Below are 57,671 nucleotides of genomic sequence, written 5' to 3'. Positions count from 1 at the left end.
ATTACGAGGTAGGGTTGGACGTTTACACTACCAAGCATATGCTTGGTTATTAACGCCAAATAAAAAAATTACTAAAGAAGCAAAAAAAAGATTTGAAGTAATTGAATCTTTAAAGGAGCTAGGTACTGGTTTTACAGTATCAACAAATGATTTAGAAATTCGTGGATCAGGCGAATTACTTGGCGAAAAACAAAGTGGTCAAATAGAAACACTTGGCTTATCACTTTATACAGAATTATTAGAGAATTCTATTAATGATCTTAAAAATAATAATCTTTCACTAGAAAATCTATTAAATAATAATATTGAAATAGAACTTCAAATACCATCTCTTATTCCAGATAAATTCATTGAAAATACAAGTATGCGTTTATCTATCTATAAGAAAATTGCAAGAGCTAAAAATGAATATGAGTTAGAAGAAATAAAAAATGATATAATCAATAATTTTGGTTTATTACCTGATTCAACAAATAATTTATTTGATATTGCATCGTTGCGATTACAAGCTCATCAATTAGGTTTATGTAAGATAAAAATGGGTGATAGAGGAGGATATATTAATTTTTTAGCAAAAAATAATATCAATACTTTAAAATTAGTTAATCTAATACAAAAAGAACCAAATAAATGGAAGTTAGAAGGAAATACAAAATTGAGATTTTATTTTCGTGATGGCATAAAGGAACAAAACTCAAGAATAAAATGGATAAAAAATTTCATTAATAGTTTAAAATATTAAAAAAGTCGTCCGTTGTTTAATAAAGTCATCTGTTGTTTAAAATATATGCAATTACTCTTAATGTAATAAACTTAATATTATATTACACAATTATTCTTTGATTTTTAAAAACTTTCTTTCATAATTATAAGTATATTGTAAATAAATTATTAAATAATCTATTTAATTTTAAGTTAATTAAACACATTATACTATAACATAGGACCTAGTAATGTGCCTCCTAACAAATGCATATGAATATGGTAAATTTCTTGTCCAGCATTTTTATTACAGTTTACAACAAGTCTGTAACCGTCATCTTTAATGTTTTCTTCTATTGCAATTTTAGCTGCTACAGTAAACATTCTACCTAATATTTGTTCATGTTCATATTTAACTTCATTTACAGTTGAAATTAATATATTAGGAACAATAAGAATATGAACTGGTGCTTTAGGAAAAATATCACGAAATGCTGTTACTAGTTCATCTTGATATAATACATCTGCAGAAGTTTCATGCTTAATAATTTTACTAAAAATAGTTTCTTCAATCATAAATCATTCCTTATATAAAATAATTTAAATTTTTTATTAACTATATAATTTAATATAATCGTCTATATCGGTTTTAAGATTACCAGATTTGGTACCAAAAATCACTTGAATACCAGATCCAGATATAACAATACCTTTTGCACCAAGGTTTTCCAGTTCTATTTTATTTACCTTATTTATATCAATTACTTTTACTCGAAGACGAGTAATACAAGCATCAAGATTTGTAATATTTTCTTTACCACCAAAAGCTATAATTAACTTTCTTGCTATTTCATTATCAGTCAATGATGACTGGTGTTTAGTTAATTTCTCACGTCCTGGTGTTTTAAAATCAAATTTAATAATTAAAAAACGAAATAATAAATAATAAATTAAAAAATATATAGTTCCAACTATTGGAAATAACCAAATTTTACTACCATGTCCACTTAAAATAATAAAATCAATCAAACCATGTGAAAAACTAGTTCCATTGCGCATATCAAATAAAATACATATAGGAAAAGCTAAGCCAGCTAAAATTGAATGGATAATATAAAGAACAGGAGCAACAAACATAAAAGAAAATTCAATAGGCTCAGTAATACCAGTTAAGAAAGAAGTTAACATTGCTGTAACCATAATACCGCCTATTTTTGCGCTATTTTCAGGTTTAGTTGTATGCCAAATTGCAAGTGCAGCTGCTGGCAATCCAAACATTTTAAATATAAATCCACCAGATAATTTACCTGCAGTTAAATCTCCAGCCATATATCTTGGAATATCACCATGAAATATTTGTCCGGATTTAGTAACAAACTCACCAATTTGCATTTGAAAAGGAACATTCCATATATGATGCAAACCTAATGGCATTAAAATACGCTCAACTAATCCGTAGATACCAAAAGCAATTATAGGATTTTGGTAAGCTGCCCATTCTGAAAAATTTTCAATTGTAAATCCTATAGGTGGCCAAATAATAGACAGAAATAACCCTATAATAATTGCAGATAATCCAGAAATAATTGGTACGAAACGCTTACCATTAAAAAAACCTAAATATTCTGGCAATGTAATACGATAAAATGTATTAAACATATATGATACTAAAAACCCAATAATAATACCCCCTAAAACACCAGTATCAGTAAGATGTTTGATTTCAATGTGTTGTACAGTATCACATAACATTAATGAAGATACTGTCAGCATTGTTTTTACCATTATACTATAAGATATAACCGCAGCTAAAGCTGATACTCCATCATTATTGGTAAAACCTAGTGCTATGCCTATTGCAAAAATTAACGGCATATTAGAAAAAACTGACTCACCAGCTTCTGCCATCACATGTGACATTGTATTAGGTAATAAGCTAAAATTAGCTGATCCTAAACCTAATAAGATTCCTGCAATTGGTAATACTGATATTGGTAACATAAGTGATTTACCAATTTTTTGTAAGTTAGCAAAAGCATTTTTCAACATAATTTAGAACTCCTACAATATAAATCTATTTTATAGACAACTAAAGAGGATTGATGAATTTTTTAAATTAAGTTCAGCTTGGGTATGCGAAATAGTTTTGAAAAGTTATTAGTAGTTATTTCTGATAGGATTTCTATATCTATATTTTTTATTATAGCAATATATTGAGCAATATCTCTAGTATATGCTGGCTGATTTTCTTGACCACGATATGGTACTGGTGTAAGATATGGGGAATCGGTTTCTAGTAAAATTCTATCAAGTGGAACATAATTTATAACTCTATCAAAATCTTTTATTTTATTGAAAGTAATTATACCAGAAAAAGAAATATAAAATCCCATATCTAATAACTTACGTGCTGCACTTTGATTTTCACTAAAACAATGCAATACACCGCTACAAGATTCACTTTTTTCTTCTTTTAAAATATTCAAAGTATCTTTGAAAGCATTTCTCATATGAACAATGATTGGTTTTTTTAAAGCAATTCCTGCAATAATATGATTTCTAAAGGAAATTTGTTGGTTTATTTTATTATCTTTATTATAATGATAATCTAATCCAGTTTCACCTAATGCGACTACTTGAGCATCTGCAGCAAGAGAGTAAAGATCTTCTATATTATAAGACTCTGGTTTATTAAGTGGATGTACTCCGCATGATAGTGCAATATTTCTACGATTACTAATAAATTTTTTTAAATTAACAAAATCTGATAAATCAGTTGCTACAGTTAATATAAATTTTACATCACGCGCTACTGCTTTTGCTATAACATCATCAATATCATGATGGTTTTTTCTATAATTTAATAAGTTAAGATGACAGTGTGAATCAACAATAAACATGGTTTTTTCTCTTAATTTTAAAATTAACTAAACATCTATTGAATGAAATTTACTTATTTTAACCCAATTTAATAAAAAATCAGTCAATAACAATTCTCGATTAACTATTATTACATTCATTAGTCTATTTCTACAGTTAATACAATCATGTATACTAATAATTAAAGAACTGAAAGAAAAAGCACGAGATAATAACAGTACAACATCTTTACGATCTATGTTTGTTAATTTATTAGTAATGTTATTTTGTAACTTCATAGCATCCAATATTAAAGATATCAACCAAGTAATACACATATTTTCATTTTCATGCAAAATAGGTAATAAATTTAAAATTTGATATTTAAGAGAAATCAATAAAGTATCATAGAGTCTTTTCCTAAGTGGTAAATGATTTTCAATGAGATTTAGTGCTGTGGGAGGTATTCCTGTACTTAAGCGTAATGCGGATAAAATAATATTTTTACTTTGAGAAGATTTTGATTTTAACCAAAGTAAGCCATTTTCTTCACTTGGAGGAAGTAAATGTAATATTGTGCAACGACTACGTATTGTTAATGTAACTTTTGAAATGTTGTGTGTACTAAAAAAAAACCAACTACCAATTGGTGGTTCTTCAATTATTTTTAACAAAGCATTACTCGCAGATTGAGTTAATTTATCAATATTACGTATAAATATAATTCTTTTTTTACCTTGTTGTACACATTTATATATATTAGATATTAGATTTCTAATTATATCTACGCCTATAGTTTTATCTTTTTGTTTTTCTTCAATTACATAATAATCTGGGTGAATATTTAATTTCATTAAGTAACAACTATTACAATTATCACAATGTTTTAAATTATCAGGTTTATAACACAACAGCCAACAACCCAAATTCCAAATAAGAATATCTTTTCCAATACCTTGATTACCTTGAATTAAGGTTACTGGATGAAAGAAACCATTATTATATTGATTTATTTTGTTTAAGTAAGTTTGGTGAAGCCAAGGATAATATTTCATTTTATTGATTTTTTAGCCAGTTTAATAAATATTTTTTTAAATTTTGCACAACTCTATCTAAAGATTGAGTTGCATCAATAAATATAATATTATCATTCTGTTGTATTTTTTTTAAGTAAAAATTACGAGTACGTTCGAAAAAATCCAAAGATTCTTGTTCGATTCGATCTAAATTACCTTGTATTTTTAATCTTTGCAAACATATGTCAGGTGTTATATCTAAATAAAATGTTATATCTGGATAAAAATCACCTAACACTATGTAACTTAGTTCATCAATTAAATCAGAGTTTAATTGCCTACCACCACCTTGATAAGCATGCGATGAAAGATTGTGGCGATCACTAATTACCCATTTACCACATTTTAAAGCAGGTTTAATAACATTATCTAATAACTGTGCACGTGCAGCATATATTACCAAAAGTTCTGTTATTTTTGTTATATGTTCCTGTTGTTTTTGATTAGTTATTATAGTACGTAGACTCTCTGCTATTGGGGTACCGCCAGGTTCTCTAGTAAGTAAAATTTTTTCACGTTTAATACCATATTTATTTAAAATGTCTATAATAATATTACATGCAGTAGTTTTTCCAGCATTTTCTAATCCTTCAACGACAATAAACTTATTTTTCATCATTTATATTTTCTATAATTAATAATTTTTGTTAAAATAAAACATTTTTAAGTATCCTTAATATAAATACTAATTCTATAAACACTTATTAAGTTATTATAATTATAAAAAAAACAAAAATTAGTTAATATTGAATAATTATTTTGCTTAAGTTATAACTTAAGCAAAAATTATAATTTATCAATATTGATAAATTATATTAACTACAAATAATTTATATTTTTTCTCCTTAAATAATAAATATAATTATTTTTTATCAAGTACATGAATTTTATAGTAATTATTTGTTTATATTCAACAAATGTCAACAAAATAACTGAGTAATGATACTTTAAATTTATATATAAATTGGTAAATATTCATATGACGTAAAATAAAATTTAATTTTTAAAAAAATCCAGATAGCTATTTTAGCTATCTGGATATGTTAATTATCTTATTTAATTTTTATGGTCATTAATATAATCTATCGCTGCCTGAACGGTAGTGATTTTTTCAGCCTCTTCATCTGGAATTTCAGTATCAAATTCTTCTTCTAAAGCCATTACCAGCTCAACGGTATCAAGAGAATCAGCACCTAGGTCATCTACAAAAGATGCAGAATTAGTGACTTCATTTTCTTTTACACCTAGTTGTTCACCGATGATTTTCTTAACTCGTTGTTCGATATCACTCATACTATTTGATTTCCTGTCAAAACTCGCATATGCGATGATTTTCATAGTTTATAAAATATTGAAAAAGATGCAACACAATCTAATTAAATTGCCATTTCGTGGTTTTATATAGTAAAAAATGCATATGTATTTAAAAATTAAATTACGTACATACCACCATTGACATTAATTATTTCACCAGTTATATATGATGCTTCTTTAGAAGCTAAAAATACAACAACATTAGCTACTTCTTGAGATTGACCTAAACGTTTCATAGGTATCTTTGCTAGAATGCTAGAATGTTGAGCTTTATTTAATGCTTGCGTCATATCTGTTTCAATAAATCCAGGTGATACTATATTAACTGTAATTCCACGTGAAGCAATTTCAATTGCTAATGATTTACTAAATCCTATTAACCCTGCTTTTGCTGCTGCATAATTTGTTTGGCCAATATTTCCACAAATTCCAACTATAGAACTAATAGTGATAATTCGTCCCATGCGTTTTTTTAACATTGAAGGTATAACTGCTTTAGAAAGTTTAAATACAGAATTAAGATTTATGTTAATTACATCTTCCCAATCATTATCGTTCATTTTTATTAAGAGATTATCGCGAGTTATACCTGCATTATTAATTAAAATATCAATGGCACCAAATTCAGAATTAACTTTTTCTAAAACGTTGTATATGGACTCAGGATCATTAACATTTAATATTAAACCTTTGCCCCTATTCCTTAAGTAAGAGTTAATAACTGAAACTCCTTGTTCGTTTGTTGAAGTTCCAATAATATTAACTTGATGTAATGATAATGTTTTTGCTATTGCAAGACCAATACCACGACTTGCTCCAGTAATTAATGCAACTTTATTTTTAAAAAACATGATATTCCTATCATTTATTTTTTTCTAAAGCTATCAACAACGAATCGATATTATTGATGGCTACATAGGTTAAATTGTCTGCAATACGTTTACTTAAATTGCTCAAAACTCTACTAGGTCCTATTTCTAATATTTTTGTAATACCTTTTTTAGCTATTAATTTAATGATTTCAATCCAACGAACTGGACTATACATTTGTCGAATTAAAGCATTGCGAATAGCGTTCTCATCATATTCTATCTGTACATCAACGTTATTGATTACTGGTATAGAGGGTATTTTAAATTTAATTTTTTTTAATTTAATTGCTAACTTACTTGCTGCTGATTTCATCAATAAACAATGTGCAGGAATAGTAATTATTAATGGTATAATTTGTTTTGCACCAGCTAATTTACATGCAATACTAGTACGATCAACAGCTTTTTTATCACCTGCAATAACAAATTGATCTGGTGAATTAAAATTAGCTATAGATACAATTTGATTTTTTCTGTTTTCTTTACATATTCTTTGAATTGTTATTGCATCTAAACCTATGATAGCTTTCATTGCACCTTTTCTTTTCTGAACCAACTGTTGCATTAGTTTTCCACGAAATTCAACTAATTTAACGGTGTCAGTAAATTTTATTACATCTGCACAGACTAATGCAGAATATTCACCTAAACTGTGTCCTGCCATTAATTTTGGTAGTGACCCACCTTTTTGTTGCCATATACGATATATTGCAATAGAAGCCGCTAAAATAGCTGGTTGTGTTTTGCAAGTATCATTTAAATCTTCAATTGGTCCTTGATTAATTAGTTTTAATAAGTCGTATCCCAAAATATATGATGCTTCTTGAAATGTTTCTTTAGCTATGGAATATTTCTTTATAATATCTTTTAACATACCAATATGTTGTGATCCTTGACCAGGAAATACAAATGCTAATTCAGTCATTATGCACTCTTATAAATTCATTTAAAAACCTAGTAAAATTCATAATATGAAAGTATCTTAATAGTAAAAAATTTTATATAGAACAATTTTTCCAGAACTTTCATTATATATTATTAATTAATATGATAATATTTCACTAACTTTAAATCAATTTATTCGTCTATACTATTTTATTTCTTACTCTAAATATTAGTAATAAATATTTAATATGCATATATAATGAACCAAAAGATAAAAAATATTGCATGATTTATATGATAATTTAAATGTATTAATATGATATCAGTTTTACTTTTGTTTCATTATAATAATATCAATAACATTAATAGTACATAAAAATATAATTACAAATTAATCAAATGTAATAATAGATAATATATCAATATTGACAATTAAAGCATACTTAATTTTCATAAATTTATGAACTTGATAAACGTATCAACAAAATATGAGTAGCTATCGTCTTTTAATTGTTAATTAAATCATAAAATGAAGATGTCAGAAATGGATAACTGAACCAATATTTTATAATAGTTAATGAAATTTTATCGATATATCTTAATGTCTTGTAATAATTTGATAAAAAATTTTATTCCTGTCTGATGTATTTTTTATAAATTTAAATGCATATATCTAAATTTTCAATGATCTTATAAGAACATATTATTTTTAATAAAGTAATTTAACTGTAACAGCATTCCTATTTCTACCGAGAATAGAAATTTATATTTAATCTATTTTGTATTTATGTATTATTAAAAATTTATTTAAAAATAAATTTAGAACCACGGTAATAGCCATCTACAGTAATATGATGTCTCAGATGGGTTTCACCCGATGTTTTATCTAAAGATAGAAGTTTAGTTTTAAGGAAATCATGTGAACGACGCATACCTCTTTTGGAACGGGTAGGTTTATTTTTTTGAACTGCCATGTTTATCAATACTCCCAAGATTATTGTAATTTTAATATTTTAATAAACATATTATATATCTATTTTTTATATTTATAATTTAAATTATTTAAAATAACGAAATTAAATCAACTAAAAAATGTTAATGCTTAAACTAAGTATTCTAATAAATTGCCAAATATTTGAAAAATATTTTTTCATAATAAATAAATATTAAAAATGGTTATTTTTTTAATTAATATGTCATATTATAACTCTATTTATAGTAATATAAAAATATTCTTAAGTTAAGAATATTATCTGTTATTTTTTTTTAAAGATACTTAAGTTTTTATTAATTACGTAAATTAAATAAACACCGCTGTAATAATTCATCAAGAGGTGCTTTTATACACATACTTTTTTTAGTTTGTGGATGAATAAAAGTAATAGAACATGCATGAAGGAATAATCTATTTAGTTCAGTTATCATAAAATTATCATCAGATAAATCATTTCCATAACGTTTATCATATAAAATAGGGTGTCCAGCATGTAATGCGTGAACTCGAATTTGATGTGTATGTCCTGTAATAGGGTTAACTTTCATTAATGTGCTATATTTAAAATATTCCTTTACTTGAAAATGTGTTTCAGAAATTTTTCCATTTGTATCAGCACATACCATAAATTTACCATATTTAGAAATTTTTTTTACTAGTGGAACTTTAATTATATTTAAATTTGAAGGCCAAATACCATAAACTAGTGTTAAATAATCTTTTTTTACATGTTTATTGCGTAATTGATCATGTAATGATCTTAGTGTAGAACGTTTTTTTGCAATTAATAATACTCCAGATGTATCTTTATCTAGTCTATGTACTAATTCTAAAAATGAAAAATTAGGACGTAATGCTCTTAAAGCTTCAATTACGCCGAAATTTATTCCGCTTCCACCATGAACAGCTATACCTGAAGGCTTGTTTAAAGCTATTATAAAATCATCTTCATATAAAATAATTTTATTTAAGAAATCTATTCTATTTTTTTTTATTAAGGATATTTTTTTGTTTTCTTTAAAGAAATATGAAGGTGGAATACGTACCACATCACCTATCGTTAATTTATAAAAAGGTTTAATACGTTTTTTATTTACTCTCACTTCACCTTTTCTTAATATTCTATATATAAAACTTTTTGGTACTTTTTTCAGTTTTAAAGATAAAAAATTATCGATCCTTTGATTTAAATTTTTATTATTTATAGTAATATTTTGTACATCACAAAACTTATTTTTCATTTTAACAATTTTTTCAATTAAACATATTAATACTTTTAAAGTATATTAATATAATTCACTTTTATTAGACATAAACACATTATATATTATCTTTTTGTTTATATTTTTAATTTATTTTCTTAACTTAACAAAAAATATTTTAATTATTATACAATATATTGATATTTTTAAAATAAATAGAATTAGTTTTAATAAAATCTCAAAAATTAGAAATATACTTATTGTTTAATACAGATATAGCACAATATAAGACTGAGATAAAAGATCTTGTATTCGATTATATTAGAGATATGTAAATTACTTAAAATATATCTACTAAAATTTAGTGTTTTTTAATTGTTATTAAATAAATTTAAAATTAACAAATGAGTAATTATATTATTTTAATGCAAATTTTAATCAATTCTAAATACGAATCGTAAATCTTTTAAAAAATAGGAGTTATCATTAAGTACTTACTAAATGTAACTATGTTAAAAGATATAATTAATTACAAAATAACGAGCAATCCAAGATGAAAAGAATGTTAATTAATGCAACTCAAGAGGAAGAGTTACGTATTGCTTTAGTTGATGGTCAACATCTTTATGATCTGGATATTGAAAATTCCAGATATGAACAAAAAAAAGCTAATATTTATAAAGGGAAAATTACTCGTATAGAACCTAGTCTTGGAGCTGTATTTGTTGATTACGGTACGAAACGTCATGGTTTTCTGCCAATTAAAGATATTTCTAGAGAGTATTTTCCAGAACATTATACTAATAGTAATAGCAACAAAAATTTACTTTACGAAGGTCAAGAACTAATAGTGCAAGTTGTAAAAGAAGAACGTGGTAATAAAGGAGCAGCTTTAACAACTTTTATTTCATTGGCTGGATGTTATTTAGTTTTAATGCCCAACAATCCTCGTAGTGCTGGTATTTCCAAGCGTATCGAAGGTTATGATCGTACTGAATTAAAAGAGATATTATCATCATTATCAATTCCTAAAGGTATGAGCATCATTATACGAACAGCTGGTTTGGGTAAATCAGCTGAGCTATTGCAATGGGATCTAAGTGCACGTCTTAAACATTGGGAATCAATTAAAAATATATCACATAATCATTCAGCTCCTTTTTTAATATATCAAGAAAGTAATATTATCGTACGTGCTCTTCGTGATTATTTACGTCAGGATATCAAAGAAATTTTAATTGACAATCCAAAAATCCTAGAACTAGCACGTAAACATATTGCTGAAATTGGAAGATTAGATTTTATTAATAAAATCAGATTATATAATAATGATATTCCATTATTTAGCCATTTTCAAATTGAATCCCAAATAGAATCAGCTTTTCAACGTGAAGTATGTTTACCTTCAGGAGGTTCTATTATTATTGATACTACTGAAGCTTTAACTGCAATTGATATTAATTCTGCACGTTCTACTCGAGGTAAGGATATTGAATCAACTGCTTTAAATACCAATCTTGAAGCAGTTCAGGAAATTGCTAGACAACTTCGATTACGTGACTTAGGTGGATTGATTGTTATCGATTTTATCGACATGAGTTCATCAAGTAATCAGCAAACAATTACAGGTAAATTACGAGAAGCAGTTGCACAAGATAGAGCAAATATACAGATTAGTAATATTTCTTGTTTTGGTTTATTAGAAATGTCTAGACAAAGACTGAGCCCTTCATTAGGTGAATCAAGCCATCATGTTTGTCCTCGTTGTAACGGCACTGGTATTATACGTGATAATGAATCACTTTCACTTTCTATATTAAGACTTATCGAAGAAGAAGCCGTAAAATACAATACAAAGGAAGTACATGCTATAGTTCCTGTACAAGTAGCATCATATTTACTCAATGAAAAACGAGATGCTGTAAATGCTATTGAAAAACGTCAAAACGGAGTACGCGCATCTATAGTTCCTAGTATTAGATTAGAAAGTCCACATTATTCTGTTCTACGTGTTAGAAAAGGTGAAGAAACTAAAATACCTAGTTATCACTTACCTAAGCTACATGAAACAACAGTCTTTAAATCAAACAAAGATAAAAATACAACACATTGCTATAAAAAAAGTTTTTCTATCTCATCTAGTGAAATAATGCTGAATCAATCTACAATTAAATCGAAAATTAAATCTCTAATCAATATAACAGAATTAAATATAAATAACAATTTTTTTGGTCGTTTATTAAATAACTTAAAAAAATTATTTGTTAATGAAGATACATCTTTGATTAATTCAAAAAATGATCCTATCTTTAAAAAAGATAATTACCATAAGGATAGTTATTGCAGAAACAATGTTTATGTTAATAAACATAATATCACTGATAAAAAGTTAAAAAGAAGAAGAACTACTGAAGTAAAAAACAATTATATCAATAAACAAAACAGAAATAAGATTAGATATAATGAAATAATTAATGATAAAAAATATCTTTTTGAAAAAAATAATCATAATAAAGATATTAATAATATCCCTAAAATTAAAAATATAATATTAAATGTACAATTAGATAATCAATTACAAATACTAATACGTAATAAGCAAAAAAATAATGAAAAACTTGATCAACTTATAAGTCCAATACATTTTAATGATCAATATAGACATATTTTTATTGATCATTACTATTCAAATCGTTCATTTATTTATTATTATTCTAAGGATATTGATAATCAAATAAAAGAAAAATTAATGAAAAATAAATTAGAGAAAGAAATAAACAGTAAATTTAAAAGATCTTGTTCTATGGCATTGGTCTTAAAAACAGATAATAATATTGATTCTTTAAGGAATATAAATATTGAAAAAAATGAAAATATTTCAATTAATAATAGTTATTTGAATATTCAAAATAAAAATTTACTTTCAATAAGTAAATTTTCTTCAAAATCATTAATAATAGAAAAACCAAAAGAAAATATGAAATTATCTTCTAAATTAAATATATGTACAAAGGAAATTTCAAAAAATAGAAAACGTTGGAAATATTTTGCTTCAGCACCGATGACTAAAGTACCAATACCAGTTTGGAAACCAGATCCAATACGCTGTAGTAACTGGATTCGTACTCCGTTTAATTTTAATGGAAAAGGTTCAGCAGGAGGTCATAGTGCAACTCAAAAAGTTACAGTACCAGTAACTAAACCACAATAAATTAAAAAGAACATTTAAACACAAATCTGTTTATTGATTTGTGTTTAAATATCATTATATTCATGATTTATTAAAATAAAGTTTTAATAAATATTATCATTTATGTATTAGATTGATAATAAAAATCTTTTAATCTAAAACCAAAACATCTTAATACCGAGAAATATACAGTTATTGCTACCATACAAGTAATTAATAACCTTAATATACGTTCAGGCATCAATCCATGATCCCATGTATTAATATAATTTAATATAATTAATAAAACTAATGTCATTACTAATGTTGCTATAAAAATATGCAATAAAAATTTACCCCACCCATCTTGTAATTTAAAGATATTTTTTTTGAGTAAGTTATAGTACAGTAAAGATGCATTTAAAATTGCTGCTATACTAATTGAAAAAGCTAAACAAATATGTCCTAGCGAATTAAATAAAATAAAATTAATTAATTGTGTTACAATTAAAGTAATAATTGCAATTTTAACAGGGGTTTTCATATCATTATTAGAATAAAATCCAAGAACAAGAACTTTAATAGTCATTAAAGCAATTAAACCAATTGAATATGTAATTAATGCGTACTGTGTCATACTGGTATCAATATAATTAAATTTACCATATTGAAACAAAGAAATAATTATTGGTTTAGACAATAAAATTAACCCTGCAGTACTAGGTAACGATAATAGCAAGCAAATTTTTAAACCCCAATTCATTAAACGTAAATATTCATCATAGTTACCATTAGCTAAACTTTTTGATAATGCAGGCAGAATAATTGTACTTAATGCAACACCTAATACTCCTATAGGAAGTTCTACTAGTCTATTAGCGTAATATAGCCATGATAAAGATCCAAAAGCTAGAAATGAAGAAAACATATTGTTTATAATAGAAGAAATCTGACTCACAGACATACCAATAATTGCAGGTCCCATTCTGCGTATTACTGATAAAGAATAAGGATTATTAAAAATAATACGAGGCATCACCAGTAAATTAATTTTTTTTAAGTAAGGTAATTGAAAAATGAGTTGTACTATACCTCCGCATATTACACCCCACCCTAATGATATTATTGATGGATTAAAATACGATTTATAAAGCATAATAAAAATTATTATACTGATATTAAATAAAATTGGAGCAAATGCAGGTAATATAAAACAATCATAACTGTTTAATATAACACTAATTAAAGAAGTTAATGAAATTAATATAATATAAGGAAACATCACTTTTAGCAAATAAACAAAAACCGTAAATAAATGTTCATTTTTAGTAAAACCAGGCGCTATAATTACAGCTAGTTGAGTTGATATTGTCATTCCCATAATAGTAACAATTATCAATGATAATATTAGCATACCAAATATACAAGATATAAATAAACATATGGCATCATGACTATTTTTATTTTCTTTAATTTTCCTGTTTTTATATTCTATAAAAACAGGAATAAAAGCTTGAGAAAAAGCACCTTCAGCAAAAATACGTCTTAAAAGATTAGGCAATTTAAAAGCCATAAAAAAAGCATCTGTATACATTCCAGCGCCGAAAAATTGTGCAATAATAACATCTCTTATGAAACCCAGTACTCGAGAAAATAGGGTTATAACACTAACTGTGGTTACGGATTTTAATAAGTTCATAATTAAAAGATAAATCCTCGAAATATTATAAATTTATAAGATATTGCAAAATAAACATACTTCAAAAAAATTAATTTTTTTGAAAAAAATCTATATTGAATATATTTATATACTTAATTAACAATTATATAAATTTAACTATTAATATCTGTAATAGATTAGCATTATAATTTTATTATAGAAATAACATTAAGGAGTTCTGATTTCTTCTTATAGACTATTTATGATTAACTTAACGACAAAATCTAGAAATGAATTTGTTAATTAAATGGAAAAAAACTGATATTAATATTGATATCTTTTATCAACAGATTGCTTATATAGATAAAGCAGTAATACTATCAAGTGCAAAATTTTTAGAAAAAAATAATAGAGTAAATTATTAATAAATAATGCTTTTAAATGTGTTCATTTCTTCTGCAGTTATAAATTTCTTTTTTTAAGAAATATTTTTAGTTATAACTTTTAAGCCTCTTAATATATATTTTTTAATATATAAATTAGTTTAGTTAATTTTTTCATTAAGAATACTATATGGTAATAATATAAAGAAATTTTATTTTACTAATACTCAATTATTTCATGATAATCATTTATTAACATATTTTTACAAAATAAACTACAACATTTATTAAATTTATTTAAACAAATTTTACACTGTATAAATAATATATGACACTTATCATATGCACAATTTACGTGAGTGTCACAAGATTTTCCACACTGATGACAAAATGATAAAATTTCTTCAGAAACTATTTCACTCATACGCTCATCAAAAACGAAATTTTTACCTTTAAATCTAACTGGTAAACCTTGTTTGCGTGCACAATGAACATATTCAATAATACCTCCTCGTATTTGATAAACTTTTTTAAATCCATTATAAATCATCCATGCACTGGCTTTTTCACATCTAATTCCTCCAGTACAATAAAGAACAATTTTTTTATTTTCTTTATGTTTTAGTAAATCAATTATTTTAATTAATTGATCTCTAAATGTATTGGAAGGTATTTCTATTGCTTTTTCAAAATGTCCAATTTCATATTCATAATGATTTCGCATATCAACAAATATAGTTTCAGGATCATCTAACATATCGTTAACTTCTTTTGCTTCTATGTAAATTCCTATTGTACTAATATTTAAAATATTTTCTTTTAATCCATCCGCTAAAATACGATCACGTACTTTAACACGCAGAACCCAAAATGACACATTTTTATTGTCTAATGAAATATTCATATGTAAATTATTTAAACGATCGTCTAAATGGTATATGAAGTCTTTCATTTCTACGTATAAATGATTAGGTACACTGATTTGCGCGTTAATACCTTCATAAGAAACATAAATACGACCTAATACTTTTAGCTTGTTAAGATAATAATATAATTTGTCTCGGAAAGATTTTGGATATTTTATACTGAAATATTTATAAAAAGAAACAGTTATACGTAACTCATTTTCAGAAAATACACGAACCTTTAGTTTCTTATTTGAAATGAGATTATGCAATACTGTCATAACATTTATCCTATTTTTTAATGAAAATAATACCTGCTAGTAAAACTTACCTAATTTTAAATATATTTATTTCTATAAACTTAAATTAAAAAAACAAATTAAAAATATTTTATAATTATTGAGTATATTTATAAATTTTTTATTATCAATATTTTCTAAATCACAATTTCTTATTTTTTACAAGACAAATATAAATTCATATGAACAAATAAAAACCGGCATATTTTTAGCAAATAATTATACATTTTATTCAAAAAATAGATATACTGGAATATTCGATATTTAATATTATAATACTAGATTTAAAGGTAATTTTTTCAGGTTTTCAATGTTTAAATATTTAATTTATAATGACATGGTGCCCAGGGCGGGACTTGAACCCGCATAGCCGAAGCCGAGGGATTTTAAGTCCCTTGTGTATACCAATTTCACCACCTGGGCCAAATAATGATACTATACATTGGAGGCGCGTCTCGGAATTGAACCGAGATAGGCGGATTTGCAATCCGCTGCATAACCATTTTGCTAACGCGCCTTGTGTTTAATAATTTTGTACATATTGTCTTTTAACAATGATGCAAAACATTGTAGTAAATACATCCGATATATAATACTACTTTAATACAACTAGTCAATAGACTTATTATTAAATAATATGAACGACATTCCTACATTTGCATAAATTTTCATTTTATAGATAAAATATGTTGAAATATTTTAATATATAAAAACATAGACCATAATGTAAAAATTAATGCCATATATATTAATATTAGACCAATTTTTATTATAAATATATTTGGATGCCATAAAAGAGCAATTAATGAAAGCATTTGTAAAGTAGTTTTTATTTTGCTTATTTTTGATACTATATTACAATTTAGGTTATTATTACGATTTAGGTTATTAACTGAATAAATCCATTGACGTAATGCAGAAACAATAATTTCTCTCGAAATTATTATCATTGTTGGTATAGTGATCCAACAAATATGAAAATGTTCAGATACTAAAATTAAAGCAATTGTAACCATTATTTTATCTATTATTGGATCTAAAACACTACCAAAATTCGTAGTTTGCTTCCAACGACGTGCAAGAAAGCCATCAAATAAATCAGTAAGTGCAGCAATGATAAAAATCAATGTGCTTATAAATGTTGAATTATTAATCGGTATGTAAAAAAACATTACAAAAAATGGTATAAGGAAAAATCGAGATAGTGTTAAAATATTAGGTATGTTTAATTGCATTATCTATAGATTAATTATTAGCAGAATTGTTTATTTTAAATTATTCAGTATGAACAATTATTCAAATCCAAGGAAAAACATTTCAATTTCAATTCATAAAAATAATGATAACAACATCTATTATGATGTCAATTGTAAGATATTGTCTCAGTAAAATAAATAAAGAACAAAATTTACGGAGGAGGAGAGATTCGAACTCACGGATAGTTTCCTATCGACGGTTTTCAAGACCGTTGCCTTAAACCGCTCGGCCACTCCTCCATTTGTTTTGAATTTAGAAGTATTATAAACAATTTTTTTAAAATTGCAAAATAAATAAAAATTATTAATTGATTAATAAATATTAATTAATTATGTCTATGTTATAAATAAATTTATTAGTTATTTAAAGGTAAATGCATTTTAAATCATAACATGTATTGTAATATATAAAATCATAATTAACAGAAAAATTTTTTATTTATAATTTATATATAAATTATTTTAAATAAGGATAAAAATATGAGTCTTGATAAGATAAATATTATATATGATCATGAAGGATATTTAAAAAAAATTGATGAATGGAATGAAAATATAGCAATAAATCTTGCTAAAAAAGAAAATATTTTTATGACTGAACAACATTGGAATATAGTGTATTTACTAAGATCTTTTTATTTAAAATATAATATTTCACCTACAATGAGGATGTTATCTAAAATTATTTCAGATAAATATGGAAAAGAAAAAGCAAGCAGCCTTTATTTGTTTAAATTATTTCCAAAAGGCATTTTGAACCAAGCAACTAAAATATCTGGAATTCCAAAACCAAATAAATGTCTTTAATGCAAATATAAATTTAATATAATGTATAAAAATTGTAATAACTAAATTGATATTTGATAATAAAATTTTCTAAGATTTGATTAGTGACTAAATATTTTAATATTGTTAAGGGCTTTAGTTTTGTGAACTGTTATCAATCATGATATTTTTCTTAATTATCAATTGATAATAATCATTTAGAAATGATGGTTATAAAAAAAGATTAACTTAATAATTATTTAATAATTTATTTGCCAATAGTATTTAAATAAATAATTTATTTTTCATTTATAAATCATACATTTATTATTAATAGATTAATACAAATAATTATTACATAATGTTTTTTATTGAAGATTTCAATATAAAAAATTAATTATAAATATTCACTTAATATCTGATTTGTCGATAACTATAAATTATGCTAAATTTCAATTGTATTCATCATAAAAAACAATAATTAGCAATAATTAAGATAGTATTACGTATATTTTAAGATAAATCAGTTTTATTTTTTTCAAAAGTTAAATGGTTAAAATATTATTTTTATTTTTTATATATAACCAAAAAAAATAATTTATCAATAACATGATAAATAAGCTAATTTATTTATAATAATATACTTTTTTACTATAAATACCTCAAGAAATGATACTTTTAATATTTGAATTAAAAGAACTGACTTCTTCATTTCTTGTTTTGAATAATAACGAGGTATAAAATGAAAAAGATATCTACTACAATTGCAATTTTATTTACTGGATTTTTTTCATCAGTAGTGCAAGCAATACCACAAAAAGATACTTGGTATATTGGTGCCAAATCAGGATGGTCGAAATACTTTAATGCTGATGAACATGATTATACATATTTAACTAATGATGGTGTCACTCATACAAATGCATTGGCTAACAATCTATTTCTCAGTTATCAAATTAATCCAATATTAGGTTTTGAACTTGGATTGGATAAATTGGGGAATATAAAATATTCAGGCGAAAACATTTCCGGTAATTTTAAATCATATGATTTGCAGTTAAGTGCTAAATTTAGTTATCCATTTAGTGATAAATTAGATATATATAGTAGATTAGGAGGTATGTTATGGTATGTAAATGCAGATCATTTCACATTAGCTAATAATAACTCTTTCGAAAATACAGATATAAGCTTTGTTCCATTTATAGCCGCTGGAATGGAATACTCTATAAACAGAGATATAGCAATAAGATTAGATTATCAATTTGTTAATACTATAGGTGATAAATATATTGTAGGTTCAAAACCTAAAAATGGAATATTAAGTTTTGGTGTTTCTTATAAATTCGGGCATAAACCTTATTCTGCAATAAAGGTGAATACTCAAAAGAAATCAGTGAATGATACTAAATATTTTAAACTTAAAAATGATGTTTTGTTTAACTTTAACAAATTCATTTTGAAAAATGAAGGTAAACAAACTTTAGACCAATTATATAAAGATTTAAACTTTAATAAACAAAAAAATACTGTTATGATTATAGGTTTTACAGATCGGATTGGTTCTATAAAATATAATCAAGGACTTGCTAAAAAAAGAGCTCAATCTGTTTTAAATTATTTAGCAAGAAAAGGCATTCCTTCAAATGAAATGTCTATAAGCAGTATAGGTAAATCTTATTCTATTACTAAAAACAAGTGTAATAATATTAAAAAACGTAAATCTTTAATTGAATGTTTAGCTCCAGATCGGAGAGTAGAAATTAAAATACAAGTTATAAAAAATATTAATGCTAATCTTAATGCATAATGATTAAAAACATTAGCTATCCTCTTCTTAAGATTAATCAGGAGAGGGTAGTTATTTATACAATGAGTCTATTAAAAAAACTTGCTAAGATATGTTATTTTGTTACCATATACAGAAATTAAATTTTACTATATCTATCATAAAAGTTATAGTACAATTAGTTTTTTTCAATTAAAAGTGCTAAAATTTTGAATTATAAACGACTTACATGGACAGATTTACAGCCAGATATTTTAGAATATAAATCTATTTTCTCTAAAATTAAAGAAAATTACATTGATCCTATAGAAAAATTGCAACCTAGATTAATAAATGGACTAGCACATTTATATCATCAAAAACAAGGTTTTCCTATTTTATTGGTGTGTATTAAAGAAAATCGTGATTATCTTGAGATTATTGCACAAATAGCTAAAAATATTATTCTTCCTTCTTCTTCATTGTTTGGGGGAGATTATCAAATTATTAATGATACAATTATATTAAAACCACCTTCAGATATAAAACACCGATTTACTAGTCAAGGTGAAGTGTGTTTTGCAGATTGGATTAATAAAGAATTATTATTCGGATACGCATGTATATATAAAAATCGAATCCATCTGGAACCTGGTTTAATTCATGAAGCTAATGGTGGTACATTAATTCTTTCTTTAAAATCCATTTTATTGAATCCAGAAATTTGGTTTTATTTAAAGAGGTTTATTGAGCAAGGATATATAGAATTATTTTCATATAATAAAACATCTCCCTTACCGATATCAATTCCACCATTACCGTTAAAACTGAATTTGGTTTTGTGCGGAGATATTGATTCCTTATATGATTTTCAAATGATTGATCCAGAATCTTATAAAACAGCTATTTACACTGCATTTGAGGATGATATTAAAATATCAAATGAAGAAGATCTTTTAGCATGGTGTAGATGGACAGTTTATTTAGCAGAAAAATATTCTTTACCTATACCAGAAGAAAATTTTTGGCCAGAGTTAATTAAAGAAGGTATTCGTTTTAGTAATGACAAAGAAAATTTACCTTTATGTCCAAGGTGGTTAATGCGTCAAATTCGTGAATCAGTTTCAATTATGGGTGATTCATTAAATGGTAAGGCTTTATGTGATGCATTACAAGTACGTTTATGGAGAGAAAATCAGCTTAAAGAAAATATAAATAATGATATTTTATCAAAACAAAATCTTATTAAAATTGAAGGTAAAATTATAGGACAAATTAATGTATTATCAACTATTGAATATCCTGGTCATCCTCGTCTTATAGGTTTTCCTTTCAGAATTACATGTGTAGTTTACCCAGGAAATAATGAATTAATTGATATAGAAGGTAATTCTAAATTAGGAGGTAACATATACATAAAAAGCATTATGATAATTCAATCTTATTTAATGTCTGAATTAAAAATGCAGCTGCCATTTGTTGCATCATTAGGATTTGAACAATCTTATTCTGAAATTGATGGAGATAGTTCTTCATTAGCTGGATTGTGTGCATTAATCAGTGCCTTATCTCGAATACCTATCAATCAACAAATAGCGGTAACTGGTTCTATAGATCAATTTGGTAATATACAACCAGTTGGTGCATTAAATGAAAAAATTGAATCTTTTTTTGATATTTGTAATATTCTGGGACTTACAGGTAAACAAGGTGTTATTATACCAACTCAAAATATACGACATTTAAGTTTAAATGAAAATGTACTAAAAGCTGTTAAGAATAACGATTTCCATATATGGACAGTTAACAACGTTAGCGAAGCTATTTACTTGCTAACTGGTAAGTCATGGAAAAATCAAGAAAAAAAAGAAGATTGTCTAGTTGATATCATTCAACAAAGGATTCAAAGACAGAACGTAGTCCCACGTTCTGCTTTTTATAACATATTTAGATGGTTTAACTAGATAATTTATAAAAAATATATCAAATAATTTATCATAACCATCTTGTTTTTGTGCAAGTATAAAATTAGAATAATGTTTAATAATATGATTTCGATATTCTAGTATCCATTCACCACTAATAACTGCTTTGCCATCATATCTTCCTTGAATTTTTTTTACTATTATATTTAGTTTATCTTTTTTAATGACTAATAATGGTAAATCGGATATAAACCATCGAGGAGGATTTTTACTTAAGTTACAAATCATAGTTTGTTTTAATTGTTGCACTAAAGGATTAACCCATAGATCATTATTAATGATAATATATTCTACATCATTAGTTTGATAAACTAATCCATTATCTGCTAGATGATCTGGAAGTGAAACTTGTTGTATCCATATCGCATATTTATTATCTTGTTGATATTTTTTATTAAAATTTATTGAATTATTTTCTACAGGTAGATGATAGTAAATTTTTTTTGTTGGACTACTACATGCATTTAGTAATACTGTAATAAGAATTATTACTTTTTTTTTCACCTCTATATCCTTTTTGGCTGAGGATCTTGATCTGGTTCGGTTCTATATATAAGAGCATTGCTATTAATATTGAGAATTTTAAGAATTGATTGCAGTTCATTTAAAACTTGATTTAATGTTTGCATATTGCTCATTGTTCTATTGTATGTTTCTGATCCAGGTTGTAATTCTTGAGTCAATATATTAAGATTATCTATAGCTTGATGCATATCTTCAGGTAAATTTTTTATTGTCGGATTTGTCATAATATTTTTGACTGTATTTATCATTAAATTGAAATCTTTAATTATTTTTGTTCCTTCTTTTAGAGTATTATTTGATTCTTTGATGATATCATTAATTGGTATTCTATTTATTTTATCAAGTAAAATTACAATTTTTTGCTGTATACTATCAAAACTGATATCAATAGTAGGAATTACTTTATAACCTAATATTTTTTCAGATTTATTTGTAATCATTTCATTATTATAAAAATCTAAATCAATGTAATGAGAATCTGATAAAAAATTATTAGTTTTTATTATGCCGTAAAGCACTTTTTTCTTTTTGAGAAGCTTATCTAAATTAAAATTTTTACCTAAAATTTTAATAAAACGAGCAGGTTCAATTTGAATTAGCACTGGTATTTCATAACTATAATTTAATTTTTGCTTCATGATTGCTTTTAAAAAAGGTACTTCAGATACAGTGCCAATACGAATACCACGAAATTCTACTGGTGCACCAACTTTTAAACCACGAATGGAACTTGAGAAAAGCAATACATAATTTGTATAATGATTTTGTAATAGTTTTTCTGTATCATTTTGATTATCCAATAAATAATATAACTTTTTGTTGTTAATATACTTACCTGAAAAACAACCAGATTTTGTGTCAAAACTTATACTATTATTAAATAGATTATTGAAACGTCCAATTTCAATACTCATGTTTGAAGTAGATAAATTTGCAGAAATACCACTATTTTTCCAAAAGCAAGTTTTGTTATTTATCAGATTAATATAAGGTTTTTCAATAAATAATTGATATGTAGTTTTGTAATTTTTAGTATTAAATATAATATTTTCTACTGTTCCAACACGATAACCATGAAATAGTACTGGATCACCCTCAGATAAAGTTTGAGACGTAGTGCTTTCCAAAATAACACGGGTTCCTTTCGCATTAGGTAGTACAGTTGGAGGTTCTTTCATAAGATTATATCTGTTAATTAGTTTGTTTTTTTTATCAGAATATTGATTGTTTTTACCAGGATATAGTTCTATATATACACCTGCTAATACCTTACTAAGACCATTGATCCCTTCATGTTTGATTTGCGGTTTAACTACCCAAAAAATAGTGTCTTTTTGTAAGAGATATTGCATACCTGAATTTAATCTAACTTTTATTTCAACATTATTTAAGTTCTTTGATATTGATATTTTTTTTACTAATCCCACGTTAACGTTATGACTTTTAATGATGGTACGTTCTTCTTCTATGCCTCTAGCATTATTGGTAATTAATGTTACTTCGGGTCCTAAATGAATTAATTGGTATATCATAATCCATGTAGCAACAAATAAAGTAACGGAAAGAAAAATCCATATTGAAGACCGGTTTTTTATTTTACTTAAATTGGCATGTTTATAGTTTATTTCCATATTAATAGTAATTCCTTTATTTATTATTTATTCGATCCCAAATTAATCTTGGATCAAAATTCATTTCGGTAATCATGATAAAAATTATTACTAATGTAAATAATATTAAACCAGACGAAGGGTAAATTTGTATTAATTTTCCTATTTTTAATATAGATGAAAGTATTAATATTATAAATATATCTATCATAGACCAATGTTCTATAAATTTAATAATTTTATAGATAGCATGCATTGTTTCTATACTACTATTACCGTAACCATTTGCATTCCAACATAACCAACCGATCGAAAAAATTTTTAGCATTGGTATTATAATACTAAAAAATATTAATATAGAAATTAAATAGTAACCTTCACACCATAATAAAATTATGCCTTCCATAATATTTGATGGGTATTTTAAACCAAAAATTTCTGTAGTCATAATAGGCATGAAATTAGCAGGAATATAAAGTATCAATGATGTAATTAATAAAGCTAATGTAATTTGTAAACTATATTTATAACGTACACCAACTTTAATCCCACATCTAATTCATGTATTTTCAAGTAATGGTAAAATAGCAGTACAACAATGGCAAGATCGTAAACCTTGATTTAAACCAGTTTTACCTATTATTAGGTTGTTTAATTAAATTAGGCATAGGTTTAATTAATTGCCATAGCCAACGACGGTCAATACATTGAAATAATCTCAATTGTAGTATACAAAACAAACACCAAGGCCAGAAACTAGGTTGTAAATTAATATTGCCATAATTTGTTAATTTAATTAAACTTATTAAGTATCCCAATTATGAAAAATTCAACCATAATACAACTACGCAGTTAAAAGAAAGTCTTAGCTAGAAATAATTTTATTTCAATTGATAGGTTAGTAGGATTAACCAATAAAAAAATTATAATTATACAATATAGAGGAATAAATTGGATAACTAATACAAAAAATGTCGCTAATATAGTGTATCCTTCATTTGCCATAATATGAGGAATTTGATTCAATAAAATTTGATTATTAATACCAGCAAAATTTATATTTACAATAGGAAAAATATTCGAAAATACTAATAAAACAAAGGTTGATAGCGCACAAATGTTATGTCTCCTATATGGCTCATACCAATTTGATACAAAGACATACGAACAACGAGGATAAGACGCTTCTTTTCCTGTGAATAGAAAAGATATTTCCATTAATAGATCGCATGTTGGACAAAGTATATAATTAACATTTTTATTTGTTGACACGTCTGTACCTTGAAATTGTCAATAATATATTTTTTATTAAAATTATATTGCATATTAGTTTTAACAAATTAAAATGCTGTTTTGTAAAAAAATCATTTTTATAACTGTTATTTATATATAAAAAATAATATATCTTATATTATAGTCAAGTAGTTAATCAATTTAATATGTTTTTATAATTTTTAAATTATTTGATGATTTTAAAAATGATTATTTTTTCTTTTACACTTGCTAATAAAAATATTGTTATAATTTTTTTAATATATAATCATTACTTTTTTAATTATGATAAATCATGATTTGATTTAAATGATATAGAATTAATAATCATAAACGAATTATGTTTTTTAAAGTTGTAAATTATTAAAAAGTAAATTTTAAATACTTTTTGATAAAAATAGTTAATAATATTTTAATATCTTTATTAATATCAGCTATAATTTGTTAAGATATTGCAATATTCACATCGATAATTAATTCTATCAAATTGTTATTTATTCATAATAACCAGATGACAAAATTATTACAAATAGATTGTAAATATCGTTATTTAATGTTACTTATTCACTTAGAACATTGTATAAAATATAATCCAGGAATATTTTAGTTTGTGGTGCGTTTGTTTTGTATCACTATTTAATATATAAAAAATATAATAAATTTTTATATCAAGATAAAAACAAAATTAATGTTACATATTATTTATTCATTTATGAAACTTTAGGTTTTGATTTTATCATAAACAATAAATATGATCTGTAAATATTATATAAAAAATGTTAAAAGAGATATTACTATGAAATTAGTATCCGTAGCAGACATATTAAAAGGTCGTGTTGTAATTAATACTATAATTACAGTATGTGGTTGGGTACGTACAAGAAGAGATTCAAAAGCTGGTTGTTCTTTTATTTCAGTTTATGATGGTTCTTGTTTTAATAGTGTACAGGTTGTTGTTAATAATTCTTCAGATAATTATAAAAATTCAATAATACATTTAACTACTGGTTGTTCAGTCATAGTTACAGGAATGTTAACATCTTCTCTTGGATATCGACAAGATCTTGAAATTCAAGTAACTAAGTTAGAAGTAGTTGGATGGGTGAAGGAATCTAATAGTTACCCCATGTCGGCAAAAAGTCACAGCATGGAGTACTTACGTGAAATGGCACATTTGCGTCCACGTACTAATATCATTGGTTGTATATCTCGTATGCGTAATACATTATTTCAAGCCATACATAGGTTTTTTAACGAGAACGGATATTTTTGGGTGCCAACTCCAATTATTACTTCATCTGATACTGAAGGTGCTGGCAAAATGTTCCGAGTATCTACTTTAGATTTAGATCAACTGCCTTATAATGATAAAGGAAAAGTTGATTTTAATAAAGATTTTTTCGGAAAAGAAGCTTTTTTAACTGTTTCAGGTCAACTGAATGCTGAAGCTTATGCTAGCGCTTTATCAAAAATATATACTTTTGGTCCTACTTTCCGTGCTGAAAACTCTAATACTAGTCGTCATTTAGCTGAATTTTGGATGTTAGAACCAGAATCAGCATTTGCATCATTAGAGGATATTATTGTATTAGCTGAATCTATGCTTAAATATATATTTAAAGTAGTGCTTGAAGAACGCAAAGAGGAATTAGAATTTTTTGATAAGCGTGTTGGTCAAAATATTATAAATCGTTTAGAACATTTTTTGAATGTTAAATTTGTTCATATAAGTTATACCGAATCTATTGATATTTTAATAAATTCTAAAAAATCATTTGAAAATAATGTTTATTGGGGAATAGATCTATCATCTGAACACGAACGTTACTTAGTAGAAGAATATTTTAAAATACCAGTAATAATTAAAGATTATCCAAAGGAAATAAAAGCTTTTTATATGAGATTAAATGAAGATAATAAAACCGTTGCTTCTATGGATATTTTAGTACCAGAAATTGGTGAACTAATTGGTGGTTCACAGCGCGAAGAACGTATTGAAATATTAAATATTCGTCTTAGAGATTTAAGATTAAGTAAAGAAGATTATTGGTGGTATTGTGATCTTCGTAATTATGGTACTGTTCCTCATTCAGGTTTCGGATTAGGATTTGAACGTTTACTTTCATTTATTACAGGGGTACATAATGTTAGGGATGTAGTTCCATTCCCTCGTACACCACGAAATGCAAATTTTTAAAAATTAAAGTATTTATTGTATGCTGATTTTTATAATTAATAACAATTAATATGTTTTAGTAAAAATTGAAATAAACAATATAATTATTTTAAATAAGTTATTTATAAAAGGGAAGAAATAACAATAAATAAAATACAGTTCTTTAAAAATGTTGATTATTTGAATTATTAATTTAAATGGGTTATTGATATTTTTTTTTCAAATTGAAGCATGAACATAATAATTATACTTAATGAAATTACGTGAGGCTAATGAATAATGGTTAGACAAAAAATTCTTATAGCAGCCATGTTAACTATTTGTATTAACGGCACAACGAATGCAGTAGAAATTTACAACAATAATAACACTAAACTAGATGTATATGGTGAAATTAATGGATCGCATTATTTTTCTCCTAATGTCTCTCTTAATGATCTTTCTTTTGATTACCGGCGTAATTACTTCGCTTTTAATTTTCCTCCCGGTGAGGATAATACCGGATTAGATAAAAGCCGTGCTAATTTTGGTTTTCGTGCTGAATCTGTATTAAATGATGAAGATAAAATATTAGGTTACGGAGAATTGCAATATAATGTACCATTAAATGCAGCTGAAAATGATATAAAATCTAGCGGTAGAGGAGCTTTAGGTTTTATAGGTATTAAATCTCCATTAGGATCGTTTGATTATGGACGTAATTACGGTATTATGCATGACGTTAGCGCTTGGACTAATGTCTTGCCGGAGTTTGGTGGTGATTCAGAATATTCAGATAATTATTTAATTGGACGAAATAGCGGATTGTTTACCTATCGTAATAATGATTTTTTTGGACTACACAAACAATTAAAATTTGCTATTCAATACCAAAGTCAGAGTGATGATGATGTTGATAAAATGAATTTTAACGCAAATACATATGGAATGTCAGCTTCTTATATGTTACCAATCGGTGTAGGTATATCAGGTGCATATGGAAATAGTGCGCTTGTTAAAAATACAAAAAATAATAACCTTGTTAACAAAGACGATAATATTGACACAGCATTAAAGCCTGAATTTATTGCATTTAACGATAAATTCAATGATAATTCAAAACATTGGTCTACTGCAATTAAATATGATAAAAATAATTTTTATTTTGCTACAATGTATGGTAAAACATATAAGTCAACTTACTTAAAAGAAAAAATAGATGGACATTCTATTGGTTTTATAGATAATGTAATTAATTTTGAAATGGTTGCGAAATACAAATTTGATTTTGGTTTAATCCCTTCTATAGCGTATATAGAATCAAAAATTGAAAATACTAAAGGTGATGATACTTACCTATATAAATATATCGATCTAGGTGCAACTTATATTTTTAGTAAAAATATGATGGCATATTGTGATTACCGTATTAATAAAAGACAATCAGGTTACAAATTTAATTTTAACGGTCGAGATAATATATTAGCGATAGGGTTGATTTATAAATTTTAGATTATTATTTTATAATAAAAAACGGAGCATTAGTTCCGTTTTTTATTATAAAATAATAATCTAAAATTTATAAATGAGTTAAAATTATCTTTATCATAGATAATTAACATATAAATTTACTATAAAACTGGAACTAAATCATGTTTGAATCGATATTATCTGCACCTAACGATCCTATTTTAGGATTAGCTGATTTGTTTCATAATGATAATAGGTCTGATAAAATTAATCTTGGTATAGGTGTTTATAAAGATAATTTTGGTAATACTCCTATTCTTACTAGTGTAAAAAAAGCTGAACAAATTTTATTAGAAACAGAAAATAATAAAAATTACTTAAGTATTCAAGGATTAAGTGATTTTGCTATTTTTACACAAACACTACTTTTTGAAAAAGATAATTCTTTAATTAAAAAAGATCGTATACGTACAGTGCAAACTTTAGGTGGAACAGGAGCATTAAGGATAGCAGCAGATTTTATATCAACTCAAACTTCAACTAAATGCATTTGGATTAGTAATCCAAGTTGGCCAAATCACAAAAACATATTTAATGCTACAGGTTTTAAAATTAATTATTATTATTACTACGATGAAATTCATAATACATTATCTTTCGATCGTATGATGGATTCGTTAAAGAATGCCAAAAATGGAGATGTGATTTTATTACATGGGTGTTGCCACAATCCAACAGGAATTGATCTCAATATTGAACAATGGAAACATCTTGCTCAAATATCTCAAAAAAATGGTTGGCTCCCTTTATTTGATTTTGCTTATCAAGGATTTGCAAATAACATATATGAAGATGCTAAAGGATTACGTATATTTTCAGAGATACATCAGGAAATGATTATAGCTAGTTCTTATTCAAAGAATTTTAGTTTATATAGTGAAAGAGTAGGTGCACTTACTGTAATAGCAGGAAACTCTACAATAGTAGAAAACACTTTTAGTCAGATAAAATCTATAATTCGCTCTAGTTATTCTAATCCACCAGCACACGGCGCTAAAATTATATCAACTATTGCCAAAGATAATTTTTTACATAATCTTTGGCAACTAGAATTATCAGATATGAATTTACGAATTAAGTATATGCGTACATTGTTTGTGAAAACTTTAATAAAAAAGAATATACAAAAAGATTTCGATTTTATTACTAAACAACACGGAATGTTTTCATTTATTGGATTAAATAAAAAACAAGTTTTAAGACTATATGAAAAATTCGGCATTTATATATTAAATTCTGGTCGAATAAACTTCGCTGGCATTACTCCATATAACATAAATATATTATGTGATGCTATAAAAAAAGTTTTTTAATTACATTTTATTAATTTACTGCAAAAAAGGATTGTTTATTTTTTCATATCCAAGTGTAGAAATAGATCCGTGACCAGGAATAAAAGTTATATCGTCTCCTAATGGAAGTAATTTCATGTATATAGAATTCATTAAATCTTTGTAGTTGCTTTTAGGAAAGTTAGTACGACCTAGACCACCTTTAAAAATTACATCTCCAGAAATCAAAAAACGTCCTTTACGGTAAAAAAACACTATATGTCCTGGAGTATGACCAGGGCAGTGTATAACTTCAAAAGTTAAAGATCCCAATACAATTTTGTCACCCTCTTCAAGCCAACTATGAGTTTTAAAATCTAAATGTTTCTTTAAAAGAATATCCTTACTTTTGATTAACAAAGATTCCAATAGAAATTTATCAAGCTTTTGTGGCCCCAATATCGGAATTTTATAGCATTTACTTAATTCTATAGCTGCACCAACATGGTCTAAATGACCATGTGTTATCAGTATCTTTACAGGAGAAAGATCAAGATCAGATAATTCTTGTTGTATTTTTTCAAAATTTCCACCTGGATCAATTACTATTGATTCACGAGTTAATTTACACCACACAATACAACAATTTTGCATAAGAGAAGTAACAGAAATAATACGGTAATTCATAACTACTCCATTAATATTTCTTATCTTTTAAGTAATTAATTATTGTCGTTGATAGATATTTTTCTAGCATTATTTTCTATTAATATTGGTATACCATTTTTAATTGGATAAGCTAGAAAATCTATATTACAAATAAGTTCCTCATAATTATATGTTAATTTACCATTACATATAGGACATGTTATAATTTTAAGTAAGTAATTATCCATGATACATTTTTATTTTTCTTATTCTGTACTTTATGAGTATATCTATAAATAATTAGTGAACGGATGCTGCGCAGGTTGCAGCATCGAACATAAAAAAATAAGTTTTATATCAATTAGTAAAATATAAAAACAATAATTTTCTTAAAAATCAACCGTAAATATTTGCACGATCACGTAATTCTTTCCCTGGTTTAAAATATGGAACATACTTACCTTCTAGATCTACTTTATCACCGGTTTTAGGGTTGCGACCAATACGAGGAGCTCTATAATGCAATGAAAAACTCCCAAAACCTCTAATTTCAATACGTTCGCCTTTTTCTAAAGTGTTAGCCATGTATTCAATTATCTCTTTAACTGCATTTTCAATGATTTTAATTGATATATGAGCGTTTTGTCTTGCTAATTTTTCAATAAGTTCTGATTTTGTCATATAATCTCCATTAACCACCACTAAAGCATCTCTAAAATTAGAATATAGATTCACATTATCTTTATTTTAAATAAATTATTCATTTTTAGCTGCTTTAAATGCTTCAACCATAACATTAGAGAAATTTTTTTCTTCATTATTAGCATCATTAGCAACATTATCTTTTTCTTCAAATTGTTCTTTTGATCTAATAGATAAATTAATAACACGATTCTTACGATCAATCCCTATGATTTTAGTTTCGACTTTATTTCCAATTTTTATAACATATTGCTTATTTTCTGAATGATCACGAGAAAGTTCAGAAAGACTTAAATAACCTGCAATACCATTAGAAAGTTCAAGAACAGCATTTTTATTATCAACTGAAATTACTGTACCAACAACAACATTACCTTTTTTGTTTAGGCTGATATAATTATGAAACGGATCTTCTTCTAATTGTTTTATACCTAAAGATATACGTTCACGTTCTGTATCAACTTGTAGTACAACTGCAGCAATTTCATCACCTTTTTTATAGTTACGTACTATTTCCATATCTTCATGATTTAAATTCCAGGAAATATCTGATAAATGAACTAAACCATCAATTCCACCATCCAATCCGATAAAGATTCCGAAATCTGTTATTGATTTTATTTTACCTTCAACACGATCACCTTTATTATATTTTTCAGCAAATTTTTGCCAAGGATTAGGTTTGCATTGTTTTAAACCAAGAGAAATTCTACGGCGTTCTTCATCAATATCCAAAACCATAATTTCAACCAAGTCATTTATATTAACAACTTTTGAAGGATGTATATTTTTATTTGTCCAATCCATTTCAGAAACGTGTACTAAACCTTCTACACCTTCTTCTATTTCGACAAAACATCCATAATCAGTCAGATTAGTGACTCTACCATTAAGTTTAGTACTTTCAGGATATCTCTTAGCAATTTCTATCCAAGGATCTTCTCCCAATTGCTTTAAACCTAGAGATACACGTGTTCTTTCACGATCAAATTTTAGAATTTTAACTTTAATTTCATCTCCTACACTAACTATTTCACTTGGATGCTTAACTCTTTTCCAAGCCATATCAGTAATATGCAATAATCCATCAACTCCACCTAAATCGACGAATGCACCATAGTCTGTGAGATTTTTGACAACACCTTTAATTTCTATTCCTTCTAGTAAATTCTCTAATAATTGATTACGTTCAGCACTATTTTCGGATTCAATAACTGCACGACGAGAAACAACAACATTATTACGTTTTTGATCTAATTTAATTACTTTAAATTCAAGTTCTTTTCCTTCCAAGTGAAACATATCACGCACTGGACGCACATCCACTAATGAACCTGGCAAAAATGCACGAATGCCATTAAGCTCAACAGTAAAACCACCCTTAACTTTACCATTGATAATCCCAGTAACAATTTTAGCATTTTCGTAAGCATGTTCTAGCATAATCCAAGCTTCATGACGTTTAGCTTTTTCACGAGATAAAACTGTTTCACCAAAACCATCCTCTACAGCATCCAACGCAACGTCAATTTCATCACCTACTTGAATTTTTATTTCTCCTGTAATATTCTTGAATTGATCTATAGGAATTGCAGACTCTGATTTTAGTCCTGCATCTACTATCACTATATCATGCTCTATAGATATTACTATGCCACGAATAATAGAACCTGGTCGTGTTTCTACTTTTTCCAGCGATTCCTTAAATAATTGAGAAAAAGATTCAGCCATATTGATAATTTTTAGAACTCTTAACTTTAACTGCCATGTAACATCATGTCATATGGTGTTGTTTAACATAACCTATACCTAATCCCTGGCATAAGTTTATTGAATAAAATTATTAAATAATTTCTCTTGAACGTGTTGTAATATTTTTTCTGTAACTTGATTAAGAGAAATTTTTTCTGAATTAATAATTAAAGCATCGCTAGCAGGTAATAAAGGAGAAATTTTACGATTATAATCACGTTCATCCCGTTTCTTCATTTCATTAAGTAAGAACTCAAACTTAACATTAAAACCTATTTTTTTCAACTGTAACTTTCTTCTACGAGTACGTTCTTCTAGGCTAGAATTTAAAAAAATCTTTAATGGTGCATAAGGAAAAACGACAGTACCCATATCCCTTCCATCTGCTACTAAACCAGGTTTTTTTACAAAACATCTTTGCTTTTCAAGTAAAAAATTACGTATTATAGGTGATTCTGCAATAATAGAAGAGATTTTGCTAATTTTTTCTTCACGAATTTTATCAGTTACATCTATACTGTTTAAAAGAACTTTAATTTTATTTTTTTCATGAAAAAATTTTATATCAAAATTTGATAATTTTTGAAAAAGTGATTTTTCTGATTTTAATATATCAATATTATGATTACTATAAAAAAGTGCTAAAGTACGGTATATATCACCTGAATTTAGTATATTCCATTTTAATAATCTCCCAATATTTTTACATAAAGCACTCTTTCCTACTCCACTAGGACCATCAATAGTTATTATTGGTGTAATTACCATAATTATTGCCTTTATATTTGTTTCATTATTTTTTTAATTTCAATAACATTTTATAGATTATTTAATAATAATGACTAATTTTAGCAAGTTCTTTAAAATATTGTGGAAATGTTTTTGTAGTACAATTAGGATTAAAAATTGTAACAGCTGTTCCTGACAATGCTACAAGAGAAAAACACATTGCCATGCGGTGATCATTGTACGTATCAATATTAGCATGAACAATCTTATTTAATGGTTTAATACAAATATAATCATAACCTTCTTTAACTTCTGCACCTAACTTACGTAACTCAGTTGCCATTGCTACTATACGATCTGTTTCTTTAACACGCCAATTATAAATGTTTCTTATATTTGTTATGCCTTTAACGAATAAAGCCATTATAGCAATTGTCATTGCAACATCAGGGATATCATTCATATCCATATTAACGGCATTTAATTTACCTACTGAACAAGATATATAATTATTACCTTTATCTATAGTAGCACCCATACTTTCTATTATATCAACGAAACGAATGTCACCTTGAATGCTATTACAACCAACTCCTTTCACATCTACAGTACCACCTTTAATCGCAGCGGCAGCAAGAAAATAAGATGCAGAAGAAGCATCACCTTCTATCCAATATTCTTTTGGTGAATAATATTTTTGATTTCCCTTTATTAGGAAAGTTTTATAGTTATCATTATCTACTTTTACTCCAAAATCATCCATTATTTTTAATGTAATATCAATATAAGGTTTTGATACTAATTTTCCTTTAACATTAATTTTAGTATCTTTTATTGCTAATGGTGACGCCATTAGTAATGCAGTTAAAAATTGGCTAGATATACTAGCATCTATTGTGAATTCCCCGCCTATAAATCCCCCATATATTTTGATAGGTGGATAATTATTATTTTCTATATAATCAATTTTAGCACCACCTTTACGTAATACATCTACTAAATGACCAATTGGACGTTCTTTCATACGTGTTTCACCAGTTAATATAATCTCTTGTGATTTAAGAGATAGAATAGCTGTTAAAGGTCTCATAACAGTACCTGCATTACCTAAAAATAATGTTAATTTTTTTAATGATGTTAAAGAACCAGAATTACCAATAATTTTGCATATAGTATTGTTATTTTGTAATTCATAATTTATGCCTAATGTATTTAAGGCATACAGCATATATTTAATATCATCACTATCTAATAAATTTTTTAATATAGTAGTCCCTTCAGCCATAGCAGAAAGTAATAAAGCACGATTGGAAATACTTTTAGAACCTGGAAGATTAATAGTACCATTAATTCGATGAATTGGTCTTAAAGTTATAGAATTTTTCATATTAGTATCCAAACAAACATAAAATCTGCTTATATCACTAAAGTTATAATAATAGTTATAAAATAATTTAAATTTGTTATCCATATTTACGTTCAAAATACACCATAAAATCAGCTAAAGCCTTCACTCCATCTAAAGGCATTGCGTTATATATTGAAGCACGCATACCTCCTGCTATACGATGACCTTTTAATGAAAGTAAACCTGCTTCAGTTGATTTTTTTAAAAAAATATTTTCTAATGAACTATCTGCCAATTGAAAAGGTATGTTCATAATTGATCTATTGTTTTTAGTAACATTATTTTGATAAAAATCACTATGATCAATAGTTCTATATAGAAGACTAGACTTTATTTGATTAATTTTATTAATTTCGATTATACCTCCTTGTTTTTTTAACCAATCAAATACTAATCCTGATACATACCAAGAAAAAGTGGATGGTGTATTAAACATGGAATTATTATCAGCTAAAATTTTATAATTAAGAATTGATGGAATACACAAATTGGTTTTTTTGTTTAATATTTTTTCTTTTATAATTACTAGAGTTAAACCAGATGGACCTATATTTTTTTGAGAGCTGGCATAAATTATTCCATAATTGTTAATATCAATAGGATATGAAAGTATGGCAGATGATAAATCAGCAACTATTATTTTTTTTTTAAAATTAGGAGATTCATTAATAGCAACACCATCTATAGTCTCATTAGGACAGTAATGTAAGTATATTGAATTATCACTAATATTCCAATTTTTCATCGGAGTAATTCCATACTTACCATTATATGTTGTCTTTACGTCTATAACATTAGGTGAACAATAATTTTTAGCTTCCTCTACTGCTTTATTTGACCAATATCCTCCATTAATATAATCAGGTTTGGAGCAATATGAATCTAAAAGATTAGCAGGTATAGCAGCAAATTGTGCTCGGGCTCCACCATGGCAAAATAATATTTTATAATTAGAAGGTATTTTTAGTAATTCACGAAGATCTTGAACAGTTTTTTCAGCCATTCGAATAAAATCATTACTGCGATGACTGATCTCCATTATAGAAACACCTAATTTATTCCAATTGATTAGTTCTTCTTTGATGCGATACAAAACATCAATTGGTAACATTGCTGGACCTGCACTAAAATTGTATATATTTTTCATTTATTCCTACTAATTAGTTTAGTATTTTATCATTTTTATAAAAAATCTATCGTATTTTAGAAAATCAATATAAATATATTTACTTCATATCAAATACTATTATTTTAATATAATTAAAATTATTACTAATTTTGTATTAATTGAACATTATTCATATATGGAATTAAAACTTTTGGTACTACAATACTAGCATCTTCTTGCTGATAGTTTTCCATGACTGCTGCCAATGTTCTTCCTACAGCAAGACCTGAACCATTTAAAGTATGAGTAAAAGAAAGATTTTTATTATACTCAATACTACGGTAACGAGATTTTATTCTGCGAGATTGAAAGTCTCCCATATTTGAACATGATGAAATTTCTCGATAAGTATTTTGTGATGGAAACCATACCTCTAAATCATACGTTTTAACGGCACCAAAGCTCATGTCTCCAGTACATAGCAAAATTTTACGATAAGGTAATTCTAATAATTTTAATACTTTTTCTGCATGTTTTGTTATTTCTTCTAAAGTATTCATTGATCTTTCTGGTGTTACTATCTGAATAAGTTCAACCTTATCGAATTGATGCATGCGAATTAAACCCCTTACATCTCTTCCATAAGATCCTGCTTCAGAACGAAAACAAGGTGTATGTGCAGTTAATTTAATCGGTAATTTATCTTCTTCAAAGATTTTATTCTTTGCAAAATTGACTAATGGTACTTCAGAAGTAGGGATTAAGGAATAATTCTTAATTTCTGATTTATTTTTTGATGAGTTTATATGAAATATATCATTACTAAATTTTGGTAACTGCCCTGTGCCATACAAACTATCATTATTAACTAAATATGGAACATAAGTTTCTAGGTATCCATGTTCTGTAGTATGTAAATCGAGCATAAATTGTCCTAATGCTCGATGTAAACAAGCAATTTGCCCTTTCATTACTACAAATCTAGTGCCAGCTATTTTTACTGCAGAGATAAAATCAAGACCATGATTCATTTCACCTAATTCAACATGATCTTTTATTTGAAAATTAAAATCACGTAGTTTTCCCCAATAACTAATTTCTATATTTTCACTATTATTGTTTCCAAATGGTACTTCTTCTGCAGGTAAATTAGGTAATTGTAAATTAAAATCTTTTATTTGATTATTGAAATTATTCAACTCTTTTTTTATGTAATCTAATTTAGATTTTAATATCTTTATTTGTTCATGTATTTCACTGATATTTTGACCACTTTTTTTTATCTCATAAAGATACTTAGACTGTTCTTTATATGTTATATTTAATTCTTCATATTGCATCTGTAATGTTTTACGATTTTTTTCAAGTGAAATTATTTTTTTTAAGTCTAGTATATATCCTCTTCTTATTAATTTTTCTGCTATAAAGTGTGGTTCCTTACGTAGTAGATACGGATCTAGCATAACTACCCTATATGTTTAAATTTTATTGATTTAATTTTTTTCATTGTATAATATGCAGTTGGTGTTATTTAAATAAAATAAATATTATTTCTTAATATCAAAGAATATTTTATGTCGTTAATTATTTTATTTCGAATGTTTATATTTTTTAAAATATTCATTATTAAATAACTAATATATTCAATAATTTCATAATGATATTTTAGATGTATTTTGTAACAATTATAATAGCTATTTTATTTTTGACATCATTATTTAATATTGTATTATTTTGTATAAAATAAAATCAAAATTATTTTATAAATTCTTTTCAATATTAGATTCTATTAACCAAAGACATTGATCTAAAGCACGAGATGAATCAATTAATATGTCAGCTGTTACTACATCTTTTATATCATTAATAATCTTACGATTGTTTGTTGAAACAATATTATAACGTCTAGATAGTTCTTTTAAATGATTTTGTATATTATTAATATTACATGGATAATGTTTTAATGACGTTTTATTATAAACACTATCTATTGTGCCTAGTGCTATACCATTCAATTGAACAACGCGCTCTGCTATGATATCTTGATATTTAATAATTAAATTAAAACAATTATCTAACATTTTGTGTATCCCAATAAAATTAGCGCCCCTTATATTCCAATGTGCTTGCTTTGTAGTTAAAGATAAATCAATTAATTCTGCTAATAAGTAATTAAGTTTATCAATTATGTATATTTTATTATTACTATCTATATCACTACAAGTATAAATTAAATCAGAAGTTAAAAAATTTTTATCTGTAAGTTCAATATTTTGCATTTTTTTCTCATATTTATTATTAATGATCATTACATAATGTAAAATTCTAAAATGATTACATTCAAATAATATCATGTGTTTTATAAAATAAACAGAAAAAGTTTTTATTGATTAATAAATTAATTTTATTAGTGCCATTATGTAATATTAGTATATCTAGTGACTATAACAAATAATTTTATATGTAAAGAAATTCTAAAAAATATTTGTGGTTTATACTAAACCAAATATTTTATGGATAAAAAGAAATGTTTATTAGTTTGATATACTAGATTATCCTACTACCTAATATCATTTAGTATTTTTATACATGTATATAAGATAATACGTTGTATTTTTTATTTTTAAAAAAGTTATAAATATAACTATAATTTACTATTATTTAAAATATGTTTCTTTAAAATATAAATGAAATCAATTTAATTTTAAATTTTTATTTTCATTATATTTAGAAAGATTTGTTTGTTTAATTATTAAGTAAATATTACATGCAGAATTTATAATTAATAATTAGCAATGGCTTTTTTAAGATTTAAAATATTCAGATTAATTTATTATGTTATGAAATAAAAGAAAAATTGATAGAATAAAATTAAAATATAATAAGTAAAAATAATAGTTGAAACAATATGTTAAATTAAAAAAAGATAAAATTTTAGGTTTTATTTTTATCCATTTTTTAAATTATCGATACAAATAATACACAATTTAATTTTTATTTAAAGTTTTAAATACCAATCATTATGAATGAAAATAAATTTCATTTTTCTGAGGTTAATCATGAAAAAATTTTTATATTTATCAATATTAGCTTATATGATAATGCTATCAGGTTCAGTAAATGCAAATATTACAATTACAGGCGGAACTTCTCATGGTAATTCTATGCAAATACCATTAGATTCTAATGGTTTCAATTTAAAATATCGTTATGAAGTAGACTCTTATCCAATAAGTTTGATGGGTTCTTTAATTTATACTGAATGTAGTGCATTTAGTAAAAGATTTTACTTAAAAAGTCAATACGGCAGTATTGATGCTGCTCCTGTTTATCGTTTAAACCATTGGGCTAGTATTTATGGAGGTATTGGTTTAGGATTTAGTAAATTTCATAGCAAACATATAATCTTTACTAACAATCAATTTAGTTTCAATGATTTTGGAATTGCTTTAATAGCAGGAATGCAATTTAATCCAACAAAGCATTTTATAATTGATTTAGGTTATGAAAGAACTATTATGCATCAATATAACATTAACAATATATTTGCTGGAATAGGTTATATTTTTTAATGTTTTAATAAGACGGTCTTCATAGGCCGTCTTCAAAAAAATGTTGATTAGGTTGTTTTTATTAATTATATAAATTCTTTTTTAGTGTTTTAATATAGTTATTACAATTAGATACAATGAATTTATTATTTTATTATTAAGTAAGAATCAATTATTGATAATGATAAATGTTGTTATATCATTATTTAAAATAGTAAGCTATATAATCTTATGATAAAATTAGTGTTTATATTGATAATTGTATTTTCTATTTTTTTTATTTTATAAGATAATCGATATATATAATTGTGCTAAATTTTTTTCAGAATATTAAAATATAATTTATTTATTAAACTTATTGCTAAATTCAAATTAATCAAAAATTTTTTATTAAATCATATTTTAATAGTCATTATAATTATTAATTTATTTTATTGTGGGTTACATTATTTATTTTTTAATATTATTATTTATTTCTAATTACTACAAAATAATATATTTATTTTTTCTATTAAAAAACTAAATATATTTTTAATTCATTTAAAAATGATAAATAATTTTATATGAATATTTATAATATAAAATGTATGCAAATGAAATTCTAAATAATGAATTTCTATAATATTAGAATATGTTTATATTATCTTCTTCAAAGAAAAAATCTAATTATAATTTAATAAGTTTTAGTTGATTATTATATGTGTAAATAAAAATAGTAATAAATGGAAAAATTGACATGGCAAAAATAATTAAAAATGTATTTAATTTTATACAAAAAAAACAAAAAAAAATTAATAATAATGTTAAAAGTTTCCAAAATGTAAGAAAAGCACATCGCTACGAACTTATTGATGATTACATAGAATTAATACATAATTTAACAATAGAATTTGGTGAAGCACGTCAAATAGATATAGCAATGAGACTAGGAGTATCTCAGCCTACAGTTGCAAAAATGTTAAAACGTCTCAGTAGTTACGAACTGATCATACAAATACCTTATCGTAGTATATTTTTAACTGATAAAGGAAAAAAACTTGCTCAAAAAAATTTATTAAGACATCAAATTGTTGAAAAATTTTTATTAACTTTAGGTGTTGACCACGAAACTGCTAATTTAGATTCTGAAGGTATTGAGCATCATGTAAGTGATGTAACATTAGAAGCTTTTAAAAAATTTTATAAAAAATTTTAAGTAATAAAATATATCATATGATTATTTATTTAAAAACTACTTTAGTAATATGAATCTTAATATCAACTATTTTTATTAAATATATTACTTAATTATTTAGCAGTTATTTATGAATAAATATTCAATAATAATTTTATTTATTATATATTTCAATAAAAATATAATTTACTAAACATTTAATTTTTAACAACAGTATCTTTTTTATTTATCTAATATTTAAAATTTATTTTTACAATAAACAATTAAATAAATTTTTATATAATATGAATAAAATAATTAGTAAACATTAAAAAAATAAATATTTTTTATAATTAATGCTTTTTGATAAACATATTGTAATTAATTTAAGATCTAATTATCAAAAAAAAATGTTAAAATAAGGGAAATATTTTTTAATAAGGATAAAACAATATATTTTGTAATTTAATAATAGACAGATGTCATTATGTTAACAAAATTTATTCGTTTATAAAACTTAATAATTAAAAAAATACTATAATTTTTTATAATAGTAAAGTTAATTTATTTATTATCAAAATTGAATAAAAATATTATTAATAAAAATTTATTGCACTACTAATTTATCATTAAGGATATCATTTATGAGTGATCCCTTTAAAATTTTGAATAACATTCGTACATTACGTGCTCAAACCCGTGAACTTCCTTTAGCTGATTTAGAAGAGATACTTGAAAAATTAACAGTAGTAGTTACTGAACGTCGTGAAGAAGCTGAAACAGAAGAACTTCAAAACCGAGAGAAGAAAGAAAAATTATCTAAATATCGTAAAATGTTATTGGAAGATGGTATCGATCCTAATGAATTATTAGGTGTAATAGAAGTAGGCAAAAAGCGTAATAAGCGTATTCCAAGACCAGCAAAATATTTTTATACTGATGAAAACGGAACAAGAAAATCGTGGACTGGTCAAGGTAGAACACCTGTAGCAATCAAAAAAGCCATAGCATCAGGAAAAAATTTAGATAGCTTCCGTATTATAGATTAACTATCTATTTAAGATAGTAGCTGAGAGCCCTTTAAGGCACTCGGCTTCTTATGTTTTTAATAATTTATATGTAAACATAAGTTACGAAACGATATATCATGTTTTTAAAAATTCATGTTTAATTATAATATTAATAAGACATTAGATGATAAAATATAACTTTAAATTTAATTACAAACTTCGCAATCAATATCTTTATTAATTCTTATATAATTAAATTCTAGACTTAATGCATCATAGATTAATAAATACTCTGTTAATATTGTCCCATAGTTAGTTAATAATTTAATTGCTTCCATTGACTGCATTGCACCAATTATACCAACAATCGGTGACATTATCCCTTGATCTATGCAATTAGAATTATTTCTATCAAAAAGACGACTTATACATCGATAGCATGGAGTAGATGGTTTCCAATTAAAAATACTTAAGTATCCTTCCATACGAATTGCTGCTCCAGATACTAATGGTATTTTATAATTAAAACATAAACGGTTAATTTGTTCTCGACATATAATATTATCAGTACAATCAATAATTATTTTTTGTCGTTTTATAATTTCTAACATAGTACTGTCTGATAATCTATCATATATCACATTTATCAAACAGTATGGATTAATTTTATGTAAATCTTCTGCAGCTGAATATACCTTGGGTTTATTAACATTGATATCATGATGCAAAATTTGTCGATGTAAATTGGATATTACAACAATATCAAAATCTATTAAAGTAATTTCTCCTATTCCTGCTGCTACCATATAAATTGCAGATGCGCAACCTAATCCACCTAAACCAATGATCGCTGCTTTACCAGATTTTATCTTTTGTTGTCCATTGAAATTAAATTTATTTAATTTTATTTGTTCTATATAACGTGATATTTCTTTTTTACTATTTAAACTTGACATTTACCCCTCAAGTAATTCGTTAAAAAGTTCAATTTCTACCCATTCACCGACTTCTACATTACCCCTTTCAGCCTCTAATATGATAAAACAATTAGCTTTTGTGAAAGAAGCATAAATATGTGAATCTTGTATTCCTGTAGTATAAACTTCCATTATCTCGTTTTGTTTATTATAAAATAAAAAACCCCTTTGAAATTCAACAATGCCAGGTGTTTTTTTTAAATAAGTGGCAACACGTACTTTATAACGTTGTTGTAAAAAAGATGGATAATTTTGTCCCATACATTTTAAAATAAATGGAGTTGCTAAATGATAAAATGTTACAATAGCAGAAACTGGATTGCCTGGTAATCCAATAAACCAACTTTCATTTAAACTACCAAAAACAAAAGGCTTACCAGGTTTTATAGCTACTTTATAAAAAATAATTTTTCCTAATTCTTTTAAAATATTTCTAATAAAATCAGTTTTACCAACAGATACACTACCGGTAGTAATTACTATATCAGAACAATTATCTGCTTCTTTAACAGCATTTCTTATATCTTTAATATTATCTTTAACGATACCAAGATCTACTACTTCACAACCTAATTTATTTAACATCAAAGAAATAGCCAATCTATTAATATCATAAATTTGGCCAAATTGTATTTTTTCACTAATAGATTTTAATTCATCTCCTGTAGAAAAAATCGCAACACGGAGTTTACGTATTACATTTATTTCAACAATACCTAAAGAAGCAATTAATGGTAATTCTGAGATACTAATTTTCACGCCTGAATTAATTACAATATCACCATTTTTAATATTTTCACCAGTCCAACGAATATTTTGTCCTAAAACAATCGGTTTTTCAATAATTATATTATTATCGAAAATTTTAATATCTTCTTGTTTTATTACTACATCACATCCTTTTGGTATTATAGCACCAGTCATTATACGTAATGCACTACCATTAGGCCAATTTTTATCAAATGGTTTACCAGCTAATGACTGACCATGTATTTTTAATGAATTATTAATTTTAGCATCATTAAATCTTATAGCATACCCATCCATTGCTGCACTATTAAATGATGGTAAATTTATAGGTGATATTATAGATTCAGCTGTAATTCTACCTAAAGAATTAATGGTTGGTATAGATATGGATTGTTCTATTTTTTTAGCTTGCATTAACATATTTTCTTTAGCTTTTTTGAAAGATATTAATTTTTCAGCAGCAATTTTCATTATAATTTAATTAGAGTTCGTTAGATTAGAAAAAATAAAAAGATCATCTTTATTTTAATTGATTATATTTTTTAAATAATATAATTTTTTAATATATAAAGCATTTATTATTTATAATTTAATAAATAATAAAATAATATTGTTAAATTTTATGTTAAATTGTATAGTTTGTCTTAGATGAGACACATATATAAAATTAATTAATAATATATTTTAATATTTTCATGATTTTATTATAATATTTAGCATATTAATTATTATTTTAAATAGATTATTTTACTCAAGATAAAAATATTTTTAGTAATAAATTACCTTTGGGATAAAAAATACCAAAGTAACCAAAAATAATATGATTATCATAAATTTATGATAGATGATTAAATAATTTATTTATTGACTTTAAATATCAAAATAATAATAAATTTAAAAAGAGTAAAAATTAGTTATAATAATATAAATAATTAGCTGTTAGTTATATATTTAGCTAAAGGAAAAAATTAAGTTTTATATTAATTAATAAAATATATAAGAACAAAAAATTAACTTTAGATATTACAATTAACTTTTAATATGTTAATAATATCTTTTTATTAAAACATTAAATAAAAATTTGATAACTACATATGATAAATATTCGAACTGTTTTTTTTATAATATTTTTAATTATACCGATTTTATTTGTTATGCCTCCTAATATTTATGCTGAAACAGAAGCAGAAATACCTTCATCTCTAAAAATTGAAGCAGAAATACCTTCATCTCCAAAAATTGAAGCAGAAATACCTTCATCTCCAAAAATTGAAGCAGAAATACCTTCATCTCCAAAAATTGAAGCAGAAATACCTTTAGCTCCAAAAATTAATGCTAAGGCTTGGATTCTTATTGATTATTCTAATGGCAAAGTATTATCAGAATTTAATGCTGATACACGACTTAATCCAGCTAGTCTTACAAAAATGATGACTAGTTATGTAGTTGGACAAAAAATCAAAACTGGTAAAATTAAATATGAAGATTTAGTAACTATAGATCAAGATGCATGGGCCCCTGGTAATCAATTATTACAGGGTTCATCTTTAATGTTCCTTAAACCAGGTGATCAAGTATCTGTATATAATTTAAATAAAGGAATTGTAATTCAATCGGGTAATGATGCTTGTATAGCATTAGCTGATCATTTAGAAGGCAGTCAAGATGCATTTGTTGATTTAATGAATTACTATGTTAAAGCATTAGGATTAAAAAATACTCATTTTATGACAGTACATGGCCTTGATTCTGAAGGACAATACAGTACTGCTCGTGATATGGCACTAATTGCTCAAGCTTTAATTCGTGATGTTCCAGAAGAATATGAGTTAAACAAAGAAAAAGAATTTACTTTTAATAATATTAGGCAAATTAATCGTAATAAACTTTTATGGAATCATCTTTTAAAAATTGATGGTATTAAAACTGGTCATACAGCAGGTGCAGGATATAATTTAGTAGCATCTGCAGTGGAAAATAATACTCGTTTAATTTCAGTTATACTTGGTGCTCATAGTGATACTATTCGTTTTAAGGATAGTGAAAGATTATTGATTTGGGGTTTTAATTTTTTTGAAACAGTAACTCCTATTAAAGCTAATACACCTTTTACACAGCAAAGAGTATGGTTTGGAAATAAACGTAAAATCAATATAGGCGTAAATAAAGATATATCTTTAAGTATGATTAAAGGGCAAAAAAGGGATATTAAAATACATTTTAATTTAAATACAAATCGATTAAATGCTCCTTTGAATAAAAATCAAATCATTGGAACGGTTGATTTTCAAATTAATGGTAAGAATTCAGGACATTGTTCATTGATATCACTTGATGATGTTGAAATAGGTAATATTTTTAGTAGGTTTATCGATTTTATAATAATGAAAATTACTGATTGGATAAGTATTTGGTTATAAAATAGAAGCAAAAGTGTATTTTTTAAATATAATTGATATTGATTTATAAATTTTTAAAATATTTTATTTGTTTTTTCGGAGATTTCATGAAATCAGTTACTGATTTAATTTCCAATCATCGTTCTATTCGTAATTTTACTAATCAAAGTATTAGTAAAGAACAAAGTACAATAATAATTAATGCAGCACAATCAGCTTCTACATCAAGTTTTTTACAATGTTCTTCTATTATACAGGTTACAAATAAATTATTACGTTCTCAAATTGCAATATTATCTAATAACCAAAAGTGGATAAACGAATCTGCTGAATTTTGGATATTTTGCGCTGATTTTAATCGTCATTTACAAATTTGTCCTAATGCTAAACTTGGTTGTATTGAACATCTTATTATCGGTTGTATTGATACCGCGCTAATGGCACAAAATGCTATTATTTCTGCAGAATCAATGGGATTGGGAGGTGTTTTTATAGGTGGTATACGTAATAACATAGAAGAAATTGTAAAATTATTGAAATTACCAAAGTTTGTATTACCACTATTTGGATTGTGTTTAGGTTATCCTCTATATATACCTGAAAAAAAACCCCGGATACCACAAGAAATAATTGTCCATGAGAACCAATACCATTTAATCAATAAAAATATACTTAAAGAATACAATATAAATATTGAAAATTATTATCAATATCGTAGTAATAACAAACGTATTGAAAATTGGAATCAATTAATACAAAGATTAATGACCAAAGAAATGAGACCTTTCATGCTTAGTTTTTTACATAAGCAAGGTTGGGCAATATATTAAAAATAATTTTTTTAAGGAATTAGATGAAAATAGCAATTTTATCACGTGATAAAACGCTTTATTCTTGTTTACGTTTAATAAAAGTAGCTAAAAATCGTGGATATTTTATAAAAAATATTAATCCATTATCATGTTATATAAATATTAATCCTATTTCACCAAGTATTTATGTTAATGGTGAATTATTAGAATATTTTCATGCTGTTATTCCTCGTATAGGAGTATCTACTTCTTTTTATGGCGTTAATTTATTACGTCAATTTGAAATTTGTGGAAGTTATTCAGTTAATAAATCAAAAGCAATAATTAAAGCACGTGATAAATTATGTTCATTACAATTGTTAGCAGCATCAGGTATAGATATTCCCATAACTAGTTTTGTTTCTTGGCATGAAAATACTAAAAATTTAATTAATTTAGTAGGTGGTCCACCTTTAATAGTAAAACTAGTAGAAGGTAGTCAAGGTATTGGTGTAGTAATAGCTGAAACATATAGAGCAGCAGAAAGTATAATAGACGCTTTTCGTATTATGAACGCTAATATTTTAATACAAGAATTTATTAAAGAAGCTGAAGGTTGTGATATTCGATGTTTAGTTATAAATAAAATAGTAGTAGCTGCAATAGAAAGACAATCAAAGATAGGAGATTTTCGTTCTAATTTACACAGAGGTGGAAAAGCATATTCAATAAACGTTACAGAGCAAGAACGTTTAATAGCAATTAAGGCTGCCAGTATCTTGAATCTAGAAGTAGTAGGAGTTGATATAATCAGATCTAACAGGGGTCCGTTAGTTACAGAAATTAATGTATCTCCTGGTTTAGAAGGAATTGAGAATATAAGTGGCTTAAATATTGCTAGTATGATAATTGACTTAATTGAAAAAAATGTTTTTCAATAAAATAATAAATAGTTAAACATGCTATGTAAAGATATTTTTAGCGACTACGAAAAGTGATTCTTCCTTTACTTAAATCATATGGGGTTAGTTCAACTGTTACTTTATCTCCTGTCAGAATTCGAATATAATTTTTGCGCATTTTACCGGAAATATGGGCAGTTATCACATGTCCATTTTCAAGAGCTACTCTAAACATAGTATTTGGCAAAGTATCTAACACAGTGCCCTGCATTTCAATATTATCTTCTTTAACCATTAGATATCCTAAAACTCCCATATATATAATATTTTTTATTTAAATTCATTTAATACACTAAAAATTGTTATACTGATAATTTTTATATAACTAATAATTAAAAATTAGTTTAATTAATTAAACATCACTTTGTTTTAACAAGCAATCCAGATAATGTTCAGCATCAAGTGCTGCCATACAACCGGTACTAGCTGAAGTTATTGCTTGACGATAAACATAGTCTGTTACATCACCAGCAGCAAATACACCAGGTATATTGGTCTTGGTTGCATTACCATGAATTCCAGATTGGACTTCTATGTATCCATTATTTAATTTTAATTGATTGTTTAAAAAATTTGTGTTTGGAATATTTCCAATTGCAATGAATACGCCTGTTATATTTAACAATTTATCCTCTACATTGCTTTGTTTATGTAAATTACAATTTAATATTAATCCACTCACTCCTACCTGATTTCCTATAATTTCTTTTAATACATAATTCATATGTAAAATAATTTTACCTTCTTCTACCTTTTTCATTAATCGATCAATTAAAATTTTTTCAGCATTAAAAGTATCACGTCTATGAACTAAATGAACTTCCGATGCTATATTAGCCAAATACAGAGATTCTTCAATTGCAGTATTTCCCCCGCCAATAACCGCTATTTTTTGATTTTGATAAAAAAAACCATCACAAGTTGCACAATATGAAACGCCCTTGCCTTTGAAAGTTTCTTCTGACTTTAAACCTATACGACGCACAGATGCTCCTGTAGCTATTATCAAAGCATCACAACTATACTCAGTATTACCCATCAAATAAAAAGGTCTAGTTTTTAAATTAATTTTTTCTATATGATCAAAAACTATTTGCGTATTAAATTTTTTAGCATGCTGATACATACGTTCCATTAATGATGGACCTGTTAAATCAGAATGATCACCAGGCCAATTTTCTATTTCCCTTGTATTAATGAGCTGTCCTCCTCTTTCTAAACCAGTAATTAAAACTGGATTAAGATTTGCACGAGCAGCATAAATAGCTGCAGTGTAACCGGCTGGGCCAGATCCTAAAATTATTAATTTAAAATGATTTTTTACTTTCATATATTACTCGATAATTAATTTTTAATAGATCTTTACATATAATCAGCGGCTTCACAATATACCTTTTTAATACTTAACATACAATAAAATATTGATATGTAATTCCTATTAATATAAGACATTTCCTACCAATTATATATTTATAGCAATACATTTGTATTATATCAAAAAAATAGAAATTTGTTTACAAAACTTGAATATCTTTTAATAAAAATTAAATCATAATAAATATCACACTTCGCAACAAATAAATATTACATTATTTATTTTAATCTCTTAAATATTTTTTGGCAAACAAATAAAATTTTAAATAATCAATCATCTAATAATTCTACTATAAAAATAATGAAACTAATATAAACATAGTTAAATAATTATTAATTTTGTTATATCAGATCAAATCATGTTTTTATAATTTATAGTTTTTCTTCATAAATACATATTACATGACCGCATATCATCCATAATTTCATGTTTCTTATAACTAATTAACAATTAAAAAATTATTATATAACTTTTTAATTGTTAATCCAAATCATTAAAACACGAATAACTTAAATTAATAATAATTTTTTTAATAAATAGATAGTTCCAATAGGTAACATAATGATAATAAATGTGATATTTAGATATCATTTATTATAAGTCATTCAATACAATAATATCTAAAGTATTTCTATTTTATAGACAACCAATTGTTTATATACTCTATTTACACCCTATCAATATAGTAGATAAGAAATGTATTTTTTGTACTAATTTAAATTTTCTAATAAAACAAATAATTTTTTATCTTGCTATTCACAATATTATTTCTACCAAATTTAATTATTTTTATCAACACAAAATACAATAAAAAAACATATATCTTTTGTTTCAATTATAAACCTATCATAACTATACTAACAATTAGTAATATGCATATGAATATATGAATTAAGCATCCCACTAAATATTTATTAAAAGAGAGGTAGGATTTTGCAATTGAATATTAGAGAATTAATAGCTCAATATGGATATTTAGCACTTTTTGTTGGATGCATTGCAGAAGGAGAAACATTTACACTAATTGGTGGTATTACTATCAATGAAGGATTATTAAACTTTACTGGAGTATTATTTGCAACTATGGCAGGAGCAATACTTGGCGATCAATTACTTTATTGGATTGGACGTAAATATGGAACAAGAATATTACAGAAATTAAAAAATCATAAAAATAAAATAATAAAAACAAGAAAATTAATTAAAAGTCAACCTAGTTTATTTGTTATTGGTGTTAGATTTATGTATGGCTTTCGTATTATTGGGCCAATCATTATAGGTGCAACTCGTTTAAATTCAATGAAATTTTTTATATTAAATGTAATAGGAGCAGTTATATGGTCATTTACATTTATTACTATGGGTTATTATGCTGGAAGTATTATTATTCCTTGGCTGTATAAATTCCACCAAAATTTGAAATATTTATTTTGGATTTTTATTGCTTTAATTGTTATATTATTGATAAGCTACATATTTTATTTTTTTATATACAAAAAAAAATAAAAATGATTAATTTTATACAAAGAATAAATAAATTGATTACTATGAAACAAATAAAAAAATAAACAATTTAGATATTTTTATTAATCAGTTATTACTAAATGATATAAAATAGTTTATATTAAAAATAACAATCTTAATACTTAAAAACTGATAATATAAAAATATTTATTTTTTTTTAAAAAAATTATCTTACTTTTTAAAGTATTTTTATCTCCCTTTCTCCATTTAAATAGAGGAGATAGGGAGACTGTATAATTATTTATTACGATCACCGCCAATTTTAAGTAATAAATTAAATAGATTAATAAAATCTAAATAGAGAATTAAAGCGCCTAATATTGAACTACGACGTAAAGCATCACTATCACTCATATCAATTTGATTACCAATAATTTTCAATTTTTGTGTATCACATGCTGTTAAAAAAACAAATAATAATATACTAATATAAGTTAAAAACCACATTAACATTGAACTTTTTAATAAAAAATTTATTAATGAAGATAGCACAATTCCAATTAAAGCCATAAGTACTATATTATTAAGTCGGCTTAAATCTCTCTTTGTAACATAACCATAAATACTCATTATACCAAACATAGCTGCTGCTATACAAAAAGTAGTTACAATAGATGAACTTGTATAAATTAAAAAAATATATGACATTACTAGTCCAGTTAACATAGAGTAAAGCATAAACATCCCAGTTATTGCTGAGGCGCTTAAATTAACAATTGAACTAGAAATGAAAATTGATACAGCTAATTGTGTAATAATTAATGTAAAAAGAATGTTTTTATTGTTAACAATCAATTCCATTAAGGTAGGTATTCGAATAGATAACCAAGCAACAACAGATGTTAATATTAGACCACATGTCATCCATCCGTATACTTGGGCCATATAAGTTTGTAATTCTTGTGATGATTGTCGTAAAATTGAATCACTTTGTGAATATCGATTCATGATTCATACCTCTTTTAATAAAACTAAGGACGTTATTTGCAAATATATATTTGTAAAATAAATTATTCATAACGTTTTATTAATAAATAGTACTATTATTAATTAAAAATATTATTTTTATAATCTTTCTCCTTATCAAGGACAAGGCAGTCATAAATATTCTCTTATTATACTTTTTTATTATATAAAAAGAAATTACTTATATAGTAATAAAAGTTAAATATAACACCAATTTTTGATTATATAGAATAATTAGTATTTATTTTAAAACAAATATATTTTGTTATATTTTAAATTTCATTTATTAATTTAATTAGTTGTTTAAATAAAGAACATTAATTCCAGTAAACTAACTTTTCATAATCACTATTACGTATATCAATCCAACGACTACCAAAAACAGTTGTTTCACATTTCCAAAACAACGCACGAGTTTTTATATGATCTATGATATATTCTATAGCTTCAAAAGCTTCACTACGATGAATGCTATTAACACCAATAAAAACTATTTCATTACCAGGAATTAACGTTCCAAAACGATGAATGATTGTAACACGTTGCAAGAACCAACGTTGTCGTGCCTCACTGATTATTGTTTGCAATATTTTTTCTGTCATATTTGGATAGTATTCTAAGGTTAATTTTGTTACTTTATCACCGCAATTATAATTACGAACTTTTCCAACAAATATGACTGTAGCACCATTTTCCATACAGTTATTTAACCAAGAATATTCTTTTTTTATGTCAAAAGGTTTTTTATTAATAATAACCTTAGTTATCATTTTAGCCTCCAGTTACTGGTGGAAAAAATGCTACTTCGTCACCTGAATTGAGTGGATGGTTTTTAGATACTAATGTATGATTTACTGCTACTAATAACTTACTAGAGCTAAATGCTATTTTCCAATTATCACCTATCTGAGATAACGATATTATCAATGAAGCTATATCTGCGTGTTTTTCTAATACATTTAACGAACTAACTCCTGTCATTTCTCGTATTTGAGCAAAGAAAAATACTTTAATCATGAATTTCATCCAATAAATATTTCATGCAAATTCTAAGATAATTAAAAGTTATAATTTTAATATTTTTTCATTTTGTAAAGAAATTAAATAGCCCAGTTTTTTATTTAAATTTTTAAATGATATTAACATAGTATCATATAAGTAATTAAATTTTTAGATTTTGTTTATCTTTAATATTTATTGAAAATAATTAATGTAAATAACATAATAATAGTATATACAATTAATAATATTTATGTCTTTTAAAATATATTTTCATTATCAATGATGTTTAAATAAACTTATTTCATTTAAAAAAGATTTTTTACTAAATTTGGTAAGTAAAGACAAAAAATTTACAAGATATTTAATACCATTACTGTAATTTAACTAAAATGCTAACAAAATAAATTTCGGAAAATTTTTGCATTTATCAAAAATTAATTTGGTAAAATTATATGATGACTATAGTTAATATTATATTTATTTGATAATAGAAGATAAGGTATTATCCCTAAACAAGGTTCTGGTAATATTTTTTTTAAACTAACAATATAATCGTCATAATATTGATCTGGTGGACTTATAGTATTAGCAATCCAACCTGCTAATTTTAATCCGCAAAATTTTATTGCATCAATAGTTAAAATAGCATGGTTAATACAACCCAGCCTTATTCCAACTACTAAAATTACTGGAATTTTTTCTAAACATACCCAATCTGCATAAGTTTGATGTATACTAAGTGGTGTATACCAACCACCTGCACCTTCTATTAATATCCAATTAGCTATTTTTTTTAATTCAAGTAATCCATTAGATAATGTAGAAAATAATATTGGTATGTTTTCTTTGGAACTAACTATATGTGGTGCAGTTGCTTCAACAAAAGATAATGGATTTACCTGTGAGTAGTTTAATTTTACGCTACTATATTTTTGCAAGATTAATGCGTCATTACTACGAATTCCTTCTAACGTAATATTGCACCCAGAAGCAATTGGTTTATAACCTGCAGTACGATATCCAGATGTGTTTGCTATTTGCAATAATAAACTACTGCATGTAGTTTTTCCAACCTCAGTATCAGTACCAGTAACAAATAAACAATTCATAAATTAGCTACTCCATATATCAAGTGATAACTAAGGCGAAAACCATATTTATCTCGTGGCCAATAAGTTTGTAATCTGCCCAATCTTTTACGTGTTAATAAAATGCTATTACGACCTTTATGTATATGTGTAGCACCTATACCTTTTAATGAATGCATGGCACTAATCACATTAGGAAAATGCATAATAACTACTTTAGATCGACATGCTATATGTTGTTCTTGGCATATTTTGAATATTTCTTTTTTACTAGGAAAATGATTAGCATGATTATGTTTATCAAGATATGACCAAGCACAGTGTAATTCTTGTAAAGAACCATCACTAAGTGTAGAAAACAACAAACATCCATACGGTTTTAATATTTGATTGAAACGATTTAGTACTTTACTTAAATCGTTAGCCCATTGTACAACTAAATTACTCCATACTATATCTAAACTAGATTTAGCTATTGGCAAATTATCAATATCACCTACTATATAATGATGTGCTGTATTGTTCTTTTTAGCTTGTTTCAACATTTGTAAAGAAAGATCTAATGCTATTACATATTTACCACGTTCACGCCAAATACGACTATACCATCCAGTACCGCATCCTGCATCCAATAATAATCTCCCTGAGTAAGAGGGGGCTAATTTTAATAATAAATTACCACTTAAACGTTGTAATGTTGCATAACTATCATAGTGTATTGCAGCTCGGTCGAAAGCTTTTGCTATAGCTTGTTTATTAAATTGAAGCATTATGCAAAGCCTCTAATAGAATATCTATATCTTCAAATTTGTGAGCCGCAGTTAAAGTAAGACGTAGACGTGTAGTTCCAGTAGGTACTGTTGGAGGTTTAATTACATTAACCCAACATCCAGAATTAGCCAATTTACTAGATATAGTTTTAGCTTTATCATTATTGCCTATAATTAATGATTGAATAGCACTAGTCGATCTTATTAAATTCCAATTAGTTGACTGTATACCTAGTTTAAAATAATTTATATTTTCATTAAGGCGTTGACGTAAATAGTCTCCTTGCTGAATTAATGTTAAAGAAGCTTGTAAAGCAAATGTTTGAGCAGGTGCCATACAAGTTGAATACGTCAAATTTTTTGAGAACTGCCAAAAATAATTAGCAATATCTTCATCACACAATAAAGCAGCACCACTAATACCAAACGCTTTACTAAATGATATTGTTAAGATATCAGGTTTTATTTCGTTAAAATAACAACTTCCACGTCCTTGATTACCTATAACACCAATACCATGAGCATCATCTACTAGTAACCAACCATTATGTTTTTTTGTTTTATCATAAATATTTTTTAATGGTGCTCTATCACCATCCATACTAAAAATACCTTCAGTTATTACTAATTTATCTCCTTTACAAAAATATTTTAAATAATAATTTAAATTTTCAATTACATTATGATTAAATCTATGTAATTTCGCAGAACTACGTAATGCGGCATCAATTAATGAAGCATGAATCAATTTATCTGCTATAATGTGATCATTTTTCTTAGCGAGTAAATTAATAACTGCTTGATTAGCATCAAAACCAGAAATAAATAATAGTGCACGTGGATAACCTAACCATGTAGCAAGTTGCCGTTCTAAATCCGCATGGAAACGACTAAAACCAATTATATGGCTAGAAGATCCTGAACCTGCACCCATTAAATATAAACCTTTTTTCCAGCTATTTATTATTAATGGATGTTGATTTAATCCAAGATAATCATTACTAGAAAAATTAATATAATTTTTTTTGTCTATTTTCAATAAACGAGTAGTATTATTATCTATTATGTAACGTTCACGCCATTTATTACTAAATCGTTGTTTAGACAAATATTCATTTATTCTTAATTTCCAACTCATTATAATGTCGCATCATAGAATTGTTCATTAGGTAATATTTCATTTGGTATAGAACTTTCATTATTTTTTTGGTTATTTTCTAATTTAAGTCCTAGTTTAAGAAATAAAATAATATCTTTATCTTCTGCAGAATTAGAAGTTGTAAGTAATTTACAACCATAAAATATTGAGTTAGCTCCTGCCATAAAACACATTGCTTGAGTCTGTTCACTCATTTGATTACGTCCAGCTGATAAACGAATATGTGATGCTGGTATCATGATTCTAGTTACAGCAATAGTTTTAATAAATTCAAATGGTTCTATAATCTCGTTGTTTTCTAGAGGTGTTCCTTTTATTTTAACTAACATGTTAATAGGTATGCTTTCTGGTGGTTTTGGTAAATTTGCTAATTGTACTAACAGACTTGCACGATCTTTTATCGTCTCTCCTAATCCTAATATGCCTCCAGAGCAAACTTTAATTCCTGAATTACGAACATTATTTAATGTATCTAACCTTTGCTGATAATTCCTTGTGGTCGTAATTTTGTTATAAAATTCCGGTGAAGTATCAAGGTTATGATTATAGAAATCAAGTCCTGCTTTGGCTAATCTTTTTGCTTGTGAATCAGATAAATGACCAAGAGTCATACAAGTTTCCATACCCATAGCTTTTATTTCTTTTATTATATTTTCTAAATAAGGCATATCACGATCTTGAGGATGTTTCCAAGCAGCTCCCATACAGAAACGACTAGAACCATTAGCTTTAGCTTTATGTGCATTAATTAAGATTTCATCTATCTGCATTAAACCTTGAGTTTTTAAACCTGTTTTATATCTTGCACTTTGAGCACAATATTTGCAATCTTCTGGACAATTACCAGTTTTAATTGATAGTAATGTGCTTTTTTGTATAACAAGAGGATTAAAATATTTACGATGTACTTGTTGTGCCTTGAACATTAATTCAATGAAAGGTTCATTGAGAAGAGTTTCCGCATGTTTAATTGTCCAATGTTTTGTCATGTTTACTCCAGCAATTAAAAATTATAATTTAGCAAATAATTTGGTTATACTAACAAACTAATTATTTTTTTGGTCTATAGCTAATGTTAATAGAAAATGATTATGAATTTGATCGCAAACATATTTGGCATCCTTATTCTTCAATGAAAGAACCTTTACTTTGTTATCAAGTAGTAAAGGCTAAAGGATGTAAATTAGAATTATATGATGGAAAACAATTGATTGATGGCATGTCATCTTGGCTAGCAGCAATCCATGGTTATAATCATCCACGTCTTAACTATGCAATAAAAAAACAAATAAAAAAAATGTCACATATAATGTTTGGTGGTATTACTCACCCTTCAGCAATTTCATTATGTCGTAAACTTATAGAGATTACTCCTTTATCTTTAGATTGT

53 protein-coding genes, 3 tRNA genes and 1 pseudogene (2 of these 57 cut by a window edge) are annotated in these 57,671 nt (G+C 25.5%); 16 read left to right on the top strand and 41 right to left on the bottom strand.

Features of this window, described 5'->3' with window-relative positions; translation table 11 throughout:
• Positions 1 to 742, top strand: partial view of a transcription-repair coupling factor gene (mfd, locus tag CRV12_RS00640; RefSeq protein WP_136130720.1) — the 3' portion only. 2,708 nt of this gene lie to the left of the window's left edge; the window shows 742 of its 3,450 coding nt (coding positions 2,709–3,450); its start codon lies beyond the left edge, outside the window; its stop codon occupies positions 740 to 742.
• Between the two features lie 191 nt (positions 743 to 933).
• Here the strand turns inward: mfd and CRV12_RS00635 are convergent, their stop codons facing one another.
• From CRV12_RS00635 to rluC, 10 genes are all read right to left on the bottom strand, one after another.
• Positions 934 to 1,278, bottom strand: a complete 345-nt coding sequence (locus tag CRV12_RS00635; RefSeq protein WP_136130719.1) for an HIT domain-containing protein — start codon at positions 1,276 to 1,278, stop codon at positions 934 to 936.
• 36 nt (positions 1,279 to 1,314) lie between these two features.
• Positions 1,315 to 2,751: a PTS glucose transporter subunit IIBC gene (gene ptsG, locus CRV12_RS00630; RefSeq protein ID WP_136130718.1), complete on the bottom strand. Its 1,437-nt coding sequence runs from the start codon at positions 2,749 to 2,751 to the stop codon at positions 1,315 to 1,317.
• Between the two features lie 62 nt (positions 2,752 to 2,813).
• On the bottom strand, positions 2,814 to 3,602 hold the full coding sequence (locus tag CRV12_RS00625) for a YchF/TatD family DNA exonuclease (RefSeq protein WP_136130717.1): 789 nt from the start codon (positions 3,600 to 3,602) through the stop codon (positions 2,814 to 2,816).
• A 27-nt stretch (positions 3,603 to 3,629) separates the two neighbouring features.
• On the bottom strand, positions 3,630 to 4,616 hold the full coding sequence (locus CRV12_RS00620) for a DNA polymerase III subunit delta' C-terminal domain-containing protein (protein WP_136130716.1): 987 nt from the start codon (positions 4,614 to 4,616) through the stop codon (positions 3,630 to 3,632).
• Between the two features lies 1 nt (position 4,617).
• Positions 4,618 to 5,253: a dTMP kinase gene (tmk, locus tag CRV12_RS00615; RefSeq protein WP_136130915.1), complete on the bottom strand. Its 636-nt coding sequence runs from the start codon at positions 5,251 to 5,253 to the stop codon at positions 4,618 to 4,620.
• Positions 5,254 to 5,693: 440 nt separating this feature from the next.
• Complete coding sequence (gene acpP / locus CRV12_RS00610; RefSeq protein ID WP_136130715.1) at positions 5,694 to 5,930, bottom strand: acyl carrier protein; 237 nt, start codon at positions 5,928 to 5,930, stop codon at positions 5,694 to 5,696.
• Between the two features lie 137 nt (positions 5,931 to 6,067).
• Complete coding sequence (gene fabG / locus CRV12_RS00605) at positions 6,068 to 6,802, bottom strand: 3-oxoacyl-ACP reductase FabG (RefSeq protein ID WP_136130714.1); 735 nt, start codon at positions 6,800 to 6,802, stop codon at positions 6,068 to 6,070.
• A 10-nt stretch (positions 6,803 to 6,812) separates the two neighbouring features.
• A complete protein-coding gene (gene fabD / locus CRV12_RS00600; protein WP_136130713.1) occupies positions 6,813 to 7,748 on the bottom strand; it encodes an ACP S-malonyltransferase in 936 nt (311 codons plus the stop codon).
• 763 nt (positions 7,749 to 8,511) lie between these two features.
• Positions 8,512 to 8,682: a 50S ribosomal protein L32 gene (rpmF, locus tag CRV12_RS00595; protein ID WP_136130712.1), complete on the bottom strand. Its 171-nt coding sequence runs from the start codon at positions 8,680 to 8,682 to the stop codon at positions 8,512 to 8,514.
• Positions 8,683 to 8,995: 313 nt separating this feature from the next.
• On the bottom strand, positions 8,996 to 9,943 hold the full coding sequence (gene rluC / locus CRV12_RS00590; protein ID WP_136130711.1) for a 23S rRNA pseudouridine(955/2504/2580) synthase RluC: 948 nt from the start codon (positions 9,941 to 9,943) through the stop codon (positions 8,996 to 8,998).
• 514 nt (positions 9,944 to 10,457) lie between these two features.
• Here rluC and rne point away from each other — a divergent pair.
• Positions 10,458 to 13,115 (top strand): ribonuclease E, encoded by a 2,658-nt coding sequence (gene rne, locus CRV12_RS00585; RefSeq protein WP_136130914.1) that lies wholly within the window; start codon positions 10,458 to 10,460, stop codon positions 13,113 to 13,115.
• A gap of 100 nt (positions 13,116 to 13,215) precedes the next feature.
• Here rne and murJ read toward each other — a convergent pair whose 3' ends face one another.
• The 6 genes from murJ to CRV12_RS00555 all read right to left on the bottom strand — a co-directional run bounded on the left by murJ (position 13,216) and on the right by CRV12_RS00555 (position 17,816).
• Entirely contained in the window at positions 13,216 to 14,772 is a 1,557-nt protein-coding gene (gene murJ, locus CRV12_RS00580; protein WP_136130710.1) for a murein biosynthesis integral membrane protein MurJ, read from the bottom strand.
• A gap of 564 nt (positions 14,773 to 15,336) precedes the next feature.
• On the bottom strand, positions 15,337 to 16,302 hold the full coding sequence (gene trhO, locus CRV12_RS00575) for an oxygen-dependent tRNA uridine(34) hydroxylase TrhO (RefSeq protein ID WP_136130709.1): 966 nt from the start codon (positions 16,300 to 16,302) through the stop codon (positions 15,337 to 15,339).
• Positions 16,303 to 16,658: 356 nt separating this feature from the next.
• Positions 16,659 to 16,743, bottom strand: a tRNA-Leu gene (locus CRV12_RS00570).
• A 20-nt stretch (positions 16,744 to 16,763) separates the two neighbouring features.
• A tRNA-Cys gene (locus CRV12_RS00565) sits at positions 16,764 to 16,837 on the bottom strand.
• Between the two features lie 151 nt (positions 16,838 to 16,988).
• Positions 16,989 to 17,555, bottom strand: a complete 567-nt coding sequence (pgsA, locus tag CRV12_RS00560; RefSeq protein WP_136130708.1) for a CDP-diacylglycerol--glycerol-3-phosphate 3-phosphatidyltransferase — start codon at positions 17,553 to 17,555, stop codon at positions 16,989 to 16,991.
• A 176-nt stretch (positions 17,556 to 17,731) separates the two neighbouring features.
• Positions 17,732 to 17,816, bottom strand: a tRNA-Ser gene (locus CRV12_RS00555).
• 240 nt (positions 17,817 to 18,056) lie between these two features.
• On the opposite strand from CRV12_RS00555, the gene CRV12_RS00550 reads away from it, so the two are divergent.
• The 3 genes from CRV12_RS00550 (at position 18,057) to CRV12_RS00540 (ending at position 22,073) form a co-directional block, all read left to right on the top strand.
• Positions 18,057 to 18,383 carry a TusE/DsrC/DsvC family sulfur relay protein gene (locus CRV12_RS00550; RefSeq protein ID WP_136130707.1) on the top strand — a complete coding sequence of 109 codons (327 nt, stop codon included), beginning with the start codon at positions 18,057 to 18,059 and terminating at the stop codon, positions 18,381 to 18,383.
• 700 nt (positions 18,384 to 19,083) lie between these two features.
• Complete coding sequence (gene ompA / locus CRV12_RS00545; RefSeq protein WP_136130706.1) at positions 19,084 to 20,151, top strand: porin OmpA; 1,068 nt, start codon at positions 19,084 to 19,086, stop codon at positions 20,149 to 20,151.
• A 188-nt stretch (positions 20,152 to 20,339) separates the two neighbouring features.
• A complete protein-coding gene (locus tag CRV12_RS00540) occupies positions 20,340 to 22,073 on the top strand; it encodes an AAA family ATPase (RefSeq protein WP_136130705.1) in 1,734 nt (577 codons plus the stop codon).
• Here CRV12_RS00540 and CRV12_RS00535 read toward each other — a convergent pair.
• The 5 genes from CRV12_RS00535 to CRV12_RS03855 all read right to left on the bottom strand — a co-directional run bounded on the left by CRV12_RS00535 (position 21,987) and on the right by CRV12_RS03855 (position 25,501).
• Entirely contained in the window at positions 21,987 to 22,598 is a 612-nt protein-coding gene (locus tag CRV12_RS00535) for an ABC-type transport auxiliary lipoprotein family protein (RefSeq protein WP_158676339.1), read from the bottom strand. The genes CRV12_RS00540 and CRV12_RS00535 overlap by 87 nt on opposite strands.
• Positions 22,599 to 22,600: 2 nt before the next feature.
• Entirely contained in the window at positions 22,601 to 24,250 is a 1,650-nt protein-coding gene (pqiB, locus tag CRV12_RS00530) for an intermembrane transport protein PqiB (protein WP_136130703.1), read from the bottom strand.
• Positions 24,251 to 24,266: 16 nt separating this feature from the next.
• Positions 24,267 to 24,686, bottom strand: coding sequence for a paraquat-inducible protein A (locus tag CRV12_RS03770; RefSeq protein WP_241973748.1), 420 nt, complete (start codon positions 24,684 to 24,686; stop codon positions 24,267 to 24,269).
• A gap of 175 nt (positions 24,687 to 24,861) precedes the next feature.
• The gene (locus CRV12_RS03860) at positions 24,862 to 25,047 is read right to left on the bottom strand and encodes a paraquat-inducible protein A (RefSeq protein WP_277870464.1); all 186 of its coding nucleotides are present in this window, start codon (positions 25,045 to 25,047) and stop codon (positions 24,862 to 24,864) included.
• Between the two features lie 34 nt (positions 25,048 to 25,081).
• A complete protein-coding gene (locus tag CRV12_RS03855; RefSeq protein WP_277870463.1) occupies positions 25,082 to 25,501 on the bottom strand; it encodes a paraquat-inducible protein A in 420 nt (139 codons plus the stop codon).
• 796 nt (positions 25,502 to 26,297) lie between these two features.
• Here CRV12_RS03855 and asnS point away from each other — a divergent pair.
• The 3 genes from asnS (at position 26,298) to CRV12_RS00510 (ending at position 30,499) form a co-directional block, all read left to right on the top strand.
• Complete coding sequence (gene asnS, locus CRV12_RS00520) at positions 26,298 to 27,698, top strand: asparagine--tRNA ligase (RefSeq protein WP_136130702.1); 1,401 nt, start codon at positions 26,298 to 26,300, stop codon at positions 27,696 to 27,698.
• A 258-nt stretch (positions 27,699 to 27,956) separates the two neighbouring features.
• Positions 27,957 to 29,168, top strand: a complete 1,212-nt coding sequence (locus CRV12_RS00515) for a porin (protein ID WP_136130701.1) — start codon at positions 27,957 to 27,959, stop codon at positions 29,166 to 29,168.
• 140 nt (positions 29,169 to 29,308) lie between these two features.
• The gene (locus CRV12_RS00510) at positions 29,309 to 30,499 is read left to right on the top strand and encodes an amino acid aminotransferase (protein ID WP_136130700.1); all 1,191 of its coding nucleotides are present in this window, start codon (positions 29,309 to 29,311) and stop codon (positions 30,497 to 30,499) included.
• 15 nt (positions 30,500 to 30,514) lie between these two features.
• Here CRV12_RS00510 and CRV12_RS00505 read toward each other — a convergent pair whose 3' ends face one another.
• From CRV12_RS00505 to dps, 9 genes are all read right to left on the bottom strand, one after another.
• Entirely contained in the window at positions 30,515 to 31,144 is a 630-nt protein-coding gene (locus CRV12_RS00505; RefSeq protein ID WP_136130699.1) for an MBL fold metallo-hydrolase, read from the bottom strand.
• Positions 31,145 to 31,179: 35 nt separating this feature from the next.
• Complete coding sequence (locus CRV12_RS00500) at positions 31,180 to 31,353, bottom strand: Trm112 family protein (RefSeq protein ID WP_136130698.1); 174 nt, start codon at positions 31,351 to 31,353, stop codon at positions 31,180 to 31,182.
• A gap of 148 nt (positions 31,354 to 31,501) precedes the next feature.
• A complete protein-coding gene (gene ihfB, locus CRV12_RS00495) occupies positions 31,502 to 31,804 on the bottom strand; it encodes an integration host factor subunit beta (RefSeq protein ID WP_277870466.1) in 303 nt (100 codons plus the stop codon).
• Between the two features lie 57 nt (positions 31,805 to 31,861).
• On the bottom strand, positions 31,862 to 33,538 hold the full coding sequence (rpsA, locus tag CRV12_RS00490; protein ID WP_136130696.1) for a 30S ribosomal protein S1: 1,677 nt from the start codon (positions 33,536 to 33,538) through the stop codon (positions 31,862 to 31,864).
• Between the two features lie 96 nt (positions 33,539 to 33,634).
• The gene (cmk, locus tag CRV12_RS00485; RefSeq protein WP_136130695.1) at positions 33,635 to 34,330 is read right to left on the bottom strand and encodes a (d)CMP kinase; all 696 of its coding nucleotides are present in this window, start codon (positions 34,328 to 34,330) and stop codon (positions 33,635 to 33,637) included.
• A gap of 58 nt (positions 34,331 to 34,388) precedes the next feature.
• Entirely contained in the window at positions 34,389 to 35,675 is a 1,287-nt protein-coding gene (aroA, locus tag CRV12_RS00480) for a 3-phosphoshikimate 1-carboxyvinyltransferase (RefSeq protein ID WP_136130694.1), read from the bottom strand.
• Between the two features lie 76 nt (positions 35,676 to 35,751).
• On the bottom strand, positions 35,752 to 36,843 hold the full coding sequence (gene serC, locus CRV12_RS00475; protein WP_136130693.1) for a 3-phosphoserine/phosphohydroxythreonine transaminase: 1,092 nt from the start codon (positions 36,841 to 36,843) through the stop codon (positions 35,752 to 35,754).
• Positions 36,844 to 36,968: 125 nt separating this feature from the next.
• Positions 36,969 to 38,267 (bottom strand): serine--tRNA ligase, encoded by a 1,299-nt coding sequence (serS, locus tag CRV12_RS00470; protein ID WP_136130692.1) that lies wholly within the window; start codon positions 38,265 to 38,267, stop codon positions 36,969 to 36,971.
• A 297-nt stretch (positions 38,268 to 38,564) separates the two neighbouring features.
• Positions 38,565 to 39,083, bottom strand: coding sequence for a DNA starvation/stationary phase protection protein Dps (gene dps, locus CRV12_RS00465; RefSeq protein ID WP_136130691.1), 519 nt, complete (start codon positions 39,081 to 39,083; stop codon positions 38,565 to 38,567).
• Positions 39,084 to 39,863: 780 nt separating this feature from the next.
• On the opposite strand from dps, the gene CRV12_RS00460 reads away from it, so the two are divergent.
• The 3 genes from CRV12_RS00460 to CRV12_RS00450 all read left to right on the top strand — a co-directional run bounded on the left by CRV12_RS00460 (position 39,864) and on the right by CRV12_RS00450 (position 42,557).
• On the top strand, positions 39,864 to 40,376 hold the full coding sequence (locus tag CRV12_RS00460; RefSeq protein WP_158676338.1) for an Ail/Lom family outer membrane beta-barrel protein: 513 nt from the start codon (positions 39,864 to 39,866) through the stop codon (positions 40,374 to 40,376).
• A 715-nt stretch (positions 40,377 to 41,091) separates the two neighbouring features.
• The gene (mntR, locus tag CRV12_RS00455) at positions 41,092 to 41,550 is read left to right on the top strand and encodes a manganese-binding transcriptional regulator MntR (RefSeq protein ID WP_136130689.1); all 459 of its coding nucleotides are present in this window, start codon (positions 41,092 to 41,094) and stop codon (positions 41,548 to 41,550) included.
• A 602-nt stretch (positions 41,551 to 42,152) separates the two neighbouring features.
• Positions 42,153 to 42,557: an H-NS family histone-like protein gene (locus CRV12_RS00450; protein WP_136130688.1), complete on the top strand. Its 405-nt coding sequence runs from the start codon at positions 42,153 to 42,155 to the stop codon at positions 42,555 to 42,557.
• Between the two features lie 167 nt (positions 42,558 to 42,724).
• Here the strand turns inward: CRV12_RS00450 and moeB are convergent, their stop codons facing one another.
• Both moeB and moeA read right to left on the bottom strand, forming a co-directional pair.
• Positions 42,725 to 43,474 carry a molybdopterin-synthase adenylyltransferase MoeB gene (gene moeB / locus CRV12_RS00445; RefSeq protein ID WP_136130687.1) on the bottom strand — a complete coding sequence of 250 codons (750 nt, stop codon included), beginning with the start codon at positions 43,472 to 43,474 and terminating at the stop codon, positions 42,725 to 42,727.
• On the bottom strand, positions 43,475 to 44,716 hold the full coding sequence (moeA, locus tag CRV12_RS00440) for a molybdopterin molybdotransferase MoeA (RefSeq protein WP_136130686.1): 1,242 nt from the start codon (positions 44,714 to 44,716) through the stop codon (positions 43,475 to 43,477).
• Positions 44,717 to 45,399: 683 nt separating this feature from the next.
• Between moeA and CRV12_RS00435 the strand changes: the two genes are divergently transcribed.
• The 3 genes from CRV12_RS00435 (at position 45,400) to rimK (ending at position 48,376) form a co-directional block, all read left to right on the top strand.
• Entirely contained in the window at positions 45,400 to 46,665 is a 1,266-nt protein-coding gene (locus tag CRV12_RS00435) for a serine hydrolase (RefSeq protein WP_136130913.1), read from the top strand.
• Between the two features lie 86 nt (positions 46,666 to 46,751).
• Positions 46,752 to 47,474 carry an oxygen-insensitive NADPH nitroreductase gene (gene nfsA / locus CRV12_RS00430; protein ID WP_136130685.1) on the top strand — a complete coding sequence of 241 codons (723 nt, stop codon included), beginning with the start codon at positions 46,752 to 46,754 and terminating at the stop codon, positions 47,472 to 47,474.
• A 23-nt stretch (positions 47,475 to 47,497) separates the two neighbouring features.
• Entirely contained in the window at positions 47,498 to 48,376 is an 879-nt protein-coding gene (gene rimK, locus CRV12_RS00425; protein ID WP_136130684.1) for a 30S ribosomal protein S6--L-glutamate ligase, read from the top strand.
• Positions 48,377 to 48,413: 37 nt separating this feature from the next.
• On the opposite strand, the gene infA is transcribed toward rimK, so the two are convergent.
• Positions 48,414 to 48,632: a translation initiation factor IF-1 gene (infA, locus tag CRV12_RS00420; protein WP_136130912.1), complete on the bottom strand. Its 219-nt coding sequence runs from the start codon at positions 48,630 to 48,632 to the stop codon at positions 48,414 to 48,416.
• Positions 48,633 to 48,749: 117 nt separating this feature from the next.
• Positions 48,750 to 49,727: a thioredoxin-disulfide reductase gene (gene trxB / locus CRV12_RS00415; protein WP_136130683.1), complete on the bottom strand. Its 978-nt coding sequence runs from the start codon at positions 49,725 to 49,727 to the stop codon at positions 48,750 to 48,752.
• A gap of 978 nt (positions 49,728 to 50,705) precedes the next feature.
• Here trxB and CRV12_RS00410 point away from each other — a divergent pair.
• The gene (locus tag CRV12_RS00410; RefSeq protein ID WP_136130682.1) at positions 50,706 to 51,278 is read left to right on the top strand and encodes a DedA family protein; all 573 of its coding nucleotides are present in this window, start codon (positions 50,706 to 50,708) and stop codon (positions 51,276 to 51,278) included.
• Positions 51,279 to 51,533: 255 nt separating this feature from the next.
• Here CRV12_RS00410 and CRV12_RS00405 read toward each other — a convergent pair whose 3' ends face one another.
• The 7 genes and pseudogenes from CRV12_RS00405 to bioB all read right to left on the bottom strand — a co-directional run.
• Positions 51,534 to 52,244 (bottom strand): Bax inhibitor-1/YccA family protein, encoded by a 711-nt coding sequence (locus CRV12_RS00405; protein ID WP_136130681.1) that lies wholly within the window; start codon positions 52,242 to 52,244, stop codon positions 51,534 to 51,536.
• Positions 52,245 to 52,579: 335 nt separating this feature from the next.
• On the bottom strand, positions 52,580 to 53,032 hold the full coding sequence (gene moaE / locus CRV12_RS00400; protein ID WP_136130680.1) for a molybdopterin synthase catalytic subunit MoaE: 453 nt from the start codon (positions 53,030 to 53,032) through the stop codon (positions 52,580 to 52,582).
• Between the two features lies 1 nt (position 53,033).
• Positions 53,034 to 53,279 carry a molybdopterin synthase sulfur carrier subunit gene (gene moaD, locus CRV12_RS00395; RefSeq protein WP_136130679.1) on the bottom strand — a complete coding sequence of 82 codons (246 nt, stop codon included), beginning with the start codon at positions 53,277 to 53,279 and terminating at the stop codon, positions 53,034 to 53,036.
• 419 nt (positions 53,280 to 53,698) lie between these two features.
• Positions 53,699 to 54,373: a dethiobiotin synthase gene (gene bioD, locus CRV12_RS00390; RefSeq protein ID WP_136130678.1), complete on the bottom strand. Its 675-nt coding sequence runs from the start codon at positions 54,371 to 54,373 to the stop codon at positions 53,699 to 53,701.
• The gene (bioC, locus tag CRV12_RS00385) at positions 54,370 to 55,125 is read right to left on the bottom strand and encodes a malonyl-ACP O-methyltransferase BioC (RefSeq protein ID WP_136130677.1); all 756 of its coding nucleotides are present in this window, start codon (positions 55,123 to 55,125) and stop codon (positions 54,370 to 54,372) included. Before bioC ends, bioD begins: the two co-directional genes overlap by 4 nt.
• On the bottom strand, positions 55,109 to 56,260 hold the full coding sequence (locus CRV12_RS00380) for an aminotransferase class I/II-fold pyridoxal phosphate-dependent enzyme (protein ID WP_136130676.1): 1,152 nt from the start codon (positions 56,258 to 56,260) through the stop codon (positions 55,109 to 55,111). The genes bioC and CRV12_RS00380 overlap by 17 nt, the downstream gene beginning before the upstream one ends.
• Before the next feature lie 79 nt (positions 56,261 to 56,339).
• Positions 56,340 to 57,270: pseudogene (gene bioB / locus CRV12_RS00375) on the bottom strand (biotin synthase BioB); the annotation flags it as partial.
• Positions 57,271 to 57,353: 83 nt separating this feature from the next.
• On the opposite strand from bioB, the gene bioA reads away from it, so the two are divergent.
• Positions 57,354 to 57,671, top strand: partial view of an adenosylmethionine--8-amino-7-oxononanoate transaminase gene (gene bioA / locus CRV12_RS00370; protein ID WP_136130674.1) — the beginning only. It continues 975 nt past the right edge of the window; 318 of the gene's 1,293 nt are visible here — the first part of the coding sequence; it begins with the start codon at positions 57,354 to 57,356; its stop codon lies off the right edge, out of view.

It is taken from the genome of Candidatus Pantoea edessiphila, from assembly GCF_002933315.1.
Classification (GTDB): Bacteria; Pseudomonadota; Gammaproteobacteria; order Enterobacterales; family Enterobacteriaceae; genus Pantoea_C.
Note: the sequence above shows the minus strand (reverse complement) of the source record. Positions and strands in the feature narration are given on the sequence as shown.

Coding starts and splice junctions, on each gene's coding strand:
- CRV12_RS00635 (WP_136130719.1), bottom strand. CDS start 1,278: ATGATTGAAGAAACTATTTTTAGTAAAATTATTAAGCATGAAACTTCT.
- ptsG (WP_136130718.1), bottom strand. CDS start 2,751: ATGTTGAAAAATGCTTTTGCTAACTTACAAAAAATTGGTAAATCACTT.
- CRV12_RS00625 (WP_136130717.1), bottom strand. CDS start 3,602: ATGTTTATTGTTGATTCACACTGTCATCTTAACTTATTAAATTATAGA.
- CRV12_RS00620 (WP_136130716.1), bottom strand. CDS start 4,616: ATGAAATATTATCCTTGGCTTCACCAAACTTACTTAAACAAAATAAAT.
- tmk (WP_136130915.1), bottom strand. CDS start 5,253: ATGAAAAATAAGTTTATTGTCGTTGAAGGATTAGAAAATGCTGGAAAA.
- acpP (WP_136130715.1), bottom strand. CDS start 5,930: ATGAGTGATATCGAACAACGAGTTAAGAAAATCATCGGTGAACAACTA.
- fabG (WP_136130714.1), bottom strand. CDS start 6,802: ATGTTTTTTAAAAATAAAGTTGCATTAATTACTGGAGCAAGTCGTGGT.
- fabD (WP_136130713.1), bottom strand. CDS start 7,748: ATGACTGAATTAGCATTTGTATTTCCTGGTCAAGGATCACAACATATT.
- rpmF (WP_136130712.1), bottom strand. CDS start 8,682: ATGGCAGTTCAAAAAAATAAACCTACCCGTTCCAAAAGAGGTATGCGT.
- rluC (WP_136130711.1), bottom strand. CDS start 9,943: ATGAAAAATAAGTTTTGTGATGTACAAAATATTACTATAAATAATAAA.
- rne (WP_136130914.1), top strand. CDS start 10,458: ATGAAAAGAATGTTAATTAATGCAACTCAAGAGGAAGAGTTACGTATT.
- murJ (WP_136130710.1), bottom strand. CDS start 14,772: ATGAACTTATTAAAATCCGTAACCACAGTTAGTGTTATAACCCTATTT.
- trhO (WP_136130709.1), bottom strand. CDS start 16,302: ATGACAGTATTGCATAATCTCATTTCAAATAAGAAACTAAAGGTTCGT.
- pgsA (WP_136130708.1), bottom strand. CDS start 17,555: ATGCAATTAAACATACCTAATATTTTAACACTATCTCGATTTTTCCTT.
- CRV12_RS00550 (WP_136130707.1), top strand. CDS start 18,057: ATGAGTCTTGATAAGATAAATATTATATATGATCATGAAGGATATTTA.
- ompA (WP_136130706.1), top strand. CDS start 19,084: ATGAAAAAGATATCTACTACAATTGCAATTTTATTTACTGGATTTTTT.
- pqiB (WP_136130703.1), bottom strand. CDS start 24,250: ATGGAAATAAACTATAAACATGCCAATTTAAGTAAAATAAAAAACCGG.
- CRV12_RS03770 (WP_241973748.1), bottom strand. CDS start 24,686: ATGCCTATTATGACTACAGAAATTTTTGGTTTAAAATACCCATCAAAT.
- asnS (WP_136130702.1), top strand. CDS start 26,298: ATGAAATTAGTATCCGTAGCAGACATATTAAAAGGTCGTGTTGTAATT.
- CRV12_RS00515 (WP_136130701.1), top strand. CDS start 27,957: ATGGTTAGACAAAAAATTCTTATAGCAGCCATGTTAACTATTTGTATT.
- CRV12_RS00510 (WP_136130700.1), top strand. CDS start 29,309: ATGTTTGAATCGATATTATCTGCACCTAACGATCCTATTTTAGGATTA.
- CRV12_RS00505 (WP_136130699.1), bottom strand. CDS start 31,144: ATGAATTACCGTATTATTTCTGTTACTTCTCTTATGCAAAATTGTTGT.
- CRV12_RS00500 (WP_136130698.1), bottom strand. CDS start 31,353: ATGGATAATTACTTACTTAAAATTATAACATGTCCTATATGTAATGGT.
- rpsA (WP_136130696.1), bottom strand. CDS start 33,538: ATGGCTGAATCTTTTTCTCAATTATTTAAGGAATCGCTGGAAAAAGTA.
- aroA (WP_136130694.1), bottom strand. CDS start 35,675: ATGAAAAATTCTATAACTTTAAGACCAATTCATCGAATTAATGGTACT.
- serC (WP_136130693.1), bottom strand. CDS start 36,843: ATGAAAAATATATACAATTTTAGTGCAGGTCCAGCAATGTTACCAATT.
- serS (WP_136130692.1), bottom strand. CDS start 38,267: ATGCTAGATCCGTATCTACTACGTAAGGAACCACACTTTATAGCAGAA.
- dps (WP_136130691.1), bottom strand. CDS start 39,083: ATGCAAAATATTGAACTTACAGATAAAAATTTTTTAACTTCTGATTTA.
- CRV12_RS00460 (WP_158676338.1), top strand. CDS start 39,864: ATGAAAAAATTTTTATATTTATCAATATTAGCTTATATGATAATGCTA.
- mntR (WP_136130689.1), top strand. CDS start 41,092: ATGGCAAAAATAATTAAAAATGTATTTAATTTTATACAAAAAAAACAA.
- CRV12_RS00450 (WP_136130688.1), top strand. CDS start 42,153: ATGAGTGATCCCTTTAAAATTTTGAATAACATTCGTACATTACGTGCT.
- moeB (WP_136130687.1), bottom strand. CDS start 43,474: ATGTCAAGTTTAAATAGTAAAAAAGAAATATCACGTTATATAGAACAA.
- moeA (WP_136130686.1), bottom strand. CDS start 44,716: ATGAAAATTGCTGCTGAAAAATTAATATCTTTCAAAAAAGCTAAAGAA.
- CRV12_RS00435 (WP_136130913.1), top strand. CDS start 45,400: ATGCCTCCTAATATTTATGCTGAAACAGAAGCAGAAATACCTTCATCT.
- nfsA (WP_136130685.1), top strand. CDS start 46,752: ATGAAATCAGTTACTGATTTAATTTCCAATCATCGTTCTATTCGTAAT.
- rimK (WP_136130684.1), top strand. CDS start 47,498: ATGAAAATAGCAATTTTATCACGTGATAAAACGCTTTATTCTTGTTTA.
- infA (WP_136130912.1), bottom strand. CDS start 48,632: ATGGTTAAAGAAGATAATATTGAAATGCAGGGCACTGTGTTAGATACT.
- trxB (WP_136130683.1), bottom strand. CDS start 49,727: ATGAAAGTAAAAAATCATTTTAAATTAATAATTTTAGGATCTGGCCCA.
- CRV12_RS00405 (WP_136130681.1), bottom strand. CDS start 52,244: ATGAATCGATATTCACAAAGTGATTCAATTTTACGACAATCATCACAA.
- moaE (WP_136130680.1), bottom strand. CDS start 53,032: ATGATAACTAAGGTTATTATTAATAAAAAACCTTTTGACATAAAAAAA.
- moaD (WP_136130679.1), bottom strand. CDS start 53,279: ATGATTAAAGTATTTTTCTTTGCTCAAATACGAGAAATGACAGGAGTT.
- bioD (WP_136130678.1), bottom strand. CDS start 54,373: ATGAATTGTTTATTTGTTACTGGTACTGATACTGAGGTTGGAAAAACT.
- CRV12_RS00380 (WP_136130676.1), bottom strand. CDS start 56,260: ATGAGTTGGAAATTAAGAATAAATGAATATTTGTCTAAACAACGATTT.